This window comes from Streptomyces sp. SID10853, from assembly GCF_010548145.1.
In the GTDB taxonomy this organism is placed as follows: Bacteria; Actinomycetota; Actinomycetes; order Streptomycetales; family Streptomycetaceae; genus Streptomyces.
The window spans coordinates 1-52,364 of sequence record NZ_JAAGLN010000017.1 but is presented as its reverse complement, the minus strand read 5'-3'; the positions used below and the strand labels follow the sequence as shown (position 1 = coordinate 52,364).

44 protein-coding genes are annotated in these 52,364 nt (G+C 71.2%); 28 read left to right on the top strand and 16 right to left on the bottom strand.

The window, feature by feature from the left end:
- Positions 1 to 745: 745 nt before the first annotated feature.
- Positions 746 to 1,426 carry a transglycosylase SLT domain-containing protein gene (locus G3I19_RS06210; RefSeq protein ID WP_164260321.1) on the bottom strand — a complete coding sequence of 227 codons (681 nt, stop codon included), beginning with the start codon at positions 1,424 to 1,426 and terminating at the stop codon, positions 746 to 748.
- 566 nt (positions 1,427 to 1,992) lie between these two features.
- Here G3I19_RS06210 and G3I19_RS06205 point away from each other — a divergent pair.
- Positions 1,993 to 2,448 carry a cyclic nucleotide-binding domain-containing protein gene (locus G3I19_RS06205; RefSeq protein WP_164260319.1) on the top strand — a complete coding sequence of 152 codons (456 nt, stop codon included), beginning with the start codon at positions 1,993 to 1,995 and terminating at the stop codon, positions 2,446 to 2,448.
- A gap of 28 nt (positions 2,449 to 2,476) precedes the next feature.
- On the opposite strand, the gene araB is transcribed toward G3I19_RS06205, so the two are convergent.
- The 3 genes from araB to G3I19_RS06190 form a co-directional block, all read right to left on the bottom strand.
- Positions 2,477 to 4,213 (bottom strand): ribulokinase, encoded by a 1,737-nt coding sequence (araB, locus tag G3I19_RS06200; RefSeq protein ID WP_164260317.1) that lies wholly within the window; start codon positions 4,211 to 4,213, stop codon positions 2,477 to 2,479.
- 185 nt (positions 4,214 to 4,398) lie between these two features.
- The gene (locus G3I19_RS06195) at positions 4,399 to 6,579 is read right to left on the bottom strand and encodes an alpha-N-acetylglucosaminidase (protein ID WP_164260315.1); all 2,181 of its coding nucleotides are present in this window, start codon (positions 6,577 to 6,579) and stop codon (positions 4,399 to 4,401) included.
- 223 nt (positions 6,580 to 6,802) lie between these two features.
- Positions 6,803 to 7,483 carry a TetR/AcrR family transcriptional regulator gene (locus G3I19_RS06190; protein WP_164260313.1) on the bottom strand — a complete coding sequence of 227 codons (681 nt, stop codon included), beginning with the start codon at positions 7,481 to 7,483 and terminating at the stop codon, positions 6,803 to 6,805.
- A gap of 122 nt (positions 7,484 to 7,605) precedes the next feature.
- Here G3I19_RS06190 and G3I19_RS06185 point away from each other — a divergent pair, with 122 nt between their 5' ends.
- The 4 genes from G3I19_RS06185 to G3I19_RS06170 all read left to right on the top strand — a co-directional run bounded on the left by G3I19_RS06185 (position 7,606) and on the right by G3I19_RS06170 (position 11,305).
- Positions 7,606 to 8,370, top strand: a complete 765-nt coding sequence (locus tag G3I19_RS06185; RefSeq protein ID WP_164260311.1) for an SDR family NAD(P)-dependent oxidoreductase — start codon at positions 7,606 to 7,608, stop codon at positions 8,368 to 8,370.
- A 60-nt stretch (positions 8,371 to 8,430) separates the two neighbouring features.
- Positions 8,431 to 8,616 (top strand): hypothetical protein, encoded by a 186-nt coding sequence (locus G3I19_RS06180; protein WP_164260309.1) that lies wholly within the window; start codon positions 8,431 to 8,433, stop codon positions 8,614 to 8,616.
- 36 nt (positions 8,617 to 8,652) lie between these two features.
- Positions 8,653 to 9,480 carry a VOC family protein gene (locus G3I19_RS06175; protein WP_343235003.1) on the top strand — a complete coding sequence of 276 codons (828 nt, stop codon included), beginning with the start codon at positions 8,653 to 8,655 and terminating at the stop codon, positions 9,478 to 9,480.
- A gap of 637 nt (positions 9,481 to 10,117) precedes the next feature.
- On the top strand, positions 10,118 to 11,305 hold the full coding sequence (locus G3I19_RS06170; protein ID WP_239074007.1) for a peptidase S8: 1,188 nt from the start codon (positions 10,118 to 10,120) through the stop codon (positions 11,303 to 11,305).
- A gap of 475 nt (positions 11,306 to 11,780) precedes the next feature.
- On the opposite strand, the gene G3I19_RS06165 is transcribed toward G3I19_RS06170, so the two are convergent.
- Complete coding sequence (locus G3I19_RS06165) at positions 11,781 to 11,978, bottom strand: hypothetical protein (RefSeq protein WP_164260305.1); 198 nt, start codon at positions 11,976 to 11,978, stop codon at positions 11,781 to 11,783.
- 404 nt (positions 11,979 to 12,382) lie between these two features.
- On the opposite strand from G3I19_RS06165, the gene G3I19_RS06160 reads away from it, so the two are divergent.
- Complete coding sequence (locus G3I19_RS06160) at positions 12,383 to 13,261, top strand: phosphotransferase (protein WP_343235002.1); 879 nt, start codon at positions 12,383 to 12,385, stop codon at positions 13,259 to 13,261.
- A 120-nt stretch (positions 13,262 to 13,381) separates the two neighbouring features.
- Here G3I19_RS06160 and G3I19_RS06155 read toward each other — a convergent pair whose 3' ends face one another.
- On the bottom strand, positions 13,382 to 13,978 hold the full coding sequence (locus tag G3I19_RS06155) for a TetR/AcrR family transcriptional regulator (RefSeq protein ID WP_164260303.1): 597 nt from the start codon (positions 13,976 to 13,978) through the stop codon (positions 13,382 to 13,384).
- 112 nt (positions 13,979 to 14,090) lie between these two features.
- On the opposite strand from G3I19_RS06155, the gene G3I19_RS06150 reads away from it, so the two are divergent.
- The gene (locus G3I19_RS06150) at positions 14,091 to 15,281 is read left to right on the top strand and encodes a cytochrome P450 (RefSeq protein WP_164260301.1); all 1,191 of its coding nucleotides are present in this window, start codon (positions 14,091 to 14,093) and stop codon (positions 15,279 to 15,281) included.
- Between the two features lie 4 nt (positions 15,282 to 15,285).
- Complete coding sequence (locus G3I19_RS06145) at positions 15,286 to 15,501, top strand: ferredoxin (protein WP_164260299.1); 216 nt, start codon at positions 15,286 to 15,288, stop codon at positions 15,499 to 15,501.
- A gap of 75 nt (positions 15,502 to 15,576) precedes the next feature.
- On the opposite strand, the gene G3I19_RS06140 is transcribed toward G3I19_RS06145, so the two are convergent.
- From G3I19_RS06140 to G3I19_RS06130, 3 genes are read right to left on the bottom strand one after another with little or no spacing between them, the layout of a single operon-like run.
- The gene (locus G3I19_RS06140; RefSeq protein WP_164260297.1) at positions 15,577 to 16,512 is read right to left on the bottom strand and encodes an alpha/beta hydrolase; all 936 of its coding nucleotides are present in this window, start codon (positions 16,510 to 16,512) and stop codon (positions 15,577 to 15,579) included.
- Positions 16,509 to 17,294 (bottom strand): glucose 1-dehydrogenase, encoded by a 786-nt coding sequence (locus G3I19_RS06135; RefSeq protein ID WP_343235001.1) that lies wholly within the window; start codon positions 17,292 to 17,294, stop codon positions 16,509 to 16,511. Before G3I19_RS06135 ends, G3I19_RS06140 begins: the two co-directional genes overlap by 4 nt.
- On the bottom strand, positions 17,291 to 18,418 hold the full coding sequence (locus G3I19_RS06130) for an LLM class flavin-dependent oxidoreductase (RefSeq protein ID WP_164260295.1): 1,128 nt from the start codon (positions 18,416 to 18,418) through the stop codon (positions 17,291 to 17,293). Before G3I19_RS06130 ends, G3I19_RS06135 begins: the two co-directional genes overlap by 4 nt.
- 224 nt (positions 18,419 to 18,642) lie before the next feature.
- Between G3I19_RS06130 and G3I19_RS06125 the strand changes: the two genes are divergently transcribed.
- Positions 18,643 to 19,197: a PadR family transcriptional regulator gene (locus G3I19_RS06125; RefSeq protein WP_343235004.1), complete on the top strand. Its 555-nt coding sequence runs from the start codon at positions 18,643 to 18,645 to the stop codon at positions 19,195 to 19,197.
- On the opposite strand, the gene G3I19_RS06120 is transcribed toward G3I19_RS06125, so the two are convergent.
- On the bottom strand, positions 19,125 to 19,679 hold the full coding sequence (locus G3I19_RS06120; RefSeq protein ID WP_164260293.1) for a flavin reductase family protein: 555 nt from the start codon (positions 19,677 to 19,679) through the stop codon (positions 19,125 to 19,127). The two genes, G3I19_RS06125 and G3I19_RS06120, sit on opposite strands and share 73 nt — an antisense overlap.
- A gap of 108 nt (positions 19,680 to 19,787) precedes the next feature.
- On the opposite strand from G3I19_RS06120, the gene G3I19_RS06115 reads away from it, so the two are divergent.
- From G3I19_RS06115 to G3I19_RS06105, 3 genes are all read left to right on the top strand, one after another.
- The gene (locus tag G3I19_RS06115; RefSeq protein WP_343235000.1) at positions 19,788 to 21,467 is read left to right on the top strand and encodes a FadD3 family acyl-CoA ligase; all 1,680 of its coding nucleotides are present in this window, start codon (positions 19,788 to 19,790) and stop codon (positions 21,465 to 21,467) included.
- Positions 21,464 to 22,555 carry an acyl-CoA dehydrogenase family protein gene (locus G3I19_RS06110; RefSeq protein WP_164260289.1) on the top strand — a complete coding sequence of 364 codons (1,092 nt, stop codon included), beginning with the start codon at positions 21,464 to 21,466 and terminating at the stop codon, positions 22,553 to 22,555. Before G3I19_RS06115 ends, G3I19_RS06110 begins: the two co-directional genes overlap by 4 nt.
- A gap of 96 nt (positions 22,556 to 22,651) precedes the next feature.
- Positions 22,652 to 23,818: an acyl-CoA dehydrogenase family protein gene (locus G3I19_RS06105; RefSeq protein WP_164260287.1), complete on the top strand. Its 1,167-nt coding sequence runs from the start codon at positions 22,652 to 22,654 to the stop codon at positions 23,816 to 23,818.
- Positions 23,819 to 23,947: 129 nt separating this feature from the next.
- On the opposite strand, the gene G3I19_RS06100 is transcribed toward G3I19_RS06105, so the two are convergent.
- Positions 23,948 to 24,883, bottom strand: coding sequence for a tyrosine-protein phosphatase (locus G3I19_RS06100; protein ID WP_164260285.1), 936 nt, complete (start codon positions 24,881 to 24,883; stop codon positions 23,948 to 23,950).
- A gap of 774 nt (positions 24,884 to 25,657) precedes the next feature.
- Between G3I19_RS06100 and G3I19_RS06095 the strand changes: the two genes are divergently transcribed.
- The 6 genes from G3I19_RS06095 to G3I19_RS06070 are packed head-to-tail and all read left to right on the top strand — an operon-like array spanning position 25,658 to position 30,847.
- A complete protein-coding gene (locus G3I19_RS06095) occupies positions 25,658 to 26,440 on the top strand; it encodes a 2-keto-4-pentenoate hydratase (protein WP_164260283.1) in 783 nt (260 codons plus the stop codon).
- Positions 26,441 to 26,447: 7 nt separating this feature from the next.
- Entirely contained in the window at positions 26,448 to 27,359 is a 912-nt protein-coding gene (locus tag G3I19_RS06090) for an acetaldehyde dehydrogenase (acetylating) (protein WP_164260281.1), read from the top strand.
- Between the two features lie 34 nt (positions 27,360 to 27,393).
- Complete coding sequence (gene dmpG, locus G3I19_RS06085) at positions 27,394 to 28,416, top strand: 4-hydroxy-2-oxovalerate aldolase (RefSeq protein WP_164260278.1); 1,023 nt, start codon at positions 27,394 to 27,396, stop codon at positions 28,414 to 28,416.
- Between the two features lie 56 nt (positions 28,417 to 28,472).
- On the top strand, positions 28,473 to 29,609 hold the full coding sequence (locus G3I19_RS06080; RefSeq protein ID WP_164260276.1) for a Rieske 2Fe-2S domain-containing protein: 1,137 nt from the start codon (positions 28,473 to 28,475) through the stop codon (positions 29,607 to 29,609).
- A gap of 1 nt (position 29,610) precedes the next feature.
- Positions 29,611 to 29,811 carry a hypothetical protein gene (locus tag G3I19_RS06075; RefSeq protein WP_164260274.1) on the top strand — a complete coding sequence of 67 codons (201 nt, stop codon included), beginning with the start codon at positions 29,611 to 29,613 and terminating at the stop codon, positions 29,809 to 29,811.
- Complete coding sequence (locus G3I19_RS06070; protein ID WP_164260272.1) at positions 29,804 to 30,847, top strand: ferredoxin--NADP reductase; 1,044 nt, start codon at positions 29,804 to 29,806, stop codon at positions 30,845 to 30,847. The genes G3I19_RS06075 and G3I19_RS06070 overlap by 8 nt, the downstream gene beginning before the upstream one ends.
- Before the next feature lie 86 nt (positions 30,848 to 30,933).
- Here G3I19_RS06070 and G3I19_RS06065 read toward each other — a convergent pair whose 3' ends face one another.
- Positions 30,934 to 31,803: an IclR family transcriptional regulator gene (locus G3I19_RS06065; protein WP_164260270.1), complete on the bottom strand. Its 870-nt coding sequence runs from the start codon at positions 31,801 to 31,803 to the stop codon at positions 30,934 to 30,936.
- 103 nt (positions 31,804 to 31,906) lie between these two features.
- On the opposite strand from G3I19_RS06065, the gene hsaA reads away from it, so the two are divergent.
- The 6 genes from hsaA (at position 31,907) to G3I19_RS06035 (ending at position 40,293) form a co-directional block, all read left to right on the top strand.
- Positions 31,907 to 33,082, top strand: coding sequence for a 3-hydroxy-9,10-secoandrosta-1,3,5(10)-triene-9,17-dione monooxygenase oxygenase subunit (gene hsaA, locus G3I19_RS06060; RefSeq protein WP_203599228.1), 1,176 nt, complete (start codon positions 31,907 to 31,909; stop codon positions 33,080 to 33,082).
- Positions 33,079 to 33,939: a 4,5:9,10-diseco-3-hydroxy-5,9,17-trioxoandrosta-1(10),2-diene-4-oate hydrolase gene (gene hsaD, locus G3I19_RS06055; RefSeq protein WP_343234999.1), complete on the top strand. Its 861-nt coding sequence runs from the start codon at positions 33,079 to 33,081 to the stop codon at positions 33,937 to 33,939. The genes hsaA and hsaD overlap by 4 nt, the downstream gene beginning before the upstream one ends.
- Before the next feature lie 29 nt (positions 33,940 to 33,968).
- The gene (locus G3I19_RS06050) at positions 33,969 to 34,862 is read left to right on the top strand and encodes a VOC family protein (RefSeq protein WP_164260267.1); all 894 of its coding nucleotides are present in this window, start codon (positions 33,969 to 33,971) and stop codon (positions 34,860 to 34,862) included.
- The gene (locus G3I19_RS06045) at positions 34,850 to 35,344 is read left to right on the top strand and encodes a flavin reductase family protein (protein WP_164260265.1); all 495 of its coding nucleotides are present in this window, start codon (positions 34,850 to 34,852) and stop codon (positions 35,342 to 35,344) included. Before G3I19_RS06050 ends, G3I19_RS06045 begins: the two co-directional genes overlap by 13 nt.
- A 127-nt stretch (positions 35,345 to 35,471) precedes the next feature.
- A complete protein-coding gene (locus G3I19_RS06040) occupies positions 35,472 to 37,160 on the top strand; it encodes an FAD-dependent oxidoreductase (RefSeq protein WP_164260263.1) in 1,689 nt (562 codons plus the stop codon).
- A 256-nt stretch (positions 37,161 to 37,416) separates the two neighbouring features.
- Positions 37,417 to 40,293 (top strand): PDZ domain-containing protein, encoded by a 2,877-nt coding sequence (locus G3I19_RS06035; protein ID WP_343234998.1) that lies wholly within the window; start codon positions 37,417 to 37,419, stop codon positions 40,291 to 40,293.
- Between the two features lie 78 nt (positions 40,294 to 40,371).
- On the opposite strand, the gene G3I19_RS06030 is transcribed toward G3I19_RS06035, so the two are convergent.
- Complete coding sequence (locus G3I19_RS06030) at positions 40,372 to 43,605, bottom strand: alpha-L-rhamnosidase (protein ID WP_164260261.1); 3,234 nt, start codon at positions 43,603 to 43,605, stop codon at positions 40,372 to 40,374.
- A gap of 232 nt (positions 43,606 to 43,837) precedes the next feature.
- Between G3I19_RS06030 and G3I19_RS06025 the strand changes: the two genes are divergently transcribed.
- A complete protein-coding gene (locus G3I19_RS06025) occupies positions 43,838 to 44,737 on the top strand; it encodes an aminoglycoside phosphotransferase family protein (RefSeq protein WP_164260259.1) in 900 nt (299 codons plus the stop codon).
- Positions 44,738 to 45,411: 674 nt separating this feature from the next.
- On the opposite strand, the gene G3I19_RS37285 is transcribed toward G3I19_RS06025, so the two are convergent.
- From G3I19_RS37285 to G3I19_RS06010, 3 genes are all read right to left on the bottom strand, one after another.
- Positions 45,412 to 45,738, bottom strand: a complete 327-nt coding sequence (locus tag G3I19_RS37285; RefSeq protein WP_239073999.1) for a hypothetical protein — start codon at positions 45,736 to 45,738, stop codon at positions 45,412 to 45,414.
- A 616-nt stretch (positions 45,739 to 46,354) separates the two neighbouring features.
- Complete coding sequence (locus G3I19_RS06015) at positions 46,355 to 47,854, bottom strand: FAD-dependent monooxygenase (RefSeq protein ID WP_164260256.1); 1,500 nt, start codon at positions 47,852 to 47,854, stop codon at positions 46,355 to 46,357.
- Entirely contained in the window at positions 47,851 to 48,486 is a 636-nt protein-coding gene (locus G3I19_RS06010) for a PadR family transcriptional regulator (protein ID WP_164260254.1), read from the bottom strand. Before G3I19_RS06010 ends, G3I19_RS06015 begins: the two co-directional genes overlap by 4 nt.
- Before the next feature lie 303 nt (positions 48,487 to 48,789).
- Between G3I19_RS06010 and G3I19_RS06005 the strand changes: the two genes are divergently transcribed.
- The 3 genes from G3I19_RS06005 to cbiE all read left to right on the top strand — a co-directional run.
- Complete coding sequence (locus G3I19_RS06005; RefSeq protein WP_164260252.1) at positions 48,790 to 51,012, top strand: LamG-like jellyroll fold domain-containing protein; 2,223 nt, start codon at positions 48,790 to 48,792, stop codon at positions 51,010 to 51,012.
- Positions 51,009 to 51,287, top strand: a complete 279-nt coding sequence (locus G3I19_RS06000; protein WP_164260251.1) for a DUF6332 family protein — start codon at positions 51,009 to 51,011, stop codon at positions 51,285 to 51,287. Before G3I19_RS06005 ends, G3I19_RS06000 begins: the two co-directional genes overlap by 4 nt.
- A 207-nt stretch (positions 51,288 to 51,494) precedes the next feature.
- A partial coding sequence (gene cbiE, locus G3I19_RS05995; protein WP_164260249.1) for a precorrin-6y C5,15-methyltransferase (decarboxylating) subunit CbiE occupies positions 51,495 to 52,364 on the top strand: 870 nt, incomplete at its 3' end.

Genomic DNA, 52,364 nt, shown 5'->3' with positions numbered 1-52,364 from the left:
GGCCAGAACGGCGGCGACGACCGCCAGCGTGGCGGGAACCGGGCGCGCCCCGGCCCGTCGGCCGGGCAGCGGGCTCATACGGTGACCAGCCCCGCGGTCCGGGAGCTGACCGGCGGAGCGGGGCGGAGCCTCCTGTGCCACGGTCGCCCGGCGATCCGGTGGGGGAGGGGCCGGACCGTTACGACGATGAGCGGTCTGACCGGTACGACGACGGCGGCAGCGGCGTTGTGGACGCCGGGGCTGTTCACGGGGATGCGCCCTTTCGACACGACGGATGGAGCTGTTACCTCCCTGAGTGTGTGGCCTGCGACCCGCGAGAACGATCAACCCGGTGGGCGGCGTTTCGGTGGGGGGACCGGCTCGGGGAGCAGCTCGACGCGGGGGCATCGGTCGCATCGGCGGTACCGGGACCAGTCGCCGGGAAACGCGTGGGCCGGTGCGCGGGACGCCGGCCGGCGGCCGGGTGGTGAAACGCGGCGAGGCCCGTTCGGCGCGGTTGCGCTGCCGAACGGGCCTGTGCCGTAAAGCGTGTGGGGACCGGTGTCGCTCATCGGCCCGTTGTCCGGGCCTGCTTCACGCCGGTCCGTGGGCCTGAGCCTGCGGGGAAGGACGCGGGGAAGGTACGGCACGAGCCCGCCGGTGTTCGCGGTCCGCTGGGGGCCGCTCCCACCGGGGCTCGTGTCCGCCGTTCCTCCGGGTCTTTCGCTCACCCGCGCCGGGTCGGTCCACTGGGTGGATCTCCGGCTCAGTAAGCCGAGTTGACGTTGTCGATGGAGCCGTAGCGGTGCGCCGCGTAGTTGGCGGCGGCCGTCAGGTTCGCGACCGGGTCCGTCAGCTTGTAGGCGGTTCCGGAGACGTGGTACGTGTCGAAGGTGGGCTGGATCACCTGGAGCAGGCCCTTCGAGGGGATGCCGTTGCGGGCGTTGATGTCCCAGTTGTTCACGGCGTTCGGGTTGCCGCTGGACTCACGCATGATGTTGCGGTGCAGGCCCTCGTAGGTGCCGGGGATGTGCTTGGCCTTCATGATGGCCAGCGACTCCTTGATCCAGCCGTCCAGGTTGTTCTTGTAGTGCACGGGCGCGGCGGCCTTGTGCTTGGCCGCGCTCTTCTTGACCGCGGCGGCCTTCGTCTTGGCCGCCTTGGCCTTCGCCGCCTTGGTCTTCGCGGCCTTCGCGGCCTTGTCGTCCTTCTCGTTCTTCTTCGCGGGCTTGGCCGCGGCCTTCTTGGGGGTGTCCTTCTTCGGCGCGTCCTTCGCGGGAAGGCCGTTGGCGGAGACCGGCTTGACCGAGGCGGCCGCGTGCGCGGGTATCTGGGCGCTGCTCGACTCGGTGGTGGCGGCCAGCGCGGTGCTGGCACCCACGGCCACGAGGACGGTGGCGGCGATCTTGTGCGTACGGGTGGTGCGGGGCAGGGAGATGCGGGGCATGCTGGCCTCTTCCAGGTGGGGGACGTGACGTGTGGCCTTCGGCGGCGCAGTGGATGTGAAACCGAGGGTCTTGGCCGCGTTCGCCGACTGGCGTTGGTCGCAGGCTCGTTCTCGGTGCTTGCCGGGATCTATGGTTAGCGCCCGTCTTCAGCGGTGGCAATGACCCGCTGTACTACCCATCATCGTGAGATGAGGCGAAATGCCCGAAATCATGGCTGTTTTGCCGCCATGGGCGGGGGCGAGGGTCGACTATCCCGGGTCGTAAGTGACCTAGGTCCTGTGGCTGGTGTCACCCCGCGAAGCGCCTGAAAATCCCCAAAAAGTTGTGTGGGTCACAGGGGTTGGGGAGGTTTTCGGTGATTCAGCACCGCTTCGGCGGGTAAGAGTCAGCGCTACTGCCGGCCGGGGCGTGTGTCCCGACCGTCACCCGGCGTGCAGCGGGCCCGGCTGTGGACCGGAAGGGACGGCGGCACCGGAGATACCCTCGAAGCAAGGGGATCCCCGCCCGTCATCCGGCGATCCGGCGGCCGTGGCGCGCGGGACACTCAGCGAGGAGGTTCCCCACGATGACTTCCACGACACGGCTGATGAACGTTCTTCCCGCATTCCACCGCGAACGCCTGATGGACCTGGCCAGGGACGTCTTCTTTCCCCAGGACGCGAGGATCTTCGAGGAGAATTCCCCCGCGGACAAGTTCTGGATCATCCATACCGGCACCGTGGCGCTCGATCTGCACGTACCGCAGCGGGGCAGGGTCATGGTCGACACCCTGGAGGTCGGGGACCTGCTCGGCTGGTCCTGGCTCTTCCCTCCGCACCGGTGGCATTTCGGAGCCGAGGCATTCAGTCCGGTCCGGGCGCACGAGTTCGACGCGATCGCCGCCAGGGAGGTGTGCGAGAGCGACCACGAGCTGGGCCTGGCACTCGCCCGCTCCGTCGCCGAGGTCCTCGCCACCCGGCTGGAGGTCGCCCGTACGAAACTGCTCGACCAGTACATGCTGCACGGGGCCACCGGTATATAGGGCCCGGCCAGTGGAGCCCGGCAGCTGATCAGGGCTGCGGGGAACCGGCTGCCGCGCCCTCTTCGGTCACGGACTGTGCCGAAGCGGCCACGGCTGTACGGCGCAGCCGCCTGAGCCGGTGCATCACGTCATTGGCGCCGCGGCCGAAATAGTCGTGCAGCCGGCAGTACTCGGCATAGAGAAGGTCGTACGCCGCCGACCTGACCGGATCGGGCTCGTGCACGGCCGGGCGGACCCGGCCCATCGCCGACGCCGCGGCGTGGATGTCCGGGTACGCGCCCGCGGCGACCGCCGCGTGCATGGCCGAGCCGAGCGCCGGACCCCGGGACGAGTGGATCACGCCCAGCGGGCGCCGGGTGACATCGGCGTACAGCTGGGTCAGGAAGGTGTTCTCCAGCAGCCCGCCGGCCAGGGTGATACCGGTGACCGGCACCCCTGCCTCCTCGAAGGACTCGATGATCCGGCGGGTCCCGAAAGCCGTCGCCTCCAGCAGGGCGCGGTAGACGTCCTCGGGCCTGGTGGCGAGCGTCAGACCCACCACGGTGCCGCTCAGCTCATGATCGGCGAGCACCGAACGGTTGCCGCTGTGCCAGTCGAGGGCCACCAGGCCGTGCTCCCCGACGGCCTGTGCGGCGCCCAGCCGGGTCAGATGCTCATGGAGTGTGCGGCCCAGCCGCCGTGCCTCACGCGCGTACGACTCCGGTACCGAGGTCCGTACGTACCAGGCGAAGATGTCGCCGACGCCGCTCTGCCCGGCCTCGTACCCCCACAGCCCGGGGACGATGCCGCCGTCGACCACCCCGGACACACCCGCCACCGGTCTCGGATCCGGGGAGCTCACCATATGGCAGGCGGACGTCCCCATGATCAGCACCATCCGGCCCGCTCCGGCCGCGCCGGTGGCAGGCACGGTCACGTGTGCGTCGATGTTCCCGACACACACCGCGATCCCCTCGGGCAGCCCGGTCCAGGCGGCCGCCCGCGCGGTCAGGCCGCCCGCCCGGGTGCCGAGCGCACCGGTCGGGTGCTCGATCTTGGTACGCACGAAGTCCCGGAATCCGGGGTCGAGTGCGGCGAGGAACTCATCGGACGGGTGGGCGCCGTCCTGCAGCAGTCCCTTGTAACCGGCGGCGCAGGCGCTGCGGACATAGCGGCCGCACAGCTGCCAGACGATCCAGTCGGTCGCCTCGACCCAGTGGGCGGTCTTGGCGTACAGCTCCGGGTCCTCGTCGAGGAGCTGAAGCCCCTTGGCGAACTGGCCCTCCGACGAGACCCGGCCCCCGTAGCGGTCCAGCCACGGCTCGGCACGCTCGGCCGCCAGGGCACTGATCCGGTCGGCCTGGGGCTGCGCAGAGTGGTGCTTCCAGAGCTTCACGTAAGCGTGCGGCCGGTCCCGGTACCGGGGCACCTCACACAGCGGTGTGCCGTCGGCCGTCACCGGGATCATGGTGCACGACGTGAAGTCGGTACCCAGCCCGATCACCCGTTCCGCCGGGACCCCGCTCGCCTTCAGCGCCTCCGGTACCGCGTGGCGCAGCACCCCGAGGTAGTCGGAGGGAACCTGGAGGGCCCAGTCGGGCGGCAGCCGGGGGCCGCCGTGGGGGAGCGCCTCGTCGAGCACACCGTGCGGGTAGGGATGTTCGGCCGCGCCCAGCTCGGCGCCGTCCCGGACACGGACCACCACGGCACGGCCGGACAGGGTGCCGAAGTCCACTCCGACGACATAGGAATCCTGGTCCCGGCCGCTCCCCGGCGCTGCGCTCACGACTCACTTCTCCTGCCCGTAGGGAGGGGCCGGCCTGCGCCGTCCGTTCCGGTCGGCTGCGGATGCGCGGGAGCGCCCCTCGCCGCAGGTCATCGTACGCGTCGGGGATCCGGCGGAGCTGTGCGGCAGGGCCCGGGCGATGCGCTCGTGGCGGCTCGGGCGACGCCGCCGGTGCCGGGTACGCGTCAGCCCGGGCGGCCGGCTCCTGCGACCCGGCGGGCGATGCGCACGATGTCGCCGGACGGCTCCGTGCGGCAGGGGGGATGGTCGCGGATCCAAGCCTCCTCGATCGCGTACCAGTCGATGTCGCGCGGTGCGCGGTTCCCGGCGAGCGCTGTGCCGAGCTCGTCGAAGTAGGTCTTCCAGCGCAGCGTGTAGAGCCCTCCGACCAGCCCGGCCCACTCGCGGTTCGCGTAGTCGCGCAGCCCGCCGTCGTCCGCCGCCGCGCGGTCGCCCCAGACAGTGAGGAGCGACACCGCGTCCCGGGCGAGTCGGTCCTTCTCGGCGCTGTCCGCGCCCCAGGAACGGGCGTCGGAGATCCAGCGCCCCAGCAGGAAGCGGCGGTCGGTGGCGACGGTCTCCTCCAGGAGCCCCATCCAGGTGAACCACTCCGCGGTGAGCCGCCGGAACGCCGCCAGGTCACCCCCGTCGTACGCGGACTTGATCCGCGGCAGCAGGGTGCGGCTGTGGTGCGAGAGGGTCTGGCGGGTGACGTCGAGAAGGTCGTACCGGTAGGCACTGCTGCGCCGCAACGCGGCCGGTACCGCCAGGAGTTCGGGCAGGGCGCGGGCGAACTCCGCCGTGTCGTAGCGGAGTCGGTCGGGCGACCAGGCGGCGCCGCTCGTCGCGGTCAGTGAGGGCCGGGCGCCGAAGAGGCCGTCCGGAGCCTCGCTCCAGCTGTCCTCGCGGGTCGTGCCGTACGCGGTACGGCGCAGGATGTCCCAGGCCGCGGCCGCGTGCCGGTCGGGGGCCCCGTACCGCTCCGCCGACCACCGGTCGAACCAGGCGGTGAGGGAGACGGGGCCTTCGGTCCAGGGCAGATCGCTGAAGAGCGCGAAGGCGGCCGGATTGTTGTCCGCGCCCTCGGGCATCAGCGCGATGCCGCTGAGCGCGCTGTCCTGTCTGGTGCGCCACCGCTCGTACAGGGCCGCCCAGTCAGGGGTGTTGGCACCCATGGTGGTGTGTCCGCCGAAGTTCCAGATCGACCCGAAGGCGTACGGTGTCCCGGCCCAGTCCTCCTCACGGTCGGTGACGGTCGGGAAGCGGTCGGAGAGGCCGTCCACGATGAACATCTTCGACCGGTCGACGGCGTCGATGATCTCGCGACGTGGATTGCTCTGCCAGCCGAGCACGTTCCAGACGGCCCCGGGGTGCGCGGTGCGCAGCGCCTTCTCCACGGCCTTCGCGGCCTCGCCCACGGGTACGTCCCCGGGGTCACCGCCCTCGTGCAGCAGGTCGACCTTGTACATGTCGGAGTCGCCGAGCAGGGCGCTCTGGATCCGGTAGAAGGTCTCGGCGACCCTCCCGAAGACAGCCGTGCGCGGGTCCAGCCAGTCGGGGCGGGTGAAGCCGGTCCATTCGCCCTGCGGTACGACATGGGCGCCCGGGTTGCGGTCGGCGAACCCGGCCGGGACCGTACCGAAGTAGCCGGGGAGTACAGGGGTCATGCCCAGTTCGCGTATCCGCCCGACGATCCGCTGCGCGAGGCGCAGCCGCCGGTCCAGGAGCTGCTGCGACACCGGCCCGCCGAAGCCCGACATGTTCTGCAGCAGCCACCACGGCTGGTGGGCGGGGCCCGGTATCCAGGCCCGCAGCTCGGTGTCGCCGTACCCGAACTCCTGGAAGGTCCGGTGGTAGACGCTGTCCGCCCCGGTGTAGACGAGGACCTCGTTGTAGCCGTGCAGGGCCAGCACGTCGAGTTCGTGCTCCCAGTACTCCCAGCCGCTGTAGGGGCCGGTGTAACCGTCGTTGGTGTCGTTGAAGACGAAACGGTGTGTGACGTTCGCGGCCTTGACCAGCGGTGCCCGCAGGCCGGGGAGCCGGCGGGGGAGGGCGGTCTGCTCGCCGTTCCAGGAGAAGTGGGCGTGCGCCGTCGACCGCAGATAGTGGTGCAGCCCGGTGAGCTGCACGGCCGGTGTGGTGCCATCGACCACGATCCGGCCGGTCGTGCCGGACACCCGGAAGGCGTCCGCGCCGTCCCTGGCGGGCACGGCGCGGAACGTGACCTGGTCGCAGTGGCGGGGGAGGAGCCGCGCCAGTGCGCGGGAGGCCGCCGGACGCTGCACCGCCCCGGCGCTGCCCTGCCCGGCGCCGAGCGCGGCGGCCGCGCCCAGAGCGGCGATGATCGTGCGTCGGCCGATGTCCATGGGGCGACTCCCTGGCGGCAGTGGGGCGGACTCGATCACTGGACGGAGATCCTAGACGCAGATGATGACAGCCGGTCAAGGCATGCGCACAGGGGGAGTTGAGCGCGCGGCACCGATGGAATCGCCGTGGACCGCGGCAGGCGTCGCTTGAGACCGTGACAGGAGTCGCTGGAGATGTGACGGGCCGGAGCCCCGGTGAGGGCGCGCGGGAGACCCCTGCCGGTCAGCCGGCGGGGGTGGCTTCTGGGCCGTCCCACAGCCGCAGGCCCGCCGTCAGCCCGTGCACACAGCGCGCCGCCAGCTCGGCGGGTCCACCGGGGCCGTGGTCGGGCGCGTCCGTGGTGGCCCAGACCTCGACGGCGACCCTCATCGCGGTGTTGGCGGCGGCGGAGGCGAGCCTGATCTCCAGCGGGTCCACCTCGTCACCCGCCAACGCGGCCAGTACCGGGGTGAGTTCCTCCTCGGCGTCATGGGTCACCCGGAGCCAGACGGAGCGCAGGCCCGGATGGGTGTCCATCGCCCGGATCAGCCCCCGTGTCCAGTGCAGGGCCTGGGTCTCGGCCTCGTCGGTGGGGGTGAGTGCCCGCTGCGCGGCCCGTTCGAGCGCACGGGGCACAGGCAGTTCGCCGGGGCTGTCGCGCAGGTCGGCGATCCACTGCTTCACTCCGCTGGACAGCAGCGGAGCGACCGCGTCCTCCTTCGTACGGAAGTACCGGTAGAAGGTCCGCAGCGCGATCCCGGAGGCGCGGGCGATGTCCTCGGCCGTGGTGCTGTCGGCGCCCCGTTCGGCGAAGAGGGCGGCGGCGGTGCGGGCGATCTCCAGCTGGGTCGCCGCCTTGCGGCGCTCGGTCAGCGAGGGCCGGGCGGCGGCCGTCCGGTGCGTCTCTGGGGGCGTCTCTGGCATGTCCAAAGGGTATGTCCCGGAGCCGGCGGTCCGCCTCATCTGCCTATGTGGCACAACGTGCCATCGAGGCGTACTGTGCAAAGGAAGGGCTCGAAGGCGAGCCCGGAACGGAGACAGGAACAATGAACCGCTTTGACGGACGCCGCGTACTGGTCACCGGTGGTGGCTCGGGTATCGGGCAGGCCACCGTGGCCCGCATCCTCGCGGAGGGCGGCACCGTCGTCGCCGCCGACATCGTCGAGGCGGGCCTCGACACCACCCGTGAGCAGGCGCGCGCCGCAGGAAACGAGAGCCGGCTCACGACGGTCGTGGCCGACATCTCCGACGAGTCTTCGGTGCGCTCCGCCATCGGGGGAGCCATCAGCGACCTGGGCGGCCTGGACGCGCTGGTCAACGCGGCGGGCATCCTGCGGTCCTCGCACACCGCCGACACCAGCCTGGAACTCTGGAACAAGATCCTCGCGGTGAACCTCACCGGCACCTTCCTGGTCACACGTGAGGCGCTGCCCGCGCTGCTGGCGGACGGCAAGGGCGTAGTGGTCAACTTCAGCTCCACGTCCGCCACCTTCGCGCACCCGTACATGGCGGCCTACGCCGCGACGAAGGGCGGCATACAGTCCTTCACGCACGCCATCGCCATCGAGTACGCCAAGCAGGGGCTGCGCGCCGTGTGTGTCGCGCCGGGCTCGATCGCCTCGGGCATGACCAGCGACCCCGGCCTGCCGGCGGACGCCGACCTCAGCCTGCTCGCGAAGCTCTCCCCGGCCATCGGCCAGGGGTTCGCCGGGCCGGAGACGGTGGCGGGCGTGATCGCGATGCTGGCTTCCGACGACGGCGCGTTCGTCACGGGCACGGAGCTGCGTATCGACGGCGGTACGCACGCCTGAGACCGACGGCGCTACGCCCGCCTGACGTACGCCTGACCCGGTCCGCCTCCTGGTCGCCCCTTGACCGCCCCCGACCACGCCGGCCGCCGCCCGCCGGTCGCCCCCTCCGGAGCCGCTCCCCGCGGGGTGATCGACGAGCGGTGGCTCTCCTGTGTGGGCAGACTGGAAGAACCGGACGAGGCGCCGTCGCGGCGCCGCGCCCTGCTCTGCCACCGCTGCGACACGCGGCCCGCGTGGGGCGGGTGAGACAGGACGGTTCCGGCGGACGAGGAGGAGATCCCGGTGGATGCCGCAGGCGTGGAGTGGAGCGATGCGGTGTCCGGGGCCCCCTGTTGGGTCAACCTGACCGCACGGGATCTGGCGGCCGCCCAGGACTTCTACGGCCCCGTGATGTCGTGGCAGTTCCGCCCGGCGAAGCTCGGCGAGGAGTTCAGCGTCGCCCTCCGGGACGGATCACCGGTGGCCGGGATCGGAGCCCTCGCGCCCACCCTCCAGGTCGCCGTCGCCTGGACCCCGTACTTCGCGGTCTCCGACGCGGATGTGGCGGCCGCCCGGATCAGGGAGCGCAGCGGCACGGTGGCCATCGGGCCGGTCTCCCTCGTCTCGGGGCGCGGCGCGCTGGCCGCCGACCGGGACGGCGCGGTGTTCGGGATCTGGGAGGGGCAGCTCCTCTCCGGCTGGGAGGCGTGGCGCGACAGCACCCCTGCCTGGCTGCGGCTGCGTACCCGCAACGCCTTCGACGCGGCGATCTTCTACGGGGGAGTACTGGACTGGGCCAGTGGGCTCCCGGGCAGCTGTGAGGTCGAGTACGAACAGGACGAGGTGGTGCTGCGCAGCGGCGGCCATGTCGTCGCCCGCCTCAGCTCCGGGGCGCTGGAGGCGGCCCGCGACCCGGCGATCCGGCCGCACTGGCAGGTGCACTTCCCGGTGCCCGACGTACCGGCCTGCGTCGAGGCGGCGCTCGCCAACGGCGGCACCGTCGTCGCACGACAGGCGACGCCCTCCGGCACGGAGGCGACACTGCGCGACCCGGACGGCGGTCTGTTCACCGTGACGCCGCTGCACCCCGGCGACGTGGGCGCCCGGCTCTCGCCGGGACCGGCCGAGTAGGCGAGTACGAGTAGGCGTGTACGAGCACCCGTACGAGCACCGGGCAGCACCGGCCGGGCAGCGCCCGCTGGTAGTGCCCGCTCGGCAGCGCCCGCTGGTAGTGCCCGCTCGGCAGCGCCCGGCGAGTAGCGGGCGGTCCCGAACGGCGGCCGCGTAAGGCTCCGGCGGTCCGGTCATCGGCGGGCGGCAGCTTCGGGCTTCGGGCTCCGTGCCCGTACGAAGAGGAGCGCCCCCGAAGCCGCCGCCGCCGTCCGGCTTCGGTCACGTCCACGACGAGCAACACAGAACCGGCCCCGCAGGTGCGGCTCCGGCATACGGGCACGCTGTCCGCGGCTCTCCAACACCTCAGCACCCAGAGGCTGTTCGGTGTCACCCCCGTACCGCCCCTGATCACTCCCCCCGGCAGGCAAGCCTTTGGCCATGGGATACCCATCGGTCGCCCCCGAGGGTAAAGCACGGGTACAGACGCCCCCGGCCGTCTTGTTGACGTGTTCCTGGCGAACGTAGGTTGTGGCCGCCCCCGCCGCGTGACCCGTCGGCCGGGGCTGCAAGCGCACGTACACAGCTCCTCGTTCCCCCACAAGACGGAGGCAGAACGTTGTTGCGCAGATCCCTTTCCCTCACGGCGGTGGCCGGAATGGCCACCGCCGCGCTCGCTCTGGCCGCACCCATCGGCCAGGCAGCGCCCGCCCATTCGGGCTCATCCGCCCAGGGCGTCAAGGTCGCCCGGTCGTGTGCCCAGCCGACGAAGAAGGACTACATGGCGTGCAACGCGCTCCATGTCACGTCCGGTACCCCCGCGTCGGCCAACACCGAGCGCAACCTCACCGCGGCCGCCGCGCCCTCCGGCCTCGGCCCGTCCTCGCTCCAGGCGGCGTACAACCTGCCGTCCGCCAGCGCGGGTTCGGGTGCCACTGTGGCGATCGTCGACGCGTACGACGACCCGAAGGCCGAGTCCGACCTCGCGACCTACCGTTCGCAGTACGGACTCCCCGCGTGCACCACGGCCAACGGCTGCTTCAAGAAGGTCGGCCAGTCAGGTACCTCCAGCCTGCCCTCGGCCGACGGTGGCTGGGCCGAGGAGATATCGCTCGACCTCGACATGGTCAGCGCGGCCTGCCCCAGCTGCAAGATCCTCCTGGTGGAGGCGACCACGCCGACGATGGACAACCTCGGCACCGCGGTCAACTCGGCCGTCAAGCTCGGCGCCAAGTACGTCTCGAACAGCTACGGCGGCGGTGAGTCCTCCTCCGACAGCTCGTACGACACCAAGTACTTCAACCACCCCGGCGTGGCCATCACCGTGAGCTCCGGTGACGACGGCTACGGCGCCGAGTACCCGGCAGCCTCGCGCTACGTCACCGCCGTCGGCGGTACGTCGCTCAAGACCGCTTCCTCCACCCGCGGTTGGGTGGACACGGTGTGGAATGGCGCCGGTTCGGGCTGCTCGGGCTACGACGCCAAGCCGTCGTGGCAGAAGGACACCGGCTGCGCCAAGCGCACGGTCGCCGATGTGTCCGCGGTCGCCGACCCCAACACGGGCGTCGCCGTGTACGACTCGTACAGCCCCGGCACCGGCTGGATGGTCTTCGGCGGCACCAGCGCGTCGTCGCCCCTGATCGCTGCGGTCTACGCACTCGCGGGCACCCCGTCGTCGGGCTCCACCCCGGCGTCGTTCCCGTACGCGCACACCGGCTCGCTGAATGACGTCACCAGCGGCTCGAACGGCAGCTGTGGCTCGTCCTACCTGTGCACCGGCAAGGCGGGCTACGACGGCCCGAGCGGCTTGGGCACCCCCAACGGAACCGCGGCCTTCACCGGCTGACACCCGTCACGTCCACTCCTCGCGGGGCGGTTCCTTGCGGACCGCCCCGCGAGGCTGTCCGGACGTGGGTTTGTGGTTTGCAGGTTCCCGTCTGCACGGCCGCCGCTGTCTGTCTTCAGGAGGTCTCTGTCGTGCCGGTCCTCGGCGACTACGTGGCCGACCACGAAAACACCTGCTCGAACGGCAACGTCATCGACCACTCAGGCAGGTGACCGGCGGCAGCGCCCACTGGCCGATACCTGGCGGCCGAGTGGGCGCGGCCCTGGCGTCAGGCGCCTACGGGCTCCGAGACGGCTGAGAGGCATGAACGGTCATCCGCCCGATCTTCCCCATCCTGCCTCTCGGGGCCCGCGGAGTCGGTTCGATGACGTCCCCGGTACGGCGCGGGTGCTCCCGCTGCCCCGGCCGTGGGGCGACTCACCCGCCCGGCGCGCGCCGCACCGTGAGGGTGCGGCGCCGCTCTCCCGGGGGTTGGTCACCAGTCGACTCGGCTGCCGTTGGACTCGCCTCCGACGCAGATCGTGTTGTTGTGCGAGTCGAAGTCGAGGTGGCCGCCGCCGTATTCGCACTGTTCGACGGTGATGGTGTCCGCTGCTACGGCAGCGGTGGCGGCGCCGAGCGGGATGGTGAGCACGACGGCGAGGACGGCGAGGGCCGAGAGCGTGCGGTGCATGGAAATCCTCCTGAGGGACGCACGGTTGATCCGTGGTCTTCCTGCACCGCCCCCGCGCCCTGCATGCGGACTGCCCCACGCATGGCTGACTCCATACGCCCGTACGGCCCAGTCTCCGGGCGGGTCGACCCGAGACCGTCCCCGGGTTCGCCGGCCCACTTCCCGCTTCGCTCTTCCTCCTCGACGCCCCCGCGCCACGCCCCGCTTCGCCGCTCGATGTACGGATGCCGGGCCGCGGACGTCCTGGCCGTCGCCGCCGATCTCCAGCGGGCGCTGCCCGGCTGCCGCACCATCATCTGCACGGCCTTGAGGAGTCCCGGCTACCTCTCGCGGGCGATTGTCGCGGGCGATTGGCGAGACGCGGGCCCGCACCCGCACCGAGGCGGGCTGCGACAATCGGTCCTGTGACTTCTCTGCCGCGGAGCTGGGCCCGGGTTGAGCGGCTGGACGCCGCCCGGACGGTTGACGCCCTGTACGCGCGGACCGGCGTCCGCTTCGCTCTGGAAGGTCCTTGCCCGGGCGGGCAGGTCGGAGCCGCCTATGTGCGGCGGCCCGACGGGCGCCGTTCCGTCCTCAAGTGGCGACCGCACAGCAGAGTGGCGGACATGCGGGCAGGGCCACTCGCCGTTACCGAAGCACTGCGGCTGGCGGGCTACCCGGCACCGGCCACTGAGCTGATCAGCCAGGTCGGCCACGCGGTGGTGATGGTTCAGGAGCTCCTGCCGGGCACGACGCTCGACCACCTCGACCAGCGCAGCCTGGACCAGGCGCTCGGACTCAACCAGTTGCAGGCCGACCGGCTTGCCGGCCACCCCGGAATCCCAACGGTGGAGTTTCACCTGCGTGAGGACGGGCCCGGCTACTGCCTGCACGATCCCTTGCGCCGGTACAACCGCCGCACTGCCGCGTTCGAACGCTGGATCGCCGCTGTGGGCGCGGACCATCCCGCTCGGATGGCCGGGCGCGACGCCGTACACATGGACTTCCAGCCCGGCAACATCCTGGCGACAGGCGGCTCGATCACCGGCGTCATCGACTGGGACGGTGCCGCCCGCGGCGACCGGCGATTCGACCTGGTCACCCTGCGCTTCGGCATCCACTCCACGGAAGCCGACCCGGGAGTGACACACCGCCTCGACGCTGTCCTCGATTCGTTCCCCGAGGACATCCTGCGGCCCGCATGGGCCCATATGAGCCTTCGCATGGTCGACTGGGCCATCAGACACTTCACCCCGGCGGACGTGGAGCACTGGCTGGACCTCGCCGAACAACGCATGAGTTGACGGCACCACTCCGCGCCACGAGCCCCTGCCCCCGGCGCGTGGAGGCCCATCGAGAGGCGCGCGCCCCGGTGCACCCGGGCGGCCGCGCGCTCCGGCGGAAGCCGCACGAGCGCGCCCTGCTCAGTCCTCCGCGGGCGGCAGGTCCTCCAACAGGCCCCCCAGTGCGCCGAGGACCAGCCGGGAGATGTCCTCCGGGGCCGCGCCGGCCAAGGGCTCCTTGGCCACGACGACCCGCATCAGGCCGATCCCGAGCAGCCACGCCATCGCGAGATCCGCGCGCAGCAGGCTGTCCTCCTCGCCGGACAGGGTGGACAGCGCCGCTGAGTACTCGTCCCCCAGTGCCTTGACCATGTCGCTTGCCGCTCCACCGGTCCCGATCGACCGCAGATAGACGGCCAGCGGGAGGTCCGCCGCCTCTTTCCCGCCACCGGTGAGCATCCCGCGCAGAGCCGTGGCGAACAGCCGTTCCGGCGGTGTCGTACGCACCTGCTCCTGGCCCCCGGACGCCATCACCTCGGTCAGCAGGGCCTGTTTCGAGCCGAAGTACCTGAACAGCAGCGCCTGGTTGACCCCGGCCCGTGCGGCGATGTCGCGCACCGTCGCTGCCTCGTACCCCCGCTCGGCGAACAGTTCCGCCGCCGCGTCGAGGAGCAGCCGCCGGGTCCCCTGTGCGTCACGGCGCCGCTCGGCAGGCCCGTTGCGCGGGCGTTCCTCCATGATCGGCTCCTCCCCGATGAGGCGTCAGCATAACGGCCGTATACCGCCGTTGACGGTGCCCTGCCGCCCGCCTACCGTTTGTAAGCAGGTGCTTACAAACGAGGAGAGCAGTGTGACCACAGCCGGCACGGAACCTCTCGCCTATCCCTTCAACACGGCCGAGGGCCTGGCCCTGGCCGAGGAGTACGAACAGGTACGCAACCGCCCCGGGCTGCTGCGGGTCCGGATGGCCTACGGCGAACCGGCCTGGCTCGTCACCCGTTACGAGGAGGCCCGCCTGGTCCTCGGCGACCTGCGCTTCAGCCGGGCCGAGGGGTACAAGCACGACGAACCCCGCCAGGGCGAGGGCCGCAGGGACAGCGGCATCCTGGGCATGGACCCGCCCGACCACACCCGGCTGCGCTCGCTGGTCGCCAAGGCGTTCACCGTCCGCCAGGTGGAGAAGCTGCGCCCCCAGGTCCGGGAGCTGACCGCGGGGCTGCTGGACCGGATGGAGGCCGCGGGGCCGCCGGTCGACCTGGTCGAGGAGTACGCGCTGCCGATCCCGGTCGCCGTGATCTGCCGGATGCTGGGCGTACCGGAGGGGGACCGGCCGCAGTTCCGTGTCTGGAGCGATGCTGCGCTCTCCACGAGCTCGCTGACGGCCGAGGAGTTCGAGGCCAACCGTGAGGAACTCCGCGCCTATATGGCCGGGTTGATCGCCCAGCACCGCGCCGAGCCGCGTGACGACCTGATGACGGCGCTGATCGAGGCCAGGGACGGCGGGGACCGGCTGTCCGAGATCGAACTGGTCGACCTCTGCGTGGGCATCCTGGTCGCCGGGCACGAGACCACAGCGAGCCAGATCCCCAACTTCGTCCACACCCTCCTCGACCACCCGGGGGAGTGGCAGCGGCTGGGGGCCGAACCGGGCCTCATCGACAGCGCGGTGGAGGAACTGCTCCGCTTCGTCCCGCTGGGCAGCGGCGCCGGCCAGCCCCGGTACGCCAAGGAGGACATCGAGGTCGGCGGCACTCTCGTACGCGCCGGTTCTCCCGTCCTCGTCGCGGTGGGCGCGGCCAACCGGGACGCACTGCGTTTCTCGGCCCCGGGCAAGCTGGATCTCTCGCGGGCGTCCAACCAGCATCTCGGTTTCGGCCATGGAGTCCACCACTGCCTCGGCGCTCCGCTCGCCCGGCTCGAACTCCAGGAGGCGCTCGGCGCGCTCACCGCCCGGTTCCCCGATCTCCGGCTGGCGGGCGACATCGTCTGGAAGGGCGAGATGCTGGTCCGCGGCCCCCGTGTCATGCCGGTGGGGTGGTGAGCCGATGACCTGGCATGTGGAGGTGGACCGCCACCAGTGCATGGCGTCGGGGATGTGCGCGGGAGCCGCCCCCGACCTCTTCGCCCTCGACCACGACCGGGCCCGCGCGCTCAACAGCGAGATCGCCGAGGACGAACGGGCCCTGGACGCCGCGGACATCTGTCCGGCGATGGCCATCACGGTCCTCGACGGGCAGAAGCCCATCGGTCCGCGCCCCTGAGTCACCTGTCGCCCCCGGCTCCGCCGCGCCGCACCCTCCGCGTTCGCGAGGGGGCGGCGCGGCGGTCGCGCGCCGTCACACGTCCAGCAGCCACCGGGCCGCCGCGCCGAGCGCCGCGTCCGCCTCAGGGAGCACACCTGCACCGCCCAGGAAGCCGTGGAACATCCCCCGCTCCACCCGCGCTTCGGCGGCGACGCCCGCCTCGCGCAGCCGGTCCGCGTAGGCCAGCCCCTCGTCGCGCAGCGGGTCGCACTCGGGGAGGATCAGCAGGGCCGGGGGCAGCCCGCCCAGGTCGCCCGCGCGTACCGGAGCGGCGTACGGGTCGGCGCCGTCGCCGTCCGGCCCGATGTACTGCTCCCAGTACCAGCGGATATGGGCGGTGGTCTGGAAGAACCCGGTGGCGTAGTCGGCGGCCGAAGCCGTCTCCAGGCGGTCGTCGAGCACCGGGTAGGCCAGGAGCTGGGCGGCGATGCCGGGCCCGTCGGTGTCCCGTGCCATCAGGGCGACGGCCGCCGCCAGGTTCCCGCCGCTGGAGTCGCCTGCGACGACCAGCCGGGACGGGTCGCAGCGCAGCTCACGGGCGCGCCCGGCCGCCCAGCCGGTGACGGCGTACGCGTCGAGCAGCGCACAGGGGAACCGGTGCTCCGGTGCGCGCCGGTAGTCGACCGACACCACCAGCGCGCCGGTGCGTGCGGCCAGTTCGCGGCAGAGCCCGTCATGGGTGTCGAGGCCGCACATCACCCAGCCGCCGCCGTGGCAGAAGACGATGAGCGGCCGGTCCCCGTCCGCGCCGTGCGGGTCGGGTTCGTAGATCCGTACGGGTACGGGCGGGGCGCCCGGCGGCCCCGGTACGGAGGCGTCGCTCACCCGCGCGATCTCGGGGAGCCCGCGCACCGGTCCCGCAGAGGTGGCTCTGCGCAGGGCGGACACGTCCAGCGGGCCGTCCGCCGGGTCGGGGAATCCGTGGGACAGCGCGTCGGCGAAGCGGCGTGCGGCCGGGGTGAGAGTCATCCGGTGGTCAGCCCCCCGTCGACGGTGAATTCCGCGCCGGTGATGTACGAGGAGGCGTCGGAGGCCAGGAAGCGGACCAGTTCGGCGATCTCGTCCGGCCGCCCCATGCGCCGCAGCGGCACCCGCGGGTGCTCCCGCTGTCCTGCGTCCTCGCCCAGCGCCCCGGCGACCATCGGGGTGTCGACCATGCCGGGGTGCACCGAGTTGACCCGGATGCCGTCGGCCGCGAGATCCAGCGCGACGTGCTTGCTGAGTCCGCGCAGCCCGAACTTGCTTGATCCGTAGGCCGCGTGCTGGGCGATCCCCACCAGGCCCGCGGTGGACGAGATGTTGACGATCGACCCGCCGCCCGCGTTCCGCAGAGCGGGGAGCGCTGCCTTGATACCCAGGAAGGGGCCCAGCAGATTGACGCGGAACAGCAGCTCGAAATTCTCCTGCGTCTCGGCGTCGACCGGGGCCGTGCGCCACAGGGCCGCGTTGTTGACGAGGACGTCCAGCCGCCCGAAGCTCGCCACGGCTGTCGCGACCGCCGTCTCCCAGCTCGCCGCGTCCGTCACATCGTGCGGGACGAACACCGCGGCGTCGCCGAGGCCGGCGGCGACCTCGCGGCCTTCCTCCTCCCGTACGTCGGTGATCACGATCCGTGCGCCGGAAGCGGCGAACAGCCGTGCCTCGACGGCCCCCTGGCCCCGGCCTGCGCCGGTGATCAGTGCCACCTTGCCGTCCAGCCGTACGCCGTCCGCCGCCGCAGATGCCGCGTCCGCGGCCGGGCGGGCGCTCACTTCTCGCCCTCCAGCGCCCGGAAGTGCGGGATGACCGTCTCGCCCCACTGGCGGATGGTCTCCATGCACGCCTCCTGCGGCACGGTGCCCATCTGGATGAGGCACATCACCTCGTCCACCCCGATCTGCCGCAGCTTCTCGACATAGGCGATCGCGGTGCCGGCGGTGCCGTAGGCGTGGTCCGCGTTGTAAGTGCCGGTGTCGACCGGGCGGGCCGGGATGTTGGCGTCGTGCAGCCTGGCGACCAGTTCGTCCCGGTCGCGGGCCATCACCGCCACATGGTCCTCGTCCTCGTCCTCCCCGGTGGGGGCGGGCGAGTTCCCGTACCAGTGGGCGATGGACTCGGCGAAGAAGCGCTGGCCCCGGGTGCCGATGCGCAGCGCGCGCTCCGCGTCGTCGAGGACGATCGTCGGGCAGAGCGCCGAGAAGTGGTTGTTGACCTCGGTCGACACACAGCGCTCGCCGCTCCTGGTGGCGATTGCCTCGTCGTACACCGCGCGCATAGCACGGACGTCGTCGGCCCCGGCGAAGCCCATCACCAGGGCGCCGATGCCCAGTTCGGCGGCGAGCTTGAGGGTGTCGTGCTTGCTGCAGGCCATGAAGAGGGGCGGATGCGGGTCCTGCACGGGCCGGGGCAGGATGGCGCCGGGGCCGATGTCGATGGAGCCGTGCCACTCGAACTGCTCCTCGCGCCAGGCGGCCGAGAAGATCCGCAGCGCCTCCTCCATCTGCGGGTAGGTGTCGTCGGGGCGCACCCCGTACATGGACATCTCCTGCTTCGTGGCGCCGCGTCCCGAGCCGATGTCGACGCGCCCGCCGGAGAGCACGTCGAGCATGGCCGCGCGCTCGGCGACCCGGACCGGGTGCTGGTAGCCGAAGGGCATGGTGACGACGCCGTGGCCGATGCGGATGCGCGAGGTCCGTGCGGCGACCCAGGTGAGGAAGATCTCGGACGCGCTCATGTGCGCGTACTGCGAGAGCGAGTGGTGCTCGACGGCCCAGATCCGGTCGAAGCCCATCTCCTCCGCGTACACGGCCTGTTCGACGCAGTCGTTGATGACCTGGCGTTCGCGCTCTGGGGTCGGGTTCGAGAGCTGTGCCTCGAAGATCATGGAGAACTTCACTGGATGCCTCCGGAGTATTTCGATTAGGAATACTTCTATCAGGCATAGCTGACAGACGGAAGGGGCGGGTGGAAGGGATGGGTGCGGGGCAGGGGTGGAGCGGGCCGCCGCGGTCGGTCCGGGCGTGGCCGGACCGTAGACTGCGGGGCGTGGCGGAGAAGCGGACGAGCAGCGAACAGGGCGCCGGGCAGGGCGGTCGGCAGGACACCGAGTCCGGCAGGCCGGTGCTTCCTGCGACCAGCTGGGCCGTGCTCGGGCTGCTCTCCTTCGGTGAGGAGCTGTCCGGGTACGACCTCAAGAAGTGGTCGGACTGGTCGCTGAGGTTCTTCTACTGGAGCCCGTCGTTCTCGCAGATCTACGGGGAGCTCAAGCGGCTGGAGAAGGTCGGCTATGTGACCTCCCGGATGGTCGCCCAGGAGACCGGCAACCGGGACAAGCGCATCTACGCGATCACCGCTGACGGAATGGACGCCGTGCGGGCCTGGGCGCGCGAGGCGCCCGTCGAGCCGCCGGTGCTCAAGCACGGTGTCATGCTGCGGATCTGGCTCGGCCATCTGCTGGAGGCCCAGCAGATGCGCGATGTCCTCGGCGCCCACCGCGAGTACGCGGAGAAGATGCGGCAGCGCGCCGAGGTCGACATCGCCGGGGCGCGGGACGAGGAGGCGTGGGCGTACCCCACGCTCACCCTCAAGTGGGCCGAGCGGTACTACGCGTCGGAGCGCGACCTGGCCGACTCGATGCTCGCCGACCTGGAGGAACTGGAGCGCAGGCGGCCGTAGCCCCGCCGGAAGTACAGCAGCGGCCCGGCGTCGCCGTGCCGCTCCAGCGCGGTGACCCGGCCGAGCGCGATCAGATGGTCGCCGCCGGGGAACGTGCCCGCGAGATCGCACTCGACGGTGGCCAGCGCCCCGTCGAGCAGCGGTGCGCCGTTGCTGCCGGGGTGCCAGCCCACGTCCTGGAACTTCTCCTTGCCGGTCACCGCGAACTGCCGGCACAGCGACTGCTGTTCGGCGGCGAGGATGTTCACCGCGAAGCGGCCGGCTCCGCGGATGTGCGGCCAGGTCGTCGAGGTGAGGGCCGGGCAGAAGCAGATCAGCGGCGGCTCCAGCGATACCGCTGAGAAGGACTGGACCGCCATTCCGGCGGGGCGTCCGTCATTCTGGATCGCGGTGATGACCGCGACCCCGGTACAGAAACTGCTGAGCGCCTCCCGCATGGACGCGTCGAATTCCGGGGTGGACCGAGGGGTGAGGGTCGGCATGCTGCCTCCAATGTTCCTACTAGGTATATGCCTAACCGAAACACGTGTGATTGGATACCGGCCACGCTCGCACGTCAAGTAGGGAGGGTCATCATCAGCGCACACCAGGTGCCACCGCCCACCACCCTCGCGCAGCTGACGGACTTCGCGGCCCACGCGTACGAGGGCCTGGACGCCCTCGCCGACGGTGAGGTCCGCTGGAATTTCGGACAGCTGAGTGACGCGGTCCACGCCGCGGCACGCGCCGTCATCGCCCACGGCGTGGAGCCGGGCGACCGGGTGGCGCTGTGGGCCTCCAACAGCCGCGAATGGCTCACGGCCGCCCTCGGCGCACTCGCCGCGGGCGCCGTGCTCGTCCCCCTCAACACCCGGTACAAGGCAGCCGAGGCCGCCGACATCATCCGCCGCAGCGGCGCCCGCACCCTGCTCACCGAACGCGGCTTCCTCGGCATCGACTACGTGGCCATGCTGCACGGATCGGGAGAGGACCTCGGTGCTCTCACCTCCGTCGTCGTACTCCGCGGCGACGCGACCGGAACCGCGCTGAGCTGGGACGACTGTCTCGCGCGCGGCCGAGAGGTCTCCGAGGCCAGGCGCTCGGCCCGCGCCGCAGCCGTCCGCCCCGACGACCTCGCGGACATCCTCTACACCTCCGGCACCACCGGCCGCCCCAAGGGCGTCATGAGCACCCACCGGCAGGTGCTCGCCGGGATCGAGGAGTGGTCCAAGGCCGTCACCCTGCGCCCCGGCGACCGGTACCTCCTGCTCAACCCCTTCTTCCACACCTTCGGCTACAAGGCCGGCTTCGTCGCCTGCCTGCTGCGCGGCGTCGCCATGTTCCCCGAAGCGGTCTACGACGTGGACCGGGTGCTGCGCAGAATCGCGGACGAGCGGATCAGCGTGCTCCTCGCCCCGCCGACCGTCTTCCACGGCCTCGTCCGCCATCCGCGTCTCGCCGACCACGACCTCGGCGCGCTGCGCCTGGCGGGCACCGGGGCCGCCGTCGTCCCGGTCGCGCTCGTCGACGAGATCCGCGAACGGCTCGGCATACCGGGCGTGTTCACCGCCTACGGGCTCACCGAGTGCATGGGCGTCGTCGCCGTCTGCCCCGTCGACGCCGACGCCTGGAGCGTCTCGCACACCGTCGGCCTTCCGCTGCCCGGAACCGAGATCCGCGTCGTCGGTCCCGGCGGCCCGTCCGCCGGCGCACTGCCCCCGGGCACCGCCGGGGAGATCGCCGTACGCGGCCCGCAGGTCATGCTCGGATACCTCGACGACCCGCAGGCCACCGCCCGCATCCTGGACGGCGACGGCTGGCTCTGCACCGGCGACATCGGCGTACTCGACGAACGCGGCTACCTCTCGATCACCGACCGGCTCAAGGACATGTACGTCGTCGGCGGCTTCAACGCCTACCCGGCCGAGGTCGAGAACGTGCTGCGCGGCCATGAACTCATCACCGAGGCCGCGGTGGTCGGCGCCCCCGACGAACGGCTCGGCGAGGTCGGCGTCGCCTATCTCGTCACCGAGAACGGGCAGCGCCCCGACCCGGCCGAACTCACCGCCTGGACCCGGGAGCGGCTCGCCAACTTCAAGGTCCCGCGCCGCTTCCACGTCGTCCCCGAGCTGCCGCGCAACGCGAGCGGAAAGATCCTCAAGGCCGAACTGCGGCGCGCCGCACAGGAGGACACCCAGGAAGCCGGGAACGGCCGACCGGCCGCACCCGGCGCCGCACGGCACGCAGGAGAGCGGACCCGCCAGGAAGAACCAGAAGGAGAGAGCCGATGAGATTCGGCGAGGAGCACCAGGAGCTGCGCACGGCCGTACGGTCGCTGCTGGCGCGGCACGAGGGGACCGCCGCGTGGGGGCCGCTGACGCAGCAGATAGGGGCGGCCGGGCTCGCCGTTCCCGAGGAGTACGGCGGAGCGGGATGCGGCCCCGTCGAGGTCCATGTGGTCATGGAGGAGCTGGGCCGGGTGCTGGCCCCGGTGCCGTATCTGGGTTCCGCGGTCCTGGCCACCCAGGCACTGCTGGCCGCGGGCGACACGGAGCTGCTGCCCGCCCTGGCGGACGGCGGCAGCACCGGGGCGCTCGCCTGGGCGGAGAACGGGTCCTGGCTGCCCGAGGCGATAAGGGCGCACGCCGTGCGCGGTCCAGGCGGCTGGCGGATCAGCGGGGTCAAGGACCATGTCCTGGACGGCGCGGCCGAAGGCGACGGTGAGAGCGCCGATGTACTGCTGGTCGTCGCCCGCACCGAAGCCGGACTCGCGCTGTTCCACGTCCCCTCCGGGGCCGGCGGGGTCAGCCGCGAGGCGCACACCACCATGGATCTGACCAGACCGCAGGCGACGCTGACCTTCGACGGGGCAGAGGCCCGCCCCGTCGGCGCGGACGGCGACCGGGTCATCGCACAGGTAAGAGACCTGGCTTGTACGGCTCTCGCCGCGGAACAGGTGGGCGCGGCGGAGCGCTGTCTGGAGCTCACCGTCGCCCATGTGCGCGACCGGGTGCAGTTCGGCCGCCCGATCGGCTCGTTCCAGGCCGTCAAGCACCGGCTCGCCGACGCCTTCGTACGGGTCGAGTCCGCGCGTTCCGCGGCTCTGGGCGCCTCCTGGGCGGCGGCTGACGGCTCGCCGGACCTGCCCAGGTACGCGGCGGTCGCCAAGTCCGCCTGCTCCGAGGCGTTCTCGGCGCTGGCCGGGGACATGATCCAGCTCCACGGCGGTATCGGCATCACCTGGGAGCACGACGCCCACCGCTACTTCAAGCGGGCCCACGGCTCGGCCCAGCTCTTCGGCTCACCGGCCGGACACCGCGACCGGCTGGCCGACGCGGTGGTCGGACCGCGCGGGGCCGGTGCCGGGCGTCTTGGCTGACCCCGGGGCGGCACCCGGCCCGCCCACCGGACGGGCCGGGCAACAGCCGTGTCCGGCCCCCCTCTCCCCAGCGATCGTTTGGCAGGTGCAGGTGTCATGAGCAGTACCGAGAAGTTCCGCTCCGAGTTCCGTACATGGCTGCGGTCCGCGCTCACCGGAGAGTTCGCCGCGCTCAGGGGCCGCGGCGGTCCCGGCCGGGAGCACGAGGCTTTCGCCGAACGCCTCGCCTGGGAACGGCACATGGCCGCGGCGGGCTGGACCTGCGTCGGCTGGCCGCAGGAGTACGGCGGACGCGGCGCGACCCTGGAGGAGCAGGTCGCCCTCCACGAGGAGTACGCACTCGCCGACGCGCCGGCCCGGGTGGGGCACATCGGCGAACAGCTCCTCGGCCCCACCCTCATCGCCTTCGGCACGGAGGGACAGCGCGCCCGCTTCCTCCCCGGCATCAGGTCCGTCGACGAGCTGTGGTGCCAGGGCTACAGCGAACCCGAGGCGGGCTCCGACCTGGCCAACGTCCGTACCCGCGCCGAGCGGGACGCGGACGGCTGGTCGGTCACCGGGCAGAAGACCTGGACCTCGCTGGCCCACGAGTCCCAGTGGTGCTTCGTGGTCGCCCGCACCGGGGAGGGCACGCGCCGCCACGACGGCCTGTCCTATCTGCTGGTGCCGATGGACCAGCCGGGGATCGAGGTCAGGCCGATCACCCAGCTGACCGGCACCAGTGAGTTCAACGAGGTCTTCTTCGACGGGGCCCGCACCGGCGCGGAGAACGTCGTGGGCGAACCCGGCGAAGGCTGGCAGGTGGCCATGGCCACCCTCGGCTTCGAGCGCGGCGTCTCCACCCTCGGCCAGCAGGTCGGATTCCGGCGCGAGCTGGAGGCGCTGATCGCCCTGGCGCGCAGCAACGGAGCAGCGGACGACCCCCTCGTCCGCGACCGGCTCGCCCGCGCCTGGACCGGCCTTGAGATCATCCGCTTCAACGCGCTGCGGATGCTCGACGGCGCCGCCGCCGGGGCTCCCGGGCCCGAGGCGTCCATCGGCAAGATCTACTGGGCGACCTGGCACCGGGAGCTCGGCGAGCTGGCGATGGACGTCTGCGGCGCCGGCGGCATGCTGGCGGACGGCGCACCGTACGACCTCGGGGACTGGCAGCGCCTGTTCCTCTTCTCCCGCGCCGACACCATCTACGCCGGGTCGAACGAGATCCAGCGCAACATCATCGCGGAGCGGGTGCTCGGCCTGCCGAAGGAGGCCAGGGCCTGACGGCCGGGATCTGACGGCCAGGGCTTGGTGGCCAGGGCCTGACGGTCGGGCCTTAGGGTCAGGGCCTGACGGTCAGGGCCTGATGGCCTGGGGCGCCGGGGGCCGGGCGGCGCGCGGGCCCGGCGGCCGCTACTTGAGCAGCCGCGCGCGGAGCTTGTGCAGCGTCCCGGCGTCCAGGCCGAGCCCCTTCGAGAGATAGCCGTCGAAGCTGCCGTACCGCTGGGTGGCCTCGGCGAGCGCGGCGCCGAGATAGTCCTTGCTGACCTCCTGGAGCGGCACGATCAGCTGAGGGTCGCGCATCACCCCCGACTTCTTCAGACCTTCGCGGGTCCTGAGGTCGGCGGTCCTGCGGACGTCGTTGGAGAGCAGATAGTCCGCCTCGGCCGTCCCGGCCGGCACCCCCACCGCGCGCAGCAGGACGTAACTCATCCAGCCGGTACGGTCCTTGCCGGACGTGCAGTGGAAGAGCAGCGGCAGTCCCTTGCCGTCGGCGATGGTGTCCAGCACCCGGGCGAACTGGTGGCGGGCCCCCGCTTCGGTGACGAACGTGCGGTAGATCCGCCGCATCGTCTCCGCGCCCTTGCCGTCGCCCAGCGCCTTCTGCTGCTCTGCGGGGTCACGGCTGCCGATGGCCGCCGTCGTCCGCTCGTACAGCCCGGTGTCGTCGATCGGCAGCGGGACGGGCGATGCGCCTTTCGGGAGCCGGTCGGCGCCGTCGGTCCTGACTTCGAGCGGCAGCCGGAAGTCGACCACCGACTTGAGCCCGAGCTTCGACACCGTGGTGAGGTCCGCCGGTGTGAGCTTGCCGAGGGCGTCACCGCGGAACACGACGCCGTAGCGCAGCTGTTTGCCGTCAGCTGTCCGGTATCCGCCCAGGTCACGGACGTTGACCGCGCCCTTGAGCGCGATGTGCCCGGCGGCGGGTGACGTGGCACCCGAGCCGGTGGTGGCGGGTGCGGTGGTGTCCTGGTGCGAGGAGCGCGGGGAGTGCGAGGAACTGGAGCCTTGGGAACACCCGGTGAGCACCAGGGCCGTGCTGAGTACGGCGGCGGCGGCGCGGGTCATGGCCCGGTTCCGGTGAGGGTACGGGTTTCGGGTACGGCGCATCGGTACAACTCCCAGGGGGCGGGGGCGGGGTGACATGCGGGGGTCCGTCCGGTGCCGCAGCGGTACGGCCGGGCCGTACGGCTGTGGGCAGTGGCCCCGGAGGGACGCGGGGCGTCCGGAGGCCCTGCGGCGGGCCGCACCCGCCGGAGGACGGTGACGTCCCCTTCGGGCAGCGGTGGCCGGCGGCCACCGGCACGGGGGTGAACAGGCGTAAGCGCTGCTCCGGCCGGTGCGGCGGACGGATGCTGGTCGGGAAGGTAGCAGCGGATCAGCTCTCCGGGGGAGATGCGTCCGCCCGGGTTGTCGCACGGCCCGGCTCCGGCCCCGCTCCACCGCACCCCGCCCGCCCTCCCGCCCGGCGCCCATACACCTGCCTGCCTGCACGAACACCGCCGCGCCCGCCCGCGCCCGCCGCCCGGCTCCACCGAGAGAACCGGGCGGGTTTCCCACTCAGCGGGAGCAGCCGCTCGGCCCCGCCGGGCACCGCGGCCTAGCCTCGGCGGACAGTCCCACCACCGGTGCCGACCCACTCGTGGTCCCGGCGCCCTTGTGTCTGACACCCCTGTGCGGACGCCCTGGTCCGGCCGGCCCCTTCCGGCCCCGGCAGTCCGGCCGCGGCCGCCTCGAATACCTCGAACACCCCTCGAAGTCCGACCACACCAGTCCGACCACACCAGTCCGACCACACCAGTCCGACCACACCAGTCCCACCACCCTTGCGGAGGACCGCCCATGCTGACGGCCAGTGAACGGCATACCGCCGCCGACGCGCTCGGCGCGGCCGAGCGCGACCGGCGGCCCATCGCCCCGCTGACCGAGCTGTTCCCGGGAATCGGCACCGAGGACGCCTACGAGATCCAGCTGCTCGGCATCGGCCGCAGAGTCGCGGGCGGGGCCGCTGTGCACGGCCACAAGGTCGGGCTGTCCTCGCCCGTCATGCAGCGCATGATGGGCGTCGACGAGCCCGACTACGGCCATCTCCTGGACGACATGCGGCTCGACCAGGACCGGCCGGTTCCCGTCGGCCGGTACTGCGCCCCGCGGATCGAGGTCGAAGTCGGCTTCGTCCTGGGCGACGACCTGCCCGGCGACGGCTGCACCACGGCGGACGTACTCGCTGCCACCGAACGCGTCGTCCCCGCCATCGAGCTGATCGACAGCCGGATCGCCGACTGGCGCATCACCATCGCCGACACCGTCGCCGACAACGCCTCGTCCGCCGGATACGTCACCGGCGACGGCCGCGACCCGAGCGAACTGGACCTCAAGGCCATCGACGCCGTACTGCGCCGCGGTGACCAGCAGATCGCCGCGGGCCGCAGCGACGCCGTGCTCGGTGACCCCGCCGCGTCCGTCGCCTGGCTGGCCCGCACCGTGGCCCGCTTCGGCGTCCCGCTGAAGAAGGGCCATCTGGTGCTGCCCGGCTCGTGCACCAGGGCCGTCGACGTCGAGGCAGGCCAGACCTACACCGCCGATTTCACCGGGCTCGGCCCGGTCTCGCTCTCCTTCATCTGAGGTGATGATGACCAACAGGACCAAGGCGACCGCCGCCATCGTCGGCTCCGGCAACATCGGGACCGACCTGCTGTACAAGCTCCAGCGGTCCCCGTACATCGAGCCCCGCTGGATGATCGGTGTCGATCCGGCCAGCGAGGGGCTCGCCCGCGCCCGCGCGGCGGGCATCGAAGCCCGCCCCGACGGAGTCGGGCCGCTCCTCGACGGCGACGAGCGGCCCGACCTCGTCTTCGAGGCGACCTCCGCCGCCGTGCACCGGGCCAACGCCCCCCGCTACGCCGAACTCGGCATCCGCGCCATCGACCTCACCCCGGCCGCGGTCGGCCCGGCCGTGGTGCCGCCCGCGAACCTGCGCGCCCACCTGGACCAGCCGAACGTCAACATGATCACGTGCGGCGGCCAGGCCACGATCCCGATGGTGTACGCCGTCTCGCGGATCGTTCCCGTCCGGTACGCGGAGATCGTGGCGTCCGTCGCCTCCGTGTCGGCGGGACCGGGAACCCGCGCCAACATCGACGAGTTCACCCGGACCACCGCCCGCGGGATCGAGGACATCGGCGGCGCCGAGCGCGGCAAGGCCATCATCATCCTGAACCCGGCCGACCCGCCCGTGATCATGCGGGACACCGTCTTCTGCGCCATCCCCGAGGACGCCGACCGCGACGCCATCGCCCTCTCCGTCAAACAGGTCGCCGAGGACGTCGCCTCGTACGTGCCGGGCTACCGGCTGCGCTCCGAGCCGCAGTTCGACGACCCCACCCCGGACAGCGGCGGCATGGCCCGCGTCGCGGTCTTCCTCGAAGTGGAGGGCGCGGGCGACTACCTCCCGCCGTACGCCGGGAACCTCGACATCATGACCGCCGCCGCCACCAAGGTCGGCGAGGAGTTCGCCAAGGCGCTCCTCGCGCCCGGCCGCTGAGCCGCTGAGAAGCAACCAGAAGCAGGAGTACCAGATGCCCTACTCGGACACGCTCGACATCCGCGTCACCGACTCCTCGCTGCGCGACGGATCACACGCCATGCGCCACCGGTTCACGGTGGAGCACGTACGGTCCATCGTCGCCGCACTCGACGGCGCCGGGGTCCCGGTCATCGAGGTCACGCACGGCGACGGACTCGGCGGCTCCTCCTTCAACTACGGTTTCTCCCACACCCCCGAACAGGACCTCATCAAGACCGCGGTGGAGACGGCCGACCAGGCCCGGATCGCCTTCCTGATGCTTCCCGGGCTCGGCGTCAAGGACGACATCCGCGCCGCCCACGGCAACGGCGCCGCCATCTGCCGCATCGCCACCCACTGCACCGAGGCGGACATCTCCGTCCAGCACTTCGGGCTGGCCCGCGAGATGGGCCTGGAGACCGTCGGCTTCCTGATGATGGCGCACTCCACCACCCCCGAGGCGCTGGCCGGGCAGGGCCGCATCATGGCCGACGCCGGCTGCCAGTGCGTGTACGTGGTCGACTCGGCCGGCGCCATGGTCATGGACGACGTGACCGACCGGGTCGCCGCCCTCGTCGCCGAACTCGGCGACGACGCCCAGGTCGGATTCCACGGCCACGAGAACCTCGCACTCGGCACCGGGAACTCGATCGCCGCGATCCGGGCCGGCGCCCTCCAGATCGACGGGTCGACACGGCGGCTCGGAGCCGGAGCCGGCAACACGGCGGTGGAGGCCCTCGTCGCCGTCTGCGCCAAGATGGGCATCCGTACCGGCATCGACGTACTCAAGATCATCGACGCGGCCGAGGACGCCGTCCGCCCCGTGATGGACGACGAGTGCCGGCTCGACCGGCTCGCCCTGCTGATGGGGCACGCGGGGGTCTACTCCAGCTTCCTCAAGCACGCCTACCGCCAGGCCGACCGGTACGGCGTGTCCGGCGCCGAGATCCTGCTGCGCGCGGGGGAGCGCAAGCTCGTCGGCGGTCAGGAGGACCAGCTCATCGACATCGCGCTCGAACTCTCGGCCGGCCACTGAGCCGGATCCCCCGCGGAGCCCGCCCCGATGCGTCACCACCACCAAGGAGGCACAAGATGACCGCAGCAAGCGAAGAAGTCCGCGTCATTGAGGCGGCCGCGCCGCCCACCCGCTTCGCACGGGGCTGGCACTGCCTCGGCCTGGCCGACTCCTTCAAGGACGGGCAGCCGCACGAGATCGAGGCGTTCGGCACCCGGCTCGTGGTCTTCCAGGGCCAGGAAGACGGCGAACTGCACGTACTCAACGCGTACTGCCCGCACATGGGCGGCAACCTCGCCCAGGGCACGGTCAAGGGCGACGCCGTCGCCTGCCCCTTCCACGACTGGCGCTGGTCGGGCAACGGCCGCTGCGCGGGGATCCCCTACGCACGCCGGGTGCCGCCCCGGGCCCGCACCCGGGCCTGGACCACCGTGGAGGAGAACAAGCAGCTCTTCGTCTGGAACGACCCCGAGGGCAACCCGCCGCCGCCCGGCGTCACCATCCCGCGCATCGAAGGGGCCTTCAGCGACGAGTGGAGCGACTGGAGCTGGAACGTCCTGCGGGTGGAGAACTCAAACTGCCGGGAGATCGTGGACAACGTCGTCGACATGGCGCACTTCTTCTATGTGCACTACTGCTTCCCGACGTACTTCAAGAACGTCTTCGAAGGCCACACCGCCACCCAGTACATGGAGAGTTCGCCCCGCGGCGACGTCGACCTCGGCACCCTCAGCACCGAGGGCGTGCTCCGCTCCGACGCCTCGTACCACGGCCCCTCCTACATGATCGACTACATGTGGAGCGACGTCGGCGCGGACGTGGACATGGAGAGCGTGCTGATCAACTGTCACTATCCGATCGACTCCGACAGCTTCCTGCTGATGTACGGGGCGATCGTCAAGAAGATGCCCGGTATGACGGACGAGCAGGCCGCCGAAGCCGCCCGGCTCACGTCGGACGGCCTGGCCGTCGGCTTCGAGCAGGACGTGCACATCTGGAAGAACAAGACCCGCATCGACAACCCCCTCCTCTCCGAGGAGGACGGTCCCGTCTACCAACTGCGCCGCTGGTACGAGCAGTTCTATGTGGACACCGACGACGTCAAGGACGAGATGACCCAGCGCTTCGAGTTCGAGATCGACACCTCCAGGGCCACCGCCGCGTGGCAGCGCGAGGTCGACGAGAACGTGGCGCGTCACCGGAGCGAGGGCTGACATGACACCGGTCGAGTGCGCGGCCTGCGGCAACCAGGTCCTGTGCGAGAAGTTCTCCATGGCCCACACCTCCGTACAGTGGACGGCCGACGCCTCGGCCGTCTGCGCCGAGTACCAGGACCCGATGCGTACCTGCGCGGCCCTGCGCGACAGCATCGACCGGGCCGTCGGGGACGGGCGGCTGGCGGTGGCCGATGCCTGAAGTGCCCCCGACGCCGGCGGCCCGGACGCACCGGCTCCGGGTCACCGCGGTGGTGGCCGAGACGGCGGACGCGTGCTCCTTTGTGCTCGACCCGGCCGACGGCGCGCTCGCCTACCGGCCGGGCCAGTTCCTGACGCTGAAACTGCCGGGTGCCGACGGGGGAGTGGCCGCACGGTGCTACTCCCTCGCCAGCTCCCCGCACTCCGGTGAACCGATGAAGATCACGGTGAAGCGGGTGGCGGGCGGCCACGGCTCCAACTGGCTCTGCGACCACATCGGCGAGGGCGACGAACTGGAGGTGCTGCCCCCGGCCGGCGCCTTCGGCTCGGGCCCGCTCGACGGCGATCTGCTGCTGGCCGCCGCGGGCAGCGGCATCACCCCGGTGATCTCGCTGGCCAAGGCCGCCCTCGACCAGGGCCGGGGGCGCGTCGTGCTCCTGTACGCCAACCGCGACGAGACCTCGGTGATCTTCCGGGACGAGATCAGGAAGCTGGCCGGTGCCCATCCGCGGCGGCTGGTCGTGCTGCACTGGCTGGAGGCGCTCGACGGTCTGCCGACCGCGGACCGGCTCACCGGCCTCCTGGAGCCGTACGCGGGCCACCACGCGTACCTGTGCGGGCCCGCGCCCTTCATGGACGCGGTGGACACCGCGCTGCGTACGGCGGGGGCCGCCCCCGCCGCCATCCACCGGGAACGGTTCTTCTCGCTCACCGGGGACGTCTTCGCCGCGCCCGCGGCGGAGCCCGCCGGGGCGGAGGGCGAGGCCGCCGAGGCGGTGGTCGAGCTGGACGGCGAGACCCACCGGGTGGCCTGGGGCGCCACCACCCCGCTGCTCGACGCCCTGCTCGCCGCGGGAGTCGACGCCCCGTACTCCTGCCGGGAAGGCTCCTGCGCCGCCTGCGCCTGCCGGGTCGTCGAAGGGGAAGTCACCGTGATCCGCGACGACGTCCTGGACGACGAGGACCGCGCGGACGGCTACGTCCTGGCCTGCCAGGCGCTGCCGGCCGCCGAGCGGATCAGCATCAGCTACTCCTGACTGCTGCTGCCGCTGTTACCACCCCGCTGCCGGCCGATCCGCCACAGCGGACCCGTCACCCCCGCCCCGCGCCCCTCAAGACCCCCTCACATCCAGTCGGCGAACCGCATCCAGGACATCATGTTGTCCATCTCGGCCGCGTCGATGGGCGTCGCCACCTCCGGTGCCGGCGCGGGGGCCGGGGCCGGGGCCGTCCGCGTACGGGCCTCCGCGCGCCCCGGTCCGAAGAGCGAGCGCCACACCGCCCTGGACGTGGCCAGCACCACCGGGGCCAGCCGCTCCAGCTCGCGGTGCGTGCCATTGCCGCACAGCGAGACCGAGGCGATCGCCCGGCCCGCCCCCCGCAGCGGCGCCGCCACGCACGACACCCCCCGGAACGCCTCCTCGACGTCGAACGCCACGCCACGCTCCCGGATCCGCGCCAGCTCCTGGTGGAACGCCACCGGCCGGGTGATCGTCCGGGCCGTGCGCGGCCGCAGCCCCGCCCGCACCGCCTCGGCGACCAGCGCGTCCTCACTGAACGCGAGGATCGCCTTGCCGGTCCCCGTGCAGTACGCCGGCTGCCTGCCGCCCACCCGCGAGGGCACCCCACCGTCCTGGGCCCCGCCGATACGTTCCAGATACACCACCTCCGGCCCGTCGAGCACGGCCAGGTGCGCCACATGCCCGGTGGACTCGTGCAGTGCGTGCAGATGCGGCAGGGCCGCCCGGCGCAGCCGGTTGTGGTGCGAGGCCAGGGCGCCCAGCTCCAGCATCCGCATGCCGAGCCGGTAGTCCCGGCCTTCCCGGTCCAGCCAGCGAAGCCGGACGAGCTGATCGAGGATGCGGTGCACCGACGAGCGCGGAAGGCCCGAACGGTGCATCACATCGGTGAGTGTCAGCCGGGGTGCCGGGCCTTCGAACGCACCCAGCACCAGCGCGGCCTTCTCCAACAGTGAGGGCGGCTGCTCTGCCATGTCGTGAGGCTTCCACGGTTCCCGCTCAGCGGGAAGAAGGTATTTCGTTTCGGAATAGTAAAAGCGTAGGTTCCTCGCATCCATCCAGGACGACCGAGAGGGGATGCGCATGAGTGCCGACGAGGTTCTCGCCGCGGTGCGGGCCCTTGCCCCGACCCTGCGCCAGCGTGCCGCCGAGACCGAAGCGCTGCGCCGGGTGCCGGACACCTCCATCAAGGAACTCGCCGAGACCGGCTTCTTCCGGCTTCTCCAGCCCAAGGCTTACGGCGGCTTCGCCGCACACCCCGCCGTCTTCTACAGCGCCGTCAGAGAGATCGCCAGGGCCTGCGGGTCCACCGGCTGGGTCGCCTCCGTCGTCGGCGTCCACCCCTGGCACGTCGGGCTGTACGACCGGCGCGCCCAGGACGAGGTGTGGGGCGAGGACAACCGGGTCCGTATCTGCTCCTCGTACGCCCCGACTGGCAAGGTCACCCCCGTCGAAGGCGGCTTCCGGCTCTCCGGCCGCTGGCGCTTCTCCTCCGGCTGCGACCACGCCGAGTGGGCGCTGCTCGGCGGCATCATCTACGACGCCGACGGCAAGCCGGTCGACATGCGCACCTTCCTGGTGCCGCGCACCGAGTACCGCATCGACGACGTCTGGGACACCGTCGGACTCCGCGGCAGCGGCAGCAACGACATCATCATCGAGGACACCTACGTCCCCGACCACCGCGCCCTGAGCTTCGGACCCGTCACCGCCCTGGAGGCCCCCGGGCGGCTGCACAACCCCGAACCGCTCTACCGTCTGCCGTACGCGTCGGTCTTCACCACCACCATCTCCACCCCGGTGATCGGCATCGCCGAAGGCGCGTACGACAGCTATGTCGCCGCCACCCGCGAGCGGATCCGCGTCTCGTACGGGCAGCAGGTCTCCGAGGACCCCTTCGCGCAGGTGCGCATCGCCCGCGCCGCCAGCGAGATCGACGCCTCCTGGCTGCAGCTCGTCCGGAACATCTCGGACCTGTACGAGTGCGCCGAGCGCGGCGATGACCTGCCGACCGCGCTGCGCACCCGCACCCGCCGCGACCAGGTGCTCGCCACCGAGCGCGCGGTCGCCGCCGTCGACCTGCTGATGGAGAACGCCGGCGGCAGCGCCATGCGCACCGGCGACAACGCGATCCAGCGGGCCTGGCGCGACGCCCACAACGCCCGCGGCCACGCCGCCAACGACCCCGAGCGCGCGCTCGTCCTCTTCGGCCGGGGAGCCCTCGGCCTCGACCCCCAGGACACGATGCTGTGATCGACCACGCCTCCACCTCGCGCACCGTCAAAGCCGGCGGACTCACCCTCCACTACCACGAGGCGGGCCCGGCCGGCCCCGGCGCACCCGTCGTGATCATGCTGCACGGCGGCGGCCCCGGCGCCTCCGGCTGGTCCAACTTCGGCGGCAACCTGCCCGTCTTCGCCGAGCACTTCCGTACGCTCCTCGTCGACCAGCCCTGCTTCGGCGCGTCCGACAAGCCCGAACTCGACAAGGACTTCTTCAGCTTCAGCGCGGACGCCGTGGCCGCCCTGATGGACGAACTGGGCATACCCCGTGCCCACTTCATCGGCAACTCGCTCGGCGGCGGCACCTCGGTCCGGATGGCGCTCAACCATCCGGACAAGGTGGACAAGCTGCTCCTGATGGGGCCCGGCGGGATCTCCCTCAACCTCTTCGCGGCCGACCCCACCGAAGGCATCAAGCGGCTCTTCGAGTTCAGCGCGGCCGCCGAGCCGACCAAGGACCAGCTGCGTACCTTCCTCACCACACTCGCCTACGACCCGGCGATCGTCACCGACGAACTGATCGAGGAGCGCTGGGCCCAGGCCATCGATCCCAGCACCAAGCTCGGCAACGCACGGATGGCCGCCTCCTTCGCCAACCCGGCCTGGCAGCAGGACACCATGCTGTGGCGCGAGGCCCACCGGATCACCGCACCCACGCTGCTGACCTGGGGCCGCGAGGACCGGGCCAACCCGCTCGACGGGGCACTGGTGGCGCTGAAGGCGATCCCCGACGCCCGGCTGCATGTCTTCCCGCACTGCGGCCACTGGGCGCAGACCGAACAGGCCGACGAGTTCAACCGGCTCGCCGTCGACTTCTTCACGCACTGATTCTTCACGCACTGAGAGGCACCGGGTTCATGGATATTCGCGCACTGGGCTATCTGCGTCTGGAAACCGCCGCGTTCGACGAGTGGCGGGCCTTCACACTCGACGTCCTCGGCATGATCGAAGCGCCCGGCTCGACCGAGGACCTCCTGCGGCTGCGCCTCGACGACCGCGCGCACCGCATCACCATCGAGCGCGGCGCCACCGACCGGCTGCTCGCCGCGGGCTGGGAGGTACGCGACGCCGCCGCGCTGGCCACCGCCCGCGCGGAGCTCGCCGCGGCCGGAGTCGGGACCGAGGACGCCAAGCCGGACGAGCTCGCCGACCGGCGGGTGCAGGGCATGTTCCACTGCCAGGACCCGGCGGGCAACCAGCTGGAGATCTTCTGGGGCCAGGCCCAGGACCACACCCCGGCCGTCACGCCGTACGGCAACCGCTTCATCACCGGCGACCTGGGCCTCGGCCATGTGGTGCTGCCCGCCCCCGCCATGGAGGAGGCGTACGACTTCTACGAGGGGCTGCTCGGCTTCACGCTGCGCGACTCGATGCGGCTGCCCGCCGCGATCGTGCCCGGCGCCGCAGCCGACCGCGACGTCCACTGGATGCACTTCATGGGGTGCAACCCCCGCCACCACAGCCTGGGTCTCTACCCGGGGCTGATGGAGCCCGGCATCGTGCACTTCATGGTGGAGGTGGCCACGCTCGACGACGTCGGCCGCGGACTCGACCGCCTCCACGCGGCCGGTATCCCGGTGGCGTCCTCCCTCGGCCGCCACACCAACGACCTGATGGTGTCCTTCTACGCGCAGGCGCCCGGCGGATTCCAGGTCGAGTACGGCACCGAGGGCCGCCTCGTGGACGACACCACCTGGGTCGCCAAGGAGATGACGGCCGACAGCTTCTGGGGCCACCAGTGGAACGGCTGACGGAAGCGGTCGCCCCCGCCGCCTTCCGGGAAGTGCTCGGCAGGTTCGCCAGCGGCATCACCGTCGTCGCCTCCGTCGACGCCGACGGCGGGCCGGTGGGCCTGGCCTGCCAGTCCTTCGCCTCGCTCTCCCTCGACCCGCCGCTCGTCATGCTGTGCGTCGGCAAGACATCGACCAGCTGGCCACGTGTCGCGGACACCGGGCGGTTCACCGTCAGCGTCCTGGCCGAGGAACAGCGCGAGGTCTGCGCCGCGCTCGGCGGACGCGGGGGCGACAAGTTCGAAGGCGTCGGCTGGACGGTGTCGGAGCACGGCACCGTACGGATCGACGGCGCCCTGGCCACCGTGGACTGCGCGCTGCACAGCGTCCAGGAGGCGGGCGACCACCTCGTCGTCACCGGCGAGGTGCTCGACCTCGCCGCGAGGCCCGGCGGAACACCGCTGCTCTACTTCGGCAGTGCCTACGCGGCGGGCGACTTCTGATGAACCACGGCGCGCGCACCGGCGGCGCGAAGCAGCCGGAACGCCGCCCGCGCCCGCGGCGCACCACAGCAGTGACACGTGACCGGGCGCCGGTGCCGACCGGCGCCCGGCCGGAGAGGACCGCCCCATGAACACCCGCTGGGACCACAGTTACGACGTGGTCGTCGTCGGATCCGGCGCCGCCGGACTCGCGGCAGCCATCACCGCACGGCTGCGCGGCCTGACCGCCCTGGTGATCGAGAAGACCGAGCTGTACGGCGGGTCGACCGCCCTGTCGGGCGGCGCGATCTGGGTACCGGGCAACTTCCACCTGGACGACGCGGGGCTCGGCGACACCCGGGCCAAGGCCCGCGCCTACCTCGACGCGACCGTCGGCGACCGGGTGCCCGCCGAGCGCAAGGACGCCTACCTGGAGCACGGGCCGCGCATGGTCCGCGAGTTCCACGAGAGGACCACGGTCAGATTCGCCTACACCCCCGGCTACTCCGACTACTTCCCCGAGGCCATGGGCGGCTACCCGCAGGGCCGTTCCATCGAGCCGCTGGTCTTCGATCTCAAGAAGCTCCCGGCCGACCGCCGCGCCACCATGCGCAAGGCCGGCCTGCCCACGTACGGGCTCACCATCACCTCGTACGACTTCCGCTTCCTCAACATGGTCGCCCGCACCTGGGCGGGCCGGAAGACCTCGCTCAAGGTGGGTATGCAGGCGGCCGGGGCACTGGCCAGGGGTGCGAAGCCCATCGCGCTCGGCCAGGCCCTCATCGCCCGGATGCGCCAGTCGCTCGACGCGCTCGGCGGCGAGCTGTGGCTCTCCACCCCGCTCACCGGTCTGGTGGAGGAGGACGGCCGGATCACCGGCGTACGCGCCGAGCGCGACGGCTCGCCCGTCACCATCCAGGCGCACGGCGGCGTCGTCCTCGCCTCCGGCGGCTTCTCGCACGACCAGCAGCTGCGCGAGAAGTATCTGCCCGCGCCCACATCGACGGCCTGGACCTCGGCGTCGGACGGACAGACCGGCGACGCGCTGCGGCTGGGTGTCGAGGCGGGGGCCGCGACGGACCTGCTCGACAAGATGTGGGGCGCCCCGTCCGTCGTACCGCCGGGCCCCGGTGAGAAGCCCTTCTTCCTGGTCGCCGACCGCGGCATCCCCTCCATGGTCATCGTCAACGGCGCGGGGGAGCGGTACGCCAACGAAGCCGCTCCGTACCACCAGTTCGTCGACGAGATGTACGCCCACCACAGCCCGGACGCCTCGACCGTGCCGTCCTGGCTGATCCTCGACGCCCGGTCCAAGGCCCGCTACATCTTCATGGGGCTCTTCCCGGGCCAGCCCTTCCCGAAGAAGTGGCTGGCGAGCGGCTTCGTGAAGAAGGCCGGATCCCTGCCGGAACTGGCCGCCGCCATCGGCGCGGGACCCGAGCGGCTGCGCGCCACCGTCGAGCGGTTCAACGGCTTCGCGCGGGCGGGCCGTGACGAGGACTTCGGGCGCGGCGAGAGCGTCTACGACCGCTACTACGGCGATCCGACGCTGCTCAACCCCAACCTCGCCCCGCTCGACAAGGCCCCGTACTACGCCATCCCCGTCCACCCGGGGGACATCGGCACCAAGGGCGGCCTGGTCGCCGACGGGTCCGCGCGGGTCCTGCGCGAGGACGGCACCGCCATCAAGGGGCTGTACGCCTCGGGCAATGTGTCCGCTGCGGTGATGGGCGAGACCTATCCGGGGCCCGGGGCGACCATCGGTCCCGCCATGGCGTTCAGCTGGGCGGCCGTGGGCGACATCGCGCAGGAGCTCAAGGGCGTACGCCGGAAGTGACCTCGGCGGGGTGCGCCACCGGAAGGGGGCGGTCGATCCGACCGCCCCCTTCCGCGTTCCCTGCTCCTCTCCTGATACATCGGACAACTGGGCAGCGGAATAAGGGTGTTGATCTGGTGTCGGACCTCTTGACACCTGGCTGAGGCGGGTAGCAGAGTTCCGCCCGATCGAGAATTCATCCATACATCGGATGAAAGCTCGTTGCGGCAGACAACTCTGCCGGACAGTCCGCCCCTTACGTGCCAGGGAGTCAGACGTGCACCGCAGCCCGGACGACAGACCAGGAGGCAGAGCCGCGCCGAAGCGCCGGCTCGCGATGACGGCGGTCATCGCCGCCGTGACCATGGGCGCCGCGCCCGCGCTCACCGCGGGCACCGCAGCAGCGGCCCAGGCGCCCGCCAACCGGAACATCTACGTATCGGTGTCCGGCAGCGACCGGAACTCCGGGCTCTCCACCCGCGCACCCCTGCTGACCCTGGCGGCCGCGCAGGTCTCCGCGCGCAAGGCGTCCAGGACGGGCCACCCGGTCCATGTCTGGGTCCGCGGCGGCACCTATCACCTGGCCGCCACCCTGAAGCTCGGCGCGGCGGACTCGGGCACCGCGTCCGCACCGGTGACCTACTCCTCGTACCCGGGCGAGCGGGCCGTGCTCAGCGGCGGCCGCAGAGTCACCGGCCGGTGGACGGCCGACCGGCACAACAGCGCGATCCGGGTGACGGACATCGGCGCACACCGCAAGATCGACGGGCTGTTCGTGGGCGGCACCCGCCAAGTGCTCGCCCGCTACCCGAACTTCGACCCGGACACCGCCGTACTGGGCGGCTCGACCACCATGGCCACCCTCAACACCCGCTCGGCGCGGTGGAAGAACCCGGCCACCGGCGACATCCGCGGTCTGCACTCCTCCCACTGGGGCGGCAACGACTACACGATCACCGGGCGCGACGCCTCCGGCCTCCGGCTGAAGTGGGCCGGGGACAACAACCGGGGCGGCGACGTGGACACCGCGCACGTCGTCGCCGAGGGCGTGTTCGAGGAACTCGACGCGCCCGGCGAGTGGTTCTACGACCGGGACACCGGCAAGCTGTACATGATCCCGCCGGCCGGCACCGATCTGTCGAGGACCACCGTGGACACGGCCGAACTGGACGAACTCGTCCGGGCCGAGGGCGCGTCCCCCTCCCGCCCGGTCCATGACCTCACGTTCGACGGCTTCACCTACACCGCCACGCACCGGACCCTCTTCGACACCCCGTACGAGCCACTGCAGCTCGGTGACTGGGCGGTGGCGCGGGCCGGAGCCGTCCACATCAAGAACGCCAGGAACATCACCGTCTCGCACTCCTCCTTCGCCCAGGCCGGCGGCAACGGCGTCTTCATCGACGGCTACAACAAGGGCGACGCCGTCACCGGGAACACCTTCGCGGGATCCGGCGCGAGCGACGTCCAGGTGGTCGGCTCGGTCAGGGCCGTCCGGAACCCGTCGACCTGGGCGCACATGGTCGACCCGCCCACGGATCTCACACCAGGCCCCAGAACGGACGACTACCCGCGCGACATCGACATCAGCGGCAACAGCATGGCGGACATGGGCCGGTTCGAGAAGCAGAGCGCCGGTGTCAACATCTCGATGAGCAGCCGTGTCACCGTCTCCCACAACACCATCCACGGCAGCCCGCGGTCCTGTGTCAACGTCAACGACGGCACCTGGGGCGGACACCGGATCCAGTACAACGACATCTTCGACTGTGTGAAGGAGACCTCGGACCACGGACCGGTCAACGCCTGGGGCCGGGACCGCTACTGGCCCATCGCCGGGCCCAGCATCAACCCCAGCGCCGAGTCCGACGCCCTGCAGAAGAGCTACTCGCTGCTCGACGTGGTCCGCCCGATCACGATCAGCGACAACCGGATCTGGCACAACAGCGAATGGGCCATCGACCTGGACGACGGGTCGAGCAACTACGTCGTGAAGAACAACCTGCTCCTCGGCGCGGGCATCAAGCTGCGCGACGGATTCAAACGGACGGTCACGAACAACATCGTCGTGGGCGGATCGGTCTACGAGCAGATCTCGCACCGCGACAACGGCGATGCCATCACCAAGAACATCATCCTGGCCGACTCGCCCTACTCGCTCACCGGCAGCGACCCCGCCGCCGCCAAGTACACCGCCGACAACAACCTGTTCTGGAACAACGGGCAGCCGGTCGGCCTGCCCGGCGAATGGAGCACCGGCCGTCTGGACACCCACTCGGTCACCGCCGATCCGCGGTTCGCCGGGGGCTCGCCGTGGGACTCGCCCGCCATGACGGACTACACACCGGCCGCCGGCTCACCCGCGAAGGCCCTGGGATTCGTCGACTTCCCGATGGACCGCTTCGGCACCGGAAGGCCGGGCGAGGCGACACCTCCCGCGGTGGGATGGCCGGCCGGCCCCGGACCCGACACCGTGATCGAGACCCAGCCCGAGCCGCTGATGGGCGCCACCGCCCGGCAGATCCACGACAAGGCGACCCAGTCGGCCGTCGGACTCGGCGACTTCGACGGGCTGTACCTGCCTGCCGTCCCCACCACCTCCTACGCCTACGGCCAGGGGCTGCGCTCCCTCGATGTGATCCGGTCCGTGAACGGCACCGCTGTGACGGACCGCGACAGCTTCTGGGCGGTCTACCACAAGCTCGCCCCCGGCAGCACTGTCACACTCGGCGTGTGGCGCGCCCAGTCCGCCACCGGCATCACGCTGGTCAAGCCCACCGGGCCACAGGAGTACAACAACACCGCCGGTGTGACCTATACCGGGGGCGGCTGGGGCTGGCGGGGCGCCCAGGCCGGCGGTGAGGGCTCGTTCCAGAACGACATCGACGCCACCACCTCCGTCGGCGACTCCTTCACGTTCACCTTCAACGGCACCGGGGCCGACTTCCTCACCGAGCTGAACGCGGACGAGGGACTGATCGACATCGCTGTCGACGGGGTCCACCGGGAGACGGCCGACGCCACCAGCGGCTCACGCCAGTACCAGCAGAAGCTCTGGTCGGTCAGCGGTCTCCCGGCCGGTGTGCACACCCTCACGGGCACGATGAGGAGCGGTCAGTACATGATCGTGGACGGCTTCACGGTGCGGAGCTGACCTACGGAGCGGTGGCGCCACTGGCCGGATGCTTCGGATCCGGCCAGTGGCGCCACCGCTCTCCCCGGGCCCAGGAAGTCAGTCGGCGGCCCGGACGGCGAAGCGGTGCGTCCCCGATCCGGCGTGGAAGACGGCGCACCCGTCCTCCATCCGCAGGAACGTGGCCGCTCCGTGGTCGACATCGGACGCCCGGCCGGCGGCGATCCACACCTCCGCCGTCGTGTTGGGCGGCAGCGACACGGTGAGCCGGAACCCGCCGGACGTCGTCCAGTGGGTGGTGACCGGGCCGTAGCGCGAGTCGAAGCGGCCATCGGCCTCCGTCACCCCGCCGCCGGGACGCGGCCTGATGACCGTACGACGGAATCCGGGAGCGCCGGGGGCGATGCCCGCGATGTTCGCGTACATCCACTCGCCGACCGAGCCGTACGCGTAGTGGTTGAAGGAGTTCATCGAGGCGTCCTGGAAACCGCCCTCGGGCCTGATCGAGTCCCAGCGCTCCCACATCGTCGTGGAGCCGCGGTCGATCTGGTAGCCCCAGCTCGGGAAGGTGCGCTGGAGCAGCAGCCGGTACGCGACATCCGTGTGGCCCGTGGCGGTGAGCACGGGCAGCAGCCGCGGTGTGCCGAGGAAGCCCGTCGACAGGTGCCAGTCCCTGTCCTTGATCAGCTGGACCAGCCGGTCGGCGGCCGGTCCGCGTTCGCCGTCCGCCAGCAGATCCATGGAGAGGGCCAGCACATAGCCGGTCTGGGTGTCGCCCTCGACCCTGCCGTCCGCGGAGACATACGCGGCGCGGAAGGCGGTACGTATCTGCTCGAAGAGGGCGCGGTGCGGCGCCGGGTCCTTGCCGAGCGCGCCCGCCGTCCGGGCGACCAGGTCGGCGCTGTGCGCGAAACAGGCCGTGCCGATGACGTCCTTGGGTGTCTCGTCGTCGACGTTGAGCCAGTCCCCGTACCCCTCCGCCGGGCGGAGCAGCCCGTCGCTGTGCTGCCGCAGATAGCCGAGCCACCTGACCATGGAGTCCCAGGACTCCTCCAGCACCCGGGTGTCCCCGTACGCCTGGTAGAGCGCCCAGGGCACGGTGACCCCGGCGTCGCCCCAGCCCGCCGACCCGTTGCCGATGGGCCCCACAGCCGGAGCCACATCGGTGAAGCTGCCTTCCGCGGTCTGGTTGCCGCGCAGATCGGACAGCCACTTGGTGAGGAACCGTGCCGACTCCATGGTGTAGGCCGCGGTGGGCGCGAAGACGTTGATGTCACCGGTCCAGCCGAGCCGTTCGTCACGCGCCGGGGTGTCGGTGGGGACCGAAAGGAAGTTGCCGCGCTGGCCCCAGGTGATGTTGCTGTGCAGCTGGTTGAGCAGCGGGACGTTCGTCCTGAACTCCATCGTGAACGGCGCCGACGTATGGATGACCCGGCCGGTCACGGCGCTCAGCGGCGGCCGGCCCGGATAGCCCGTCACCTCGACATAGCGGAATCCGTGGAACGTGAAACGCGGGGCGTAGGTCTCGGTGCCCCGGCCCGCCAGGGTGTACGTGTCCGTGGCCGCGGCGGTGCGCAGATTGGCCGTGTAGAGCGTGCCGTCGGGGTTGAGCACCTCACCGTGGCGCAGCTGCACCGTGGTCCCCGCCCTGCCCTTGCCCGGCACCCGCAGACGGACCGAGCCGACCATGTTCTGGCCGAGGTCGAAGACGAAGACGCCCGGCTCGGGCTCGGTGACCTCGCGGGCCGTGATCTCACGCTCCACGCGCGACGGGGCGTCGACCGCGGCCACCGGCCGGGCCGCGACCCCGGTCACGACGGCGGCCGGGACCCACCCCGAGGCGTCGAAACCGGCCCGGGTCCACCCGGGGGTCTCCCGGCGGGCGTCGTAGTGCTCGCCCATCAGCAGATCGGCGTCGGTCACCGGACCGGTCGAGACACGCCAGTCGGCACCCGACCCGATGCGATCGGTCGTACCGTCCTCGTACACCACCTCCAACTGGGCCAGTACCGCCGGAATGCCGCCGTACTGATGCGGACCGAACGAGGCGACATGGCCCGCGTACCAGCCCGATCCGACCGTGAGCCCCAGCGCGTTGGCCCCCGATGCGAGCAGTGAGGTCACGTCGTACGTCTGGTACTGGACGCGGTGGTGGTAGTCCGTCCAGCCAGGGGCGAGCTGGTCCTCGCCGACCCGCTCGCCGTTGAGACTCGCCTCGTAGACACCCAGCGCCGTGGAGTACAGCCGGGCGCGTGCGACCGGCTTTGACGGCAACCGGAACTCGTGGCGGAGCTGGGCGGCCGGCGCCGTCGACGCGGCCACCTCGCCCCAGGGCCCCGTACCCCACGCACCGAGCACCCGCGCGGCCTGCCAGGAACCGTCGTCGAAACCCGTGGACTCCCAGCCGGCCGCGGGCTCCTGAAGCGCTGTACGCCATCCCGCCCCGGTCACGGAGGACGTCCTGGGGCCCTCCTCGCCGGTCACCTCCAGCAGGCCGATGAGCCCCGCCGCCCCCTCCAGCGCGTTCACCGCGGCGACGGCCACCACATTGGCGCCCGGGTGCAGCAGCCCGGTGATGTCCACGACGACCGGACGGCGCCAGGTCTCCGCGGGTCCGTACGGTGTGGTGTGCGCGACCTGAGTACCGTTCACATACGCGGTGAACCCGTCGTCGGCGGTCATGACGAGCCGGGCCCGGGTCACACCGGCCGCCACCTCCACGCCACCGCGGAACCAACGGGTCCCCGCCGGGGCGCTGTTCGCCGGATCACCCTCGGGGAACCAGATCCATGACGCGCCGTCAAGCGAGGGGGACGCCACCAGCGCGGCCGGCGCGCCGATCCACTGCGCCGACCAGTCCGACGCTTCCGTCAGACCGGTCTCCCACCAGGAGGGTTCACTCCACTCGGAGACCTCGCCCCGGTCGTCCCAGACACGCACCGACCAGTGGTAGCGCGTACGGGAGCGCAGCGGCGGCCCCGCGTACGGCACCAGGAGCGAATCCGGCGATGTCACTCTGGCGCTGTCCCACACATCGGGCTCGGACAGCCGGGCGGGGTCGGTCGCGACCCGGATCTGGTAGGCGGTCTGCGTCAGGTCGTGACCGCCGGACACGAGCGGCCAGCTCAACCGCGGCTGCGCCGCGTCGAGTCCGAGCGGCCGCCCGGCGTACTCCACGGTCGGCCCGGTGACGCGGACGGCGGCTTCCGCGCCCTTCCGCCGCCCCGCGGCTCCGGAAGCCCCGGCGGCGCGGGCGGCCGGCGCCGCTCCCGCTACCGCGGCTGCCGCCAGGGCCGCTCCGGTGGTGCTGAGCAGTCGTCTTCTGCTGATCATGTTCGGCTCCGTCACGACGCGGGAATGAATCGTTTCACCATCGGGGGAAGCTAGAGTTGGCCCTGTTACCTGTCAAGGGCTCCGGTACTGGTGGGCTCGCGTATTCAACTGTCGTGGGTTCCCTGAGGAACCCAGCCCGCCGGTGACCGGGGGTGATCGCCAGCGGGGTACCGGGGACTGGATCTTCCAAGGGCAAGGCCGGCTCCACCTGCCTCAAGTACTGTGGCTTCGCGTGATCGAATCCGAGATTGAGATCAGCGAGTACCTGGTCCGCGACCTGCTGCGGGAGCAGCATCCGGACCTGGCCGAACTGCCCATCCGTAAGGTGGAGGGCGGCTGGGGCAACCAGATGTGGCGCCTCGGGGACAAGTTGGCCGTCCGGATGCAGCGGATGGACAAGCTCCCCGATCCGCAGCTCAAGGAGCGCCGCTGGCTGCCGGCGCTGGCCTCGCGGCTGCCGCTTCCGATCCCAACTCCGGTACGGAGCGGGGCACCGTCCGAGCACTTCCCCAAGATCTGGACCGTCGTGACATGGGTTGACGGCACCCCACTGGACCATGGCTCGATCACCCGCGGGGACCACGCGGCCGACATGCTGGCGGCCTTCCTCAAGGCGCTGCATGTGGAGGCGCCCGCCGACGCGCCGGACGCCTCGGACCGCGGCGGCCATCCCAAGGAGTGCACGGACGGCTTCGAGCACTTTCTGCGGGCCGTGGACCTCGGGCACTTCGCCGAGGACGACATCCGGGCCGTGTGGGACGACGCGGTTGCGGCTCCCGAGTGGGAGGGCCCGCGGGTGTGGGTACATGGTGACCTGCATCCCGCAAACGTCGTCGTCGCGGACGGCACACTGGCGGGCGTCGTCGACTTCGGCGATGTCTTCGCCGGCGACCCGGCATGGGACCTCGCCGCCGCCTGGGTGTTGCTCCCCCCGGAGGGCGCCTCACGGTTCTTCAACAGCTACGCACAGGCGGATGAGGCAACGATCCGCCGGGCGCACGGGCTGGCCGCGATGAAGAGCCTGTTCCTGATACTGATGGGCCAGAACGGGGACCGCGGCCTACCCGGCGGCAAGCCGCACTGGGGGCCCGCAGGCCGGGCGGCACTTGATCGTGTTCTGAAGGGCCTTTGACTGGGGGCGATACTGGTGGCTCGCGTTTTCAACTGTCGTGGGTTCCCCGAGGAACCCAACCCACCAATGACCGGGGGTGATCGCCAGCGGCGTATCGGCTCCAGGTCCCGCCGGTCTCTCGCAGGAGGCGGCTGGTGATCTTGTCGTGGTAGCCGAGGGCCTCCGCGACGACGGGGCGGGCAGTTCGAGGAGCTGCTGTCGGATGGCGGCGCCGCGGGCGGCTGCGACCGGGATGCCGATCTCGCGCAGGAGTGCGGAGAGGTGGTCGGGACGGGCTGGCTGGCCTGCCCGTCGGCCGGGGAAGAGCCAGCGGGATGCCTGGTTGGTGGCGGTGTTCATGTTGTCGCGGTCTGCGATGTACGCCAGCAGCAGGGCTGCCGCTGGTTCGGGGACGGGTGAGGCGGGCTCTCCGAGCCGCAGAAGCGTGGCCTCTCCGTCGTGGGGCACGTCGTCGACTGTCAGCTGGCCGATCCGGGTGAGGGGTTGCGCGTAGAGGAGGACGATGACGCCGGCGACACGAAGGCGCATCGGTGTGTCTACGTCGGTCAGCAGCCGGCCGAGCGTGGCCAGGCGTTCGTCCTCGCTCAGGGTGGGCCGCCGGGAGATCTTCATAGTGGGGATGGCCAGGGAGCGTGGACACCTGCGACTCTGCCTGGCCCAGTTGAGGAAGGACCTCAGGCAGGTGCGACCGTGTTCGGTGTTCTTCGCGAACCATGCGTCGATGTAGAGCTGGCCGCACACGTGAGGGTGCTGTCCCGGGCGCTGAGCCACTCCAGGAAGGCCGTCGCGTACTTGATCTGCTCGGCCGCGAAGCGGCGGACGCTCGGTGTGATCCGGTTCCGGTCGGCCCGTTCCCGTAGGTGAGGAAGGACGTGCCAGGTCGCGAAGAGCTTGATCGTCTTGACATGCTCGGGATCGGCCTTGTCGGCCAGGTGACCGGGCAGCCATCGCTGGAAGGAGCAGATGTACTTGTCGACGGCGGGCAGGACTCCGCTGGCCATCAGGAGTTCTTCCAGATGAGCCGCTGCCGCCAGGGCTGGAGTTCGCCGACGGGACGTGTTCGCCATGGACGGGGACCGCTGGGGCGACCCTTGGGCGAAGCTGCTGGCTGGGGCCGGCACTGCAGCGGGGACTTGGAGGACCAGCTCGGTGCCCTCGGCCTGGCCCTGAGCTCCGTAGTGCTGTTCAACAGCCTCTACATCGCAGCGGCCGTCAAGCACCTGGCAGCCCCGACGGCTTCCCCGTCACCGACGAACTGCTCGCCCGGCTCTCCCGCTTCAGTACGACCACATCAACTTACTGGGCCGGTATGCCTTCACCCGGCCTCCGGCGCCGGGCCTGCGGCGGTTGCGCGACCCACACAGCGACGGCGAGACAGACGACGGCGAGGACGAGTAGCCACAGGCCCCACCGTAGAAAGCGGTCCGGCCTGGAGTCACCACCTATGACTGTGGCTGGACCGCCTTGTGCGAGGCTCAGCCGGTGGGCAGGAGGCGCGAGCCGTGCTCGCCGGGCTCGGACGGGGCGTCCTCGCATCGGTGGCCGACCCGGGTCAGGACTGTCCGGTCCCACGCCCTTCTGACCCGCCAACCGGACACGACGGCGGCAGCACCTGGCCTACGTCTGGAATGTTTCCGCGGACGCGGCGTCGGATCGTGCCGGGCCGAACCAGTGCTGGAGCGCCGGGTGGAGGCCGTCGGCGTAGCCGTGACCCGCAGTACGCAGCCAGGCAGTGTGCCCGTCCGGCCGCAGGAGGATGGCATGCAGTTCGGGATGGTCGGGGCATGCCGCAGTGACGAGGTCCACTCGGTCTGCCCATCCTGCGGCCGAATCGCGGATGGCGCTTCCTCCGGTCAGGTCGAGCAGCAGGCCGCGTCCTGAGGCGAGTAGCTCGGCCAGGCGTGTACAGCCGTCGCCCGTGGTCAGGGCGAGGTCGGGCGCCAGGCGGCCCAACCAGGGGTGGTTGGCGTCGGGACACATCTGGTAACGGGTGTCCAGTCCAGTGATGGTCTCGACGAAGGCGCGGTTTCCCGCAGGGTGGCCGGCAACGCGGGTCAGCAGGTCGGTGAGCGGCCCAAGCCGATCGTTGGCCTCGCCGAGCAGCACCTGGGCCTGTGTGTTGGCCAGCACATGCGCACCGGCGGTGTGGCGTTCGGCGTGGTAACTGTCGAGCACGTGTGCCGGTGCGGTGCCGCGGATGGTGGCGGCTAGTTTCCAGCCGAGATTGAATGCGTCGTCCAGGGCGGCATTGACGCCGATCGCCCCGGCCGGCGGGTGGATGTGCGCGGCGTCCCCGGCCAGGATGACCCTGCCCCGGACGTACTCGGCCGCCTGCCGGGCGGCGTTGCCGAACCGGGTCAGCCAGCGTGCGGCGCGCAACTCGACGTGGCGGCCGAGCGCGTCGTCCACAGCGGTTTGGAGCAGGCTCAGGGTGACCGGGGTGTCCTTGTCCGCGGGGGGTTGCCGGTCGGAGGCGATGATCCTGACGTAGCCAGGACGGGGAATGACGAATACAGCCCCGCCGGGGCCGGTGGTCACGCCGAACGGCAACGCTTCCGGGGCGGCGAGCTCGACGTCGCCGAGCAAGGAGAAACGGGTCGCCTCGGTACCGGGGAAGCCGATGCCGGCCTGTTTACGGACGGTGCTGCGGCCGCCGTCGCAACCGACCAGGTACGCGGCCCGGACGTGATACTCACCGTCGCCGGTGGTGACGGTGGCTGTGACAGACTCGGAATCCTGTTCCAAAGCGAGCAGTTCGTGTCCGCGCCGGATGTCGGCTCCCCGGCCGAGAGCGTGCTCCTCGAGGATTTCTTCGACCCTGGTCTGCGGGATTCCCAGTGAGTACGGATGGTCAGTATGCGCGCCTGCGAGGGTGAGTGTCACCGGCAGGCCGGAGAACGCGGCGTGGGGCACTTGCCAGCCCTCGCCGACCAGCCTCTCGGCGAGACCGCGCCGTGCCAGCAGGTCCAGGGCGCGGGCGTTGAGGTTGAAGCCCCGGCAGAAGCCCGGCCGCTGCGCGTGGCGTTCGACAACGACGGTGTCGACGCCGGCGAGCCGGAGCTCGCCGGCGAGTAGCAGCCCGGCCGGACCGGCTCCCACGATCAACGCATCGGTCATCGGGTGCTTCCTTTCCGGTCCGAGGGGGCGGACCCGGTCCATCCTTGTTCGGTTCGCCCGACCTCGGGCCAGGACAGGCTGCCGTCGCGGATCTCGGTGATGGTCCGTCGCGTCCAGGCCAACTCGGCCTCCCAGGCGTGCAACGCGCACTCGACTTCGATCATGAACAACCGGGGGACTGCACCAGAGCCGACCGTGTCGGCCAGCACCCTGTTCGTCTCATCGATCCGCTGGGTCAGATGCCCCGCCCGTTCGGCCAGTGCTTCTGCTGCCCTGTCCGGACCGAGTGCGCCGAGGTAGGACACCGCGGCCATGAACTTCGGGTATTCCGCGACGGGCACGCGGAGGAGTTCGTCGATCCAGCGCACGAACTCGTTCTGGCCCAACGCGGTTGTCGCGTACACGGTTCGCTCTGGCCGCCTGCCATCGCGCGCCGTCTCCACCGGCTCGATCCAGCCATGCCGAACCAACGCCTCGACTGTGTCGTACAGAGACCCAGAGTTGATCTTGAAGCTGCCGTCCTTGTGCCGCTCCCGCAGGGTGGATGCCATCTCGTACGGGTGCATCGGCTGTTCCTGCAACAGGCCCAGCACGGCCAGTGCCAGCGTGTTGGAGATCTTCCGCTTTGCCATCTATGTCACCGACCCCTAATAGTCGGAACCGACTATACGGAGTCGGCTACTCAAGGCAAGTCAGCGGCTCGGCACCACCTGGCTGACTTTTTATGACTCAAAGCATTCACTGCCGGGATCGGCCGCCCCATCCGGTTCAGGTCGGCCGGGAGGAGTGGCGGGTACGAAGGCCTTTCGGCAAGTACGGTGAGATACGGGGCGGTTGGGGTGGGCAGGGGACCTTCCCCGCTCGCCCCGGCCTTGTCGTATTCCGGATGTTCCGCGGTCCTCCGGACGGAGCCCGGTTCTTCTTCTGGGGGGTTCATGCAGAGATCGAGAACACTGTCGGCCGTTCTCGCCATGTCGTTCGCCACGGCCGGTCTGGGGGTGATCGCGGCGCCCGGCGCGTCCGCGATCACCCCGCCGGTGGCGTTCACGGCGGACGCGCTGCCGACCTGGCAGACCAACGGGATCGTCTGGGCGCTCGCCCAGAGCGACGGTGTGGTGTTCGCGGGCGGCACCTTCTCCGCGCTGCGGCCACCGGCCGGCGCATCGGGCACGGCACGGTCCGCGGTGAACTTCGCCGCCTTCAACGCCGCCACCGGCGCACCCACCAGTTGCACGCTCTCCTTCACGGTCGGCAGCGGTACCGCCACCGTGCGCGCCCTGGCCGTGTCGCCCGACAAGAAGACGCTCTACGCGGGCGGTTACTTCGGCGCCGTCAACGGCACCAAGGTGTCCTCGCTCGCCGCCATCGACATCGCCACCTGCAAGCCCAGGACCTCGTTCAGGCCCGCCTTCGCCGCGACCGTCCGGGCGCTGACGGTGACCAAGGACACGGTGTACGCGGGGGGCGACTTCAAGACCGTCAGCGGGCAGAAGCGCCAGCGCTTCGCCGCGGTCAAGGCGTCCGACGGGGCGGTGCTGCCCTTCACCGCCGACGCGGATGAGCCGGGCCGTGCCCTCGCGCTGACCCCGGACGGCAAGAACGCGGTGCTCGGCGGGGACTTCTTCAAGGTCAACGGAACGACCTCGCACGCCCTGGCCGTGGTGGACGCCACGTCGGGCAAGGTGACGAAGGCGTATCCGGGCTTCATCGAGACCAACTCGGTGGTCAAGACCCTCGACACGGACGCCACCGGGATCTACACCGGCAACGAGGGCACCGGCTTCGGCGTGTTCGACGGCCGGATCGCCCTCAACGCCGACAGCCTCACCCAGCGCTGGCGCGACACCTGCCTGGGCGCCACCCAGTCCATCAAGTCGTACAAGGGCGTGCTCTACAGCGCCTCGCACGCCCACGACTGCTCCAGCGTCGGCGGGTTCCCCAACGGGCCGCGCCACCACTTCCTGGCGCAGCCCACCACGGGCACCGGCAAGCTCGGCTGGACCCCGGACACCAACGACGGCAACGGTGAGGGGATCGGCCCCCGTGCGCTGAGCATCGCGACAGCGGGCTCCACCCAGTACCTGTGGTCGGGTGGCGAGTTCACCACCGTCAACGGGGCCGCCGCGCAGAGCCTCACCCGGTTCGCGTCCACCGGCGACAAGGGCGCCCCGACCGTCCCGGTGGGCACCGCGGTCAGTACGACACCGGGGCAGGTACAGGTGAGCTGGCGCGCCAGCTTCGACAACGACGACTCGAAGCTGACGTACAAGGTCTACCGCGACGGGTCCAGCACACCGATGGCGACCGTGCAGGCCGATTCGCTGATGTGGTCCCGGCCGCAGGTGTCCGTCAAGGACACCTCGGTCACCAAGGGCAAGAGCTACAGCTACCGGATCACCGCGTCCGACGCCGCGGGCAACACCAGCGCCAAATCGGCGGCCGTCACCGCCACCGCGGCCGCCGCGGCGGAGCGCTACCCGGCCGCGGTCCTCGGCGACGGGGCCTCGCTGTACTGGCGCTACGACGACCACACAGCGCCGTTCGTGGCGGACGTGTCGAGCGGCAACCGCTCGGGTGTCGACGTCAACGCGCCCGCGCTGCGCCAGACCCCGGGGGCTGTCACCGGCCCGTCGACGGCGATCGGGTTCAACGGCACCAACCAGTGGATATACAGCGACCGCCGGTACGCCGCGCCCGCCAAGTACAGCCTGGAGACCTGGTTCAGGACCACCAGCACATCCGGCGGCAAGCTGATCGGGTTCGGCGACAACACCACGGCCGACAGCAAGAAGTACGACAAGCAGGTGTACATGACGAATGCCGGCAAGCTCATCTTCGGAGTGAGCGGCAGCGGTTTCAAGACGCTCGTGAGCCCGAAGGCGTACAACGACGGTAAATGGCACCAGGCCGTCGCGACGCAGGGCCCGACCGGTATGCGGCTGTACGTCGACGGTCACCTCCTGGAGAGCAACACGGTGGCGAAGAGCGAGAGTTCCAGCGGCTTCTGGCGGGTCGGCGGCGACACACTGGCGGGCTGGCCCTCGCGCCCCACGAGCGGCTTCTTCAAGGGGCAGCTGGACGAGACGGCCGTCTACCCCGGGGTGCTCAGCGCCGCGCAGGTGGCCGACCACTACACGCTGGGAAAGAGCACCGGATGACAGGCGGCAGCCGGGCCGACCGCGACGCCACGACGGTCGAGATCGGCTACGCCCTGGTCAGCGCGGGCTTCCTGGGCGCGGTGGTGTTCGGTGCGATCGCCGGGCCCGCGGCCGTGTGGAATCTGCCGCACCGCGTCACAGCGGCCCTGCTGCTGACCGGGACGGTGGTTGCCGGACTGCTCGCTGTGGTGCGCGTGGTCCATGTGCTGCGTACGTACGAACGTGGCCGCAGGGAGCGGGACCGCACCGGCGGAACGGACACAGCGGCCCCCTGAGGCGGCGACCGCCCCTGGACGCCTGTCCTGTCTGCCCCGAGGCACCTGCCCCGGGGCAGACCCTTGTGGCGGGGATTTGTGCATGTCACAGAGGTGCCGCCAGAATGCGACTCCGTACCGATACCGAACCGTACCGATACCGAACCGACCCGGTCCGGACCTGGCTGAAACCCGCCCCGACCCGATCAAACCGTAAGGAACCCGGCTGTGGCCCCCGCACCACCCCCGCCCCCCGCCCCGGCGGCCGTCACCGTCGTCGGGATCGGAGCCGACGGCTGGGACGGGCTGCCCGCCGCATCGCAGCGGGCTCTGCTGCACGCCGAGACCCTCATCGGCGCCGCCCGGCAACTGGCCCTGCTCCCCTCGCGCTGCCCGGGAGAGCGGGTGGCCTGGCCGTCACCGCTGCGGCCCGCCGTACCGGGGATCCTCGCGGCACACGCCGGGCGCAGGATCGCCGTACTGGCCAGTGGCGACCCCATGTTCTACGGCATCGGGCGGGCGCTGACCGAGGTGCTCGGCGCCGACGGGGTCCGCGTGCTGCCGTCCCCTTCGTCCGTCTCGTACGCCTGCGCCCGCCTGGGCTGGCCGGTCGAGGACACCGAGGTCGTCACCCTCGTCGGCCGCCCCGTCGCCCGGCTGACCGCGGAGCTGTACGACCGCCGGAGGCTCCTGGTGCTCAGCGCGGGCGCCGCGACACCCGCCGAGGTGGCCGCGCACCTGACAGGCCATGGCTTCGGAGCGAGCCGGATGCGGGTACTCGAACAGCTCGGCGGCGAACGCGAGAACATCACCGACGGCACAGCGGCGGACTGGCCGCATCCGCCCGCCGACCCGCTGAACGTGATCGCCGTCGACTGCCGCCGTACCCCCGGCGCCCCGCGGACCGGCGCCGTCCCCGGGCTGCCCGACGACGCGTACGAACACGACGGCCAGCTCACCAAGCGCCAGGTGCGCGCCGCGACCCTGGGCGCGCTCGCCCCCGCACCCGGCGAACTGCTCTGGGACATCGGCGGCGGCTCGGGGTCCATCGCCATCGAGTGGCTGCGCACCCACCCGTCCTGCCGCGCCGTCACCGTC

What these genes read in the sequence shown, in the direction of transcription:
- G3I19_RS06185 (WP_164260311.1), top strand. Translation starts at nt 7,606, where the DNA reads ATGAACCGCTTTGACGGACGCCGCGTACTGGTCACCGGTGGTGGCTCG.
- hsaA (WP_203599228.1), top strand. Translation starts at nt 31,907, where the DNA reads ATGCGCATGAGTGCCGACGAGGTTCTCGCCGCGGTGCGGGCCCTTGCC.
- G3I19_RS06165 (WP_164260305.1), bottom strand. Translation starts at nt 11,978, where the DNA reads ATGCACCGCACGCTCTCGGCCCTCGCCGTCCTCGCCGTCGTGCTCACC.
- G3I19_RS06190 (WP_164260313.1), bottom strand. Translation starts at nt 7,483, where the DNA reads ATGCCAGAGACGCCCCCAGAGACGCACCGGACGGCCGCCGCCCGGCCC.
- dmpG (WP_164260278.1), top strand. Translation starts at nt 27,394, where the DNA reads ATGCCCTACTCGGACACGCTCGACATCCGCGTCACCGACTCCTCGCTG.
- G3I19_RS06015 (WP_164260256.1), bottom strand. Translation starts at nt 47,854, where the DNA reads ATGACCGATGCGTTGATCGTGGGAGCCGGTCCGGCCGGGCTGCTACTC.
- G3I19_RS37285 (WP_239073999.1), bottom strand. Translation starts at nt 45,738, where the DNA reads ATGGCCAGCGGAGTCCTGCCCGCCGTCGACAAGTACATCTGCTCCTTC.
- G3I19_RS06070 (WP_164260272.1), top strand. Translation starts at nt 29,804, where the DNA reads ATGCCTGAAGTGCCCCCGACGCCGGCGGCCCGGACGCACCGGCTCCGG.
- G3I19_RS06210 (WP_164260321.1), bottom strand. Translation starts at nt 1,426, where the DNA reads ATGCCCCGCATCTCCCTGCCCCGCACCACCCGTACGCACAAGATCGCC.
- G3I19_RS06040 (WP_164260263.1), top strand. Translation starts at nt 35,472, where the DNA reads ATGAACACCCGCTGGGACCACAGTTACGACGTGGTCGTCGTCGGATCC.
- G3I19_RS06050 (WP_164260267.1), top strand. Translation starts at nt 33,969, where the DNA reads ATGGATATTCGCGCACTGGGCTATCTGCGTCTGGAAACCGCCGCGTTC.
- G3I19_RS06090 (WP_164260281.1), top strand. Translation starts at nt 26,448, where the DNA reads ATGACCAACAGGACCAAGGCGACCGCCGCCATCGTCGGCTCCGGCAAC.
- G3I19_RS06100 (WP_164260285.1), bottom strand. Translation starts at nt 24,883, where the DNA reads ATGACCCGCGCCGCCGCCGCCGTACTCAGCACGGCCCTGGTGCTCACC.
- G3I19_RS06010 (WP_164260254.1), bottom strand. Translation starts at nt 48,486, where the DNA reads ATGGCAAAGCGGAAGATCTCCAACACGCTGGCACTGGCCGTGCTGGGC.
- G3I19_RS06195 (WP_164260315.1), bottom strand. Translation starts at nt 6,579, where the DNA reads ATGGACATCGGCCGACGCACGATCATCGCCGCTCTGGGCGCGGCCGCC.
- G3I19_RS06105 (WP_164260287.1), top strand. Translation starts at nt 22,652, where the DNA reads ATGAGCAGTACCGAGAAGTTCCGCTCCGAGTTCCGTACATGGCTGCGG.
- G3I19_RS06080 (WP_164260276.1), top strand. Translation starts at nt 28,473, where the DNA reads ATGACCGCAGCAAGCGAAGAAGTCCGCGTCATTGAGGCGGCCGCGCCG.
- G3I19_RS06030 (WP_164260261.1), bottom strand. Translation starts at nt 43,605, where the DNA reads ATGATCAGCAGAAGACGACTGCTCAGCACCACCGGAGCGGCCCTGGCG.
- G3I19_RS06120 (WP_164260293.1), bottom strand. Translation starts at nt 19,679, where the DNA reads ATGCCGACCCTCACCCCTCGGTCCACCCCGGAATTCGACGCGTCCATG.
- G3I19_RS06155 (WP_164260303.1), bottom strand. Translation starts at nt 13,978, where the DNA reads ATGGAGGAACGCCCGCGCAACGGGCCTGCCGAGCGGCGCCGTGACGCA.
- G3I19_RS06110 (WP_164260289.1), top strand. Translation starts at nt 21,464, where the DNA reads ATGAGATTCGGCGAGGAGCACCAGGAGCTGCGCACGGCCGTACGGTCG.
- G3I19_RS06145 (WP_164260299.1), top strand. Translation starts at nt 15,286, where the DNA reads ATGACCTGGCATGTGGAGGTGGACCGCCACCAGTGCATGGCGTCGGGG.
- G3I19_RS06095 (WP_164260283.1), top strand. Translation starts at nt 25,658, where the DNA reads ATGCTGACGGCCAGTGAACGGCATACCGCCGCCGACGCGCTCGGCGCG.
- G3I19_RS06170 (WP_239074007.1), top strand. Translation starts at nt 10,118, where the DNA reads ATGGCCACCGCCGCGCTCGCTCTGGCCGCACCCATCGGCCAGGCAGCG.
- G3I19_RS06005 (WP_164260252.1), top strand. Translation starts at nt 48,790, where the DNA reads ATGCAGAGATCGAGAACACTGTCGGCCGTTCTCGCCATGTCGTTCGCC.
- G3I19_RS06075 (WP_164260274.1), top strand. Translation starts at nt 29,611, where the DNA reads ATGACACCGGTCGAGTGCGCGGCCTGCGGCAACCAGGTCCTGTGCGAG.
- G3I19_RS06065 (WP_164260270.1), bottom strand. Translation starts at nt 31,803, where the DNA reads ATGGCAGAGCAGCCGCCCTCACTGTTGGAGAAGGCCGCGCTGGTGCTG.
- G3I19_RS06205 (WP_164260319.1), top strand. Translation starts at nt 1,993, where the DNA reads ATGACTTCCACGACACGGCTGATGAACGTTCTTCCCGCATTCCACCGC.
- G3I19_RS06140 (WP_164260297.1), bottom strand. Translation starts at nt 16,512, where the DNA reads ATGACTCTCACCCCGGCCGCACGCCGCTTCGCCGACGCGCTGTCCCAC.
- G3I19_RS06000 (WP_164260251.1), top strand. Translation starts at nt 51,009, where the DNA reads ATGACAGGCGGCAGCCGGGCCGACCGCGACGCCACGACGGTCGAGATC.